Source organism: Nocardia sp. 852002-20019_SCH5090214 (assembly GCF_001665865.1).
Taxonomy (GTDB): Bacteria; Actinomycetota; Actinomycetes; order Mycobacteriales; family Mycobacteriaceae; genus Nocardia; species Nocardia nova.
In genome coordinates this window covers 1-57,671 of record NZ_LZMK01000235.1, presented here as the reverse complement: position 1 = coordinate 57,671, position 57,671 = coordinate 1, and the positions used below count along the sequence as shown (strand labels likewise).

The window sequence follows — 57,671 nt, the reverse complement described above, 5'->3', positions numbered from 1 at the left end:
GCCGGAATGACCGGTGATGGACAGGAACACGTCGTCGAGCGAGGGCCGCCGCAGCGCGATATCGGCCAGTTCGAGGCCCGCGGCGTCGAGGCGGCGTACCGCCTCGGCGAGGGTGCTCGCCCCGTCGGGGGCCGGAATGGAGATCCGGTCGCCGGCGAATTCGTGCCGCAGGGCCTCGGGTACCAGCTCCCCGAGGGCGGTCACCGCCTTGCGCAGCTGCGTCGGATCCAGCGGGACCACCTCGCAGTAGCTGCCGCCGGTCTTCTCCTTGAGTTCGTCGGCGGTGCCCTCGGCGATCACCGTGCCCTTGTCGATGACGATGATGTTGTCGCTGAGGACGTCGGCCTCTTCGAGATACTGCGTGGTCAGCAGCACCGTGATGCCCTGCTCCTTGAGCGCGTTGACCAGATCCCAGACGCCCTGGCGGCTGCGTGGATCGAGGCCGGTGGTCGGCTCGTCGAGGAAGACCACCTCCGGGCGCACCACGAGCCCGCAGGCGATGTCGACGCGGCGGCGCATACCGCCGGAGTAGTGCCGGACCGCGCGCTTACCGGCGCCGACCAGGTCGAACTCCTCGAGCAGGGTGTCGGCGCGGCGGCGGGCGTCCTTCTTGGGCAGACCCATCAGCCGGCCGAACAGTTCGAGGTTCTCGCGGCCGGAGAGATTCTCGTCCAGCGCCGCGTACTGCCCGGTCATCATGATCGAACGCCGCACCCCGGCCGCATCGGCGACCACGTCGTGCCCGGCCACCGAGGCGCTGCCCGAATCCGGTCGCAGCAGGGTGGACAGGATCTTGACCGTGGTGGTCTTGCCGGCGCCGTTGGGTCCGAGGATGCCCAGCACCGAGGCGCGGGCGGCGGTGAAGCTGATGCCCTGCAGGGCGTGCACCTCGCCGAAGGATTTGCGCACATCGTCGACCACGACGGCCGGATCGGCACCCGATACGCGCACCGCGGTATCGGCACCGCCGGTGGCGTCGGAACCGGCCCGCGTTGCTGCCGCGCCGCTACCTGCCCGGGACGCTGCCGCGCCGCTGTCGGCGTGGGACGCTGCCGCGTCGGTACCTGTCCGAGACGCTGCCGCGTCGGTAGCGCCCGAATCCTCACGCGGTGTGTGTGATCCTGCGTTGTCCAAACTCGGCATCAACTCTCCACTATCGGCCGGGGCGCGACCGGATTGTCCGGAACGCTGATCTTTGTCCCGGTTGATGGATACCTTCCACCGGGCGCGATGTTACTTCGTCCGGCTGCGCGGCTGTCGGTGCCGCGAGCTCGGGATGCCGCTCGCGGTCCCGAATTTTTCCATCGCGGTAGGTTCTACCGCGATCTGAAACGTGGTGAAGTCGAAATGCGGCAGCGCCCGTAATCTGTGGCGTTGGTCACACTTCCGGTGTCCAACCGGCACCGATCACCATTGTCGCTGGTCCGGACGCGGACCGGGTGGTTCGTAGGATGTTCGCGGTTGTTGTCGCCCGCCCGGAGGGCACCATAGTCTGACGATCAGGGGAGCGGTATCCGATTCGTCCGCACCCTCCTGCGGCATCGTCGCCCGCCCGCTGCTGGTGCGCACGTCGAACGACTGCCGAGGTCTCCGCCGGCGAGAGGGTGGCCAATGGCCGAGATGCTGAAGTCCCACGATCCACGCACCGGCGAGCTCATCGGGGAATATCCGATCCTGGACGCGGCCGCGGTCACCGACGTCGTGCGCGCCGCCCGGTCGGCCGAGACCTGGTGGGCGGCAATCGGATTCGCCGGGCGCAAGCGCTGGCTGCTGGAATGGAAGCGCAGTATCGCCCGCAATGCCGGCGAGCTGGCCGAATTGATCTGCACCGAGTCGGGTAAGCCGCGCGTCGATGCCGCGATCGAGATCATGCTCGCCGTGGAACATCTGAACTGGGCCGCGCGCAATGCCGAAAAGCTTTTGGGGCGAAGCAAACTCGCCTCGACCTGGCTCACCCGCAATCAGCGCGCGTCGGTGGGCTATCTGCCGCTGGGCGTGGTCGGGGTGCTCGGCTCCCCGAACAATCCGGTCTTCACGCCGATGGGCTCGATCGCCTATGCGATGGCCGCCGGCAACGCGGTGGTGTTCAAACCCAGTGAGCTCACCCCGGGTGTCGGCGTGTGGCTGGCCGACAGCTGGGCGGCACTGGCGCCGGACAAACCCGTCCTGCAGGCGATCACGGGAACCAGCGCCACCAGTGCCGAACTGTGCCGCGCTCGGGTCGACAAGATCGCCTACGCCGGCTCGGAGGCCGGTGCGCGCGAGGTGATCGAACTGTGCGCACCCACCCTGACGCCCGTCGTGGTCGAGAAGGCCGGCAAGGGCACGATGATCGTGCACGTCGACGCCAAACTCGACACCGCGGCCGAGGCGGCGGTGTTCGGTGCCATGTCCAACGCGGGGCAGAGCCCGGCCGGTATCCAGCGGGCCTACGTCGCGGACTCGGTCTACGAACCGTTCCTGGAACGGGTCGTCGCCCGGGCGCGTTCGCTGCGTCCCGGCGGCGACCGCAAGGCCTCCTACGGGCCGATGATCATGGATGCCCAGGTCGACGTGGTCCGCCGTCAGGTCAAGGACGCGATCGCGCGCGGTGGCCGGGCCGTGGTGGGCGGTCTGGAATCGATTCGCGAACCGTATATCGAGCCGATCGTGCTCACCGACGTGCCCGAGGACAGCCAGGCGATCACCGCGGAGGCGGTCGGGCCGGTGCTGATCGTGAATCGGGTGGCGAATATCGACGAGGCCATCGACCGCATCAACGCCGCCGATCAAGGACTGGCGGTCTCGGTGTTCACCCGCGACGTGCGGGGCGTCGCCGACTTCGCCGAACGCATCAGAACCGGTGTGGTGACGGTGAATTCGACCATGGCCTACGCCGCCAATCCGGCCCTGCCCTTCGGCGGTGTCGGCGAGTACGGGCAGGGACATACGCACGGCGAGGCCGGGTTGCGCGAATTCAGCCGGACGCTGGCGATCGCGGAGAAGCGCTATCGGGCGCCGGTGGATCTGTCGAGTTTCGACCGGCACCCGCGCCATCTGCGGCTGACCCGGGCGATCTTCCGGATTCGTCACAGCCGCTTCTAGCCGCGGCCGCCCCGCCTGGATCGCTAGGCCCGGAGCGGCTACGCCTGGACCTGTTCGCCCTGCGCCGTCTCGGGCGGCGAATTCCAGCCCAGCAGAACCGCTTCCATCAGCGCGCACACCCGGGCGACATGTTCCGGCCGATTCTCGAAGCGCACCCGCCGCCCGACATCGACCACCTGGGCGATGGCGGCATGGACGCGGCAGCGCGCCTCGGCCGGGTCGTCGTCGAGCAGATGCGCCCACTCGAGCACGTTCTGACGCTGCACCGAACGCAGTTTCTGCTGTTCGGCCGCGGGCAGATTCGAGAATTCGGCGAAGTAGACCGGCAGGATCTCCGGCGTCGAGAAGGTCAGCCGCGCGAACCGGGCGGCGATGCGCAGCGCGGCGTCGGAGCGGCTGGTCGCCTCCGCCAGCGCCTCGGAATTCGCGATCGCGACGCGTTCGCCGGTGCGGTGGAACGCGGCGGCCAGCAGATCGGATTTACTCGCGAAATAGCGGTAGACGCTGGACGCGTTGATCCCGACCGCGGCGCCGATCTCCTCGATACTGGCCTCGTGATAGCCCTGGCGGCCGAAGATGCGGATCGCCTCGGTGAGCAGCTGTTCGCGTTTGGAACTCAGCGGCAATCCGCGCACCGGCGCCCCGGTGGCCGCCGGATCCGGCAGCGGCGGCAGTTCGGTGTGCAGGAGCGACCAGCACATATCGAGGATCAGATCGGTGAGCCGCGCGTTGGACAGGGCGGTGCGATGGGCGGTGATACTGCCGATCACGCCCAGCATGCCGGTCGCCAGCAGTTCGACATCGGCGGGCGGCGCATCCGGTCGCAGTGCGGCGACCGCGGATTCGATCAGATCCTGCAGTTCGTCGTAGATCACCCGGATGCGGGCGCGGTCCTCCCGCTCGAGGTAGCGGCGCTCCCAGCGGTACAACCCGCCCTCGCGGCGGACATCGATGGTGTGCTCGGCCAGCGCGCGGATCAGCGCGGTGAGGCGCGATTTCGGATCGAGCCCGGGTTCGTCGGCGGCCTTGGCGGCGTCGAGCAGTTGCTGGGCGCCGGCCTCGGCGGCGGCCACCAGCAGTGCGTACTTGTTGGCGAAGTGGCGGTACAGCGCCGGTCCCGAGATGCCCACCTCGGCGGCGATCTCGTCGACGCCCACCGGGTGATAGCCACGTTCACTGAAGGCGCGGGCGGCGACCCGCACGATCTGTGCCTTGCGATTCTTCGGCCGACGCCGGGGCGTCGTGGTGGTACCCGGTCGCGCGGATGCGAGCCCGGCCTCGCTGCGATCCGCGACCATACACCTCTCCTTCTGCGTTTCGGCTCGTCGACGGCGCCGACTGGTTGACAGCGCCGGACAAGTCAACATAAGTTAACCACAATTCGCAAAGTTAACCATCATTCTCGTCTCGTCGCCGTCGGCGGCGGCCCACCTGGGAGTAACCATGAGCGATCACGACCACACCCCCGGCCTCACCATCGTGCGGGACGATCGCGTTTTGCGGGTGACCATCGACAATCCCGGTCGCAAGAACGCTCTCAGCTACGACGCGATGATCGCTCTCGGTGACACGCTGAGCAACGTGGCGCAGGATTCGTCGATCCGCGTGATCGTGCTGACCGGGGCGGGCGGCGACTTCTGCACCGGCGCCGATCTGGCCGCGGCGGCCGCCGAGAAGGAGCGGGGCATCACACCGGAGATGACCATGGACGGCGCGAACCGCATGGTCCGCTCGATCATCGACGCGCCGGTGCCGGTCATCGCGCGGGTGCGTGGCGCCGCCGCGGGAATCGGTGTGGCGCTGGCGCTTTCCGCCGATTTCACCTATGCGAGCGAGGAGGCCTATCTACTGCAGGCCTTCATCAACATCGGCCTGATGCCCGACGGTGGCGCCGCCGCGCTGGTGGCCGCGGCATCCGGGCGGGCGCTGGCGGCGGAGCTGGCGCTGCTCGGGGAGCGGCTGCCGGTCACCGAGGCGTACCGGCGCGGGCTGCTGGCCGGGGTCCTGCCCGTCGACGAACTCGATGCGAAGGTCGAAGCGGTGGCGGCGAAACTCGCCCACGGCCCGCGCCGCGCCCTCGAACTCACCAAGCGCACCCTCAACCGCGCCGCGCTGGCCTCGCTGGACGAGGCGCTCGCCGCCGAGAAGGCCGGGCAGGCCGAGTTGCTGCGCGGACCCGATTTCGCCGAGGGTGCCGCGGCGATGCTGGGCAAGCGCAAAGCGGTATTCGCGCACTAGGACGCTCGAGCCGAACCAGCGGCCGCGGAGAGTGCTGCGCCACAGCATCTCTCGGTGGCTGAAGTAGCCGGTGGGGGAGATGTTCGGGCGGAGGCGGCCACCTACTCGGTCACGGAGCGTGTTCGATGGCGTCGCTGCCGGGGTGGCTAGCCGCCCACGCTCCCGTCCTCCGGAAGCGCCGCGTCGAGCGTCCGGTCCGACGTCGCCGCCGGATAGTCGTAGCCCACCCAGCGGTTGCGGTTCGCCCAGCCGACCAGGTCGTATCGCCAGCGGAACGGCCAGGTCCGCGACACCGTCATGAACAGCACCGCGCCCAGTGCCGCGTAGTCGTCGTGCGCAGACAGCAGCGCCCGCTGCTGGCGCGGGGAGGCGGTGAAGAAGGCCTCGAACATCGAGATCGACTGCGCGGTGGTCAACCGCCCCAAGCCATAGAGGCCGCGCATCCGCATCCAGTACACCAGCCGGGCCTGCCACGGCCACAGCGCCGCGACCGGATCGGAACCCGTGCGCACCGCATCGACCAGCGAGTCGACCAGGGCGAACGAATCGGCGACGCTGTAGCCCGTGCACGGATGCATCATTCCGCCGCGGGAGCCGAACGGAACCGGGTCGTTTCCGCGCGCCGAACCACGCATCGGCGGCGGTGGCTGATCCAGCGGATAGTGCGCGGCCTCGGACGGCTCGTCACCGCGCAGCCGGATGCCGTGCGCGGCGAGCCGATGCAGGGTGCGCCGGCGCAGTTCGTGCTGCGGCATGCCGCCGCGCAGGCCGAGACTGGTCTCCTCGAAGATCACCGTGCCGTCGCCGAGCGGGACGGCGTACAGGAACGAGGGCGGCTCGTCCGGACCCGCGCCGTTCTCGACGCGCCAATCCAGCAGCAGCCCTTCGCCGTCGCCGACCATCGGCGCCGCTCGTTCGGCGTCGACGAAGATGCCGTGCGCGCTGGCGGTGCGCCGCGCCCCCGGCGAGGCGAGCCCGCGGGTGTCCACCACCGTGGCGGCCGTGATCGTGCTGCCGTCCTGCAGGTCGACGCGATGAGCGTCGACAGAGGTAGCGCGACCGGCCAGCACGGTGGCATCGTCTAGAGGTAGCGCATCGCGTAGCCCGGGCTTGGAGAGTACGCAGTACGGCCTTTCGATTCGATGCGGCGTCTGCGTCCAGACGGTGGGCGCCTCGATGCGCTGGGCGATCGCGCTGTGTGGCAGCCACGCGGGAAGTTCGTCGACCCAGCAGGAGAAGGTCGGCGGCCACAGCCGCTCGGGCCGCGGGTCCACCGCCACCACGTCGAGCCCCGCCCGCATCGCGCGGTGCGCGACGGCACGGCCGGTCGGCCCGAGCCCGACCACGCACAGATCGGCTCGACGGACATGCTGCGCACTCATGGCCGCATTCTCCCAGCCCGGCCCCGCATCGCCGCGGGGGCCGTAGATGTTACGCCCCGAAAACTCGTGGCGTAGCAATTCGCGTCGTGAAATGCATTGGGGCAGTTCATAACCTGAGACCACGGGCGCCGTCGGGGGGTGCTCGCCGATTGCTGGTGGCCAGGGAGAACGATATGCGAAGGTTTCGAGACACGGGGCGGACTCCGCGGCACAGATCCATGCCGCGGATGATGAGTACGGCGGTGGTGGCCGCCGCCGCCCTGCTGATGTGCCAGGGGAACGGTGCGGCCGATCCCGCGCCGGCGCCCGGTCCGACCGGCTCGGACTCGGCGATCGTCCGGGTCCGCACCGACGATCCGCGCCATCAGTCGTTGTTCGTGCACTCCGCGGCGATGGGGCAGGACATCGAAGTGCAGGTGCAGCGGGCCGCCGATACGAGCGCCCCGCGTCCGGTGCTGTATCTGTTGCTCGGCGCCGGCGGCGGTCTCGACGGCTCGACCTGGGCGACGAAAACCGATGCGCTGAAATTCCTCGCCGACAAGAACGTCAACGTGGTGACGCCGATCGGTGGCATGTTCAGCTATTACGCCGACTGGCAGCGTGACGATCCGCACCTGGGTCGCAACAAGTGGCGCACCTTCCTGACGCAGGAACTGCCGCCGCTTCTGAACACGTATCTGGATGCCAACGGCCGCAACGGAATTGCCGGCTATTCGATGTCGGCCACCACGACCTTGGCGCTCGCAGCGACCGCCGGGGACCTGTTCTCCGCGGTCGGCTCCTACAGCGGATGCGCGCAGACCTCCGATCCGGTCGGACAGGAATTCGTCCGGCTCACGGTCGAGACGTGGGGATGGGGCAATGCCGAGAACATGTGGGGTCCGCCCGGCGATCCGGACTGGGTCGGCAACGATCCCTACGTGCACGCGGAGGGCCTGCGCGGCAAGGCCATCTACATCGCGAACGGCAGCGGACTGCCCGGGCCCTACGACACCTTGAACGGCGAATACTCGCTGCCCGGGGAATGGGGTTACGCCAATCAGCTCGTGCTCGGCGGCATCATCGAATCGGCGACGAACTACTGCGCCCACAACATGCAGGCACGGCTGGACTCGCTGAACATCCCCGCCACCTATGACTTCCGGCCGACCGGCACGCACTCCTGGGGTTACTGGCAGGACGACCTGAAGAAATCGTGGCCGGTGCTGGCCTCGGGCCTGGGACTGTAACCGATGCGCGGCGATCGCAATCCCACTGCGCGCGCGATACTCGCGCTGGTCCTGGGGGCGTTGATCGCCTGGGCCGGCGCCCGTGCGCCCCAGGCCGCGGCCTTCCCGGCCGAAGTGCCGTATTTGCCGGGCGCCAACGATTTCGGCTGCCGGACCACCGCGGACAAGCCCTATCCGGTGATTCTGGCCCACGGCGCAGCCACCGACGCCGGGCGCAGCTTCGCCGTACTCGCACCGCAATTGCACCGGCTCGGCTTCTGTGTTTTCGCTGCCGATGTGGGACGACTGCCGTTGTCGAATCTGGGCGCGAACGGTGTGCCCGATCCGAAATGGGCGGGATTGGGTCCGGCGGCCGCGGCAGTGGAGGGCAACGGCATCTACGGCGTGGCCGATATCGCCACGCAGGCAACGGAATTGGGTGCCTTCGTCGCACGGGTCCTGGATGCGACCGGAGCGGCGAAGGTTGTCATGGTCGGCCATTCCACCGGCGGCACGGATATTCGTGAATTCGTGCGCCACCGCCCCGAGCAGGTGGCGAGCGTGGTCACCGTCGGCACGCCCTATCGCGGATCGACCTTCGCCGGCCTGCCGGTGATGTTCCCCTTCTACGGCGCGCTCGGTATGGACGGGCCGGCGGTTGCGGCGCAGGTCTTCGGACCCGCCGGAGCCGAACAGGCGCCGGGAACGCCGACCCTGAACCGGTTGAACGCCGACGGTGAGACCCATCCGGGAATCCGCTACACCGCCATCGCCAGCCGCGACGATACGGTCATCACCCCTCCGGAGACGGCCCTGTTGAGCGATCCGCAGGGCGGCAACCGAAACATCTGGCTGCAGGACGGATGCCCCACCCTCGTCGTCGCCCACGACGCGATGCTGTCGGATCCGCGCGCGCTCGCCGAAATCACCGCCGCCGTCGCGGGCACGCCGCCCCCGCCCTGCTGAGGGCGTTGATTCGTCACCGGGCGCCCAGGTGTGGCCGGACGGCGGCGAGCAATCCTTCCGCTACCCTGGGCTGCCATGAGTGCGGTGCGGTTCGCCACGATCTCCGTGCTCCTGTGCGCGCTGATCGCCGTCGCGGCCGGCCGCGCGCCGCGAGCGCACGCCTTCGCGATGGACGTTCCGCCGCTGGCCGGCGCGAACGATTTCTCCTGTCGCCCGACCCGTGACAAGCCCTATCCGGTGATCCTGGCGCACGGTGCGGCGACCGACGCCCAGCGCAGCTTCGGCGCGCTGGCCCCCGCGCTGCGCAGCCAGGGCTACTGCGTCTTCGCCGCCGATGTGGGACGGGTACCGCTGCCGACGCTCGGACTGAACGGTGTCTCCGAGGCCGGCTGGCCGGGATTGGGCCCGGTCGCCGCGGCCGTACAGGGCAACGTCGTCTACGGCGTGGCCGATATCGGCTCGCAAGCGGTGCAACTGGCCGCGTTCGTCGCCATGGTGCGCGGGGTGACCGGCGCGCCGAAGGTCGAGATGGTGGGGCATTCGACCGGCGGCACCGAGATTCGGGAGTATGTGCGCCGCCATCCGGGCGTGGTGGACAGCGTGGTCACAGTCGGCACGCCCTACCGGGGTTCGACCTTCGAAGGCCTGCCGAAGATGTTCCCGTTCTACGGGGCCATCGGGATGGACGGCGAGCAGACCGCGGCCCAGGTCTTCGGTCCCGCAGGCGCCGAGCAGGTTCCGGGCACGCCGACATTGACCCGGCTCAACGCCCACGGCGAAACCGAGCCCGGGATCCGCTACACCGCGATCGCGAGCCGCACCGACGAGGTGATCACCCCGGCGGAGACCGCATTGCTGGCCGATCCGCAAGGCGACAATCGCAATATCTGGATCCAGGACGGGTGCCCGGCGCTGGCGGTCAGCCACAACGATCTGCTGTCGAATCCGCGCGCGATCGCCGAGATCACGGCCGCGGTCGCCGGCGCGCCGCCGCCCCCGCCCTGCTGAGCCGGGCCGATCGGCTACTTCGGCGTCAGCCAGGTGGTGATGTCGGCGTGCACGACCTCGACGCCGTGTTTGTCGTAGATCGACACCGGGACGACCACTTCCGTCCCTTCGGTGAGGGTCGCGAAGTCCGGAATCCGGTCGAGTTTCGCGACCGCGCGCAGGCCGGATTCCGCCTTGGCCAGGTATTGCACGTTCATCGCCTTGGGGATCCAGCGGTGGGTGGTCGGAACCGTGGCCTCGCTCAGCATGCCCATCGCGACCTCGGCCAGATTGCAGGCCGCGATCGCGTGGAAGGTGCCCAGGTGATTGTGGATCCCGAACCACTTGGGTGCGGTGACCTCGCACAATCCCGGTTCCAGCCGCACGACGTTCGGCACGACGGTGCCGAAGTAGGGGACGCGGGCGATCATGCCGACCGAGAACAGGGCATGTCCGAGGCGGTTGTCGGGGAGCTTCTTCCAGCCGCGGTAGGTAGCGGTCTCTGTGGTCATGGCAACACCTTACTCTGGAGTAAGTTCGACGCGCCGCCGCGCGGTCCGGTACCGTCCTACCAGGGCCGCGGCGCGTCCGCGGGGGCGGACGACCCCCGATTTGGAGTGGGTGGGGGGCCTCGGGCATACTGTTCGGGTTGCCTGCAGCGGTGGTGTGTGTCCATCGCCGGTAGGTGAGCAGGACCCACTGAGTATCGGCGTCGAGTCCGGCGCGGGTACGTCCGGGACGAAGTTCCGAGACCCAACAGGTGAAATATGCCCGGGGTCGAAGAATGAGCGGAGAGGCGACACGCCCGACCGCGTGGACCGGAAGAACCATGACAGATGAACAGCGGCGATGGATCGGGTGCGCCCCGGTCGTGTTGGTGGCTGATGCGTCTTCGTGTGTTCGGGCTGTGCAAATGAGGGTGGTTCGGGAGCGAAAGCTCCTGGGTCACAACGTAAGCGGAGAAAAGGACACTCAGCGTGGCGGGACAGAAGATCCGCATCAGGCTCAAGGCCTACGACCATGAGGCGATCGATGCGTCTGCACGCAAGATCGTCGAGACGGTGACCCGCACCGGTGCCCGCGTCGTCGGGCCGGTGCCGTTGCCGACCGAGAAGAACGTGTATTGCGTCATCCGCTCGCCGCACAAGTACAAGGACTCGCGCGAGCACTTCGAGATGCGCACGCACAAGCGGCTGATCGACATCCTCGACCCGACGCCGAAGACGGTCGACGCGCTCATGCGCATCGATCTGCCGGCCAGCGTCGACGTCAACATTCAGTGACGGGGATTGCAGATATGACTGACAACAAGAACAGGCCGGCGGCCGGCATCCTGGGCACCAAGCTCGGCATGACTCAGGTGTTCGACGAGAAGAACCGCGTCGTTCCCGTGACCGTCGTCAAGGCCGGACCGAACGTCGTGACCCAGATCCGCACCGAGGAGCGCGACGGCTACTCCGCCGTTCAGCTCGCCTTCGGCGCGATCGACCCGCGCAAGGTGACCAAGCCCGTCGCCGGGCAGTTCAGCAAGGCCGGTGTCACCCCGCGTCGCCACGTCGCCGAGATCCGCGTCGCCGACGCCGCCTCGTTCGAGGTGGGCCAGGAACTGTCGGCCGATGTCTTCGAAGAGGGTGCCTACGTCGACGTGACCGGCACCAGCAAGGGCAAGGGCTACGCCGGTGTCATGAAGCGTCACGGCTTCAAGGGGCAGGGCGCCGCCCACGGTGCGCAGGCTGTGCACCGCCGGCCGGGCTCCATCGGTGGATGTTCGACGCCTGGCCGTGTTTTCAAAGGCATGCGGATGGCCGGCCGGATGGGTAACGACCGCGTGACCACGCAGAACCTCTCGGTCCACAAGGTGGACGCCGAGAACGGCCTGCTGCTGATCAAGGGCGCGATCCCGGGCCGCAAGGGCGGCATCGTGATCGTCAAGAGCGCTGCGAAGGGTGGTGCCCGGGCATGAGCACCGACACTAAGACCAACCTGACGCTTCCGGTGAAAGAGCCGGGCGGCAAGACCAACGGCACCGTCGAGCTCCCCGCGGAGATCTTCGACGCGACCGCCAACATCGCGCTGATGCACCAGGTCGTCGTGGCCCAGCAGGCCGCGGCTCGCCAGGGCACGCACGCCACCAAGACCCGCGGCGAGGTCCGCGGCGGTGGTAAGAAGCCGTACCGCCAGAAGGGCACCGGCCGCGCCCGCCAGGGTTCGACCCGCGCGCCGCAGTTCACCGGCGGTGGCACCGTGCACGGCCCGCAGCCGCGCGACTACTCGCAGCGTCTGCCCAAGAAGATGAAGGCCGCCGCCCTGCGTGGCGCCCTCTCGGACCGGGCCCGCAACGAGCGCATCCACGTCATCAGCGAACTGGTCGCCGGCCAGACGCCGTCCACCAAGGCCGCCAAGAACTTCCTGGCCGAGCTGTCGGACCGCAAGAAGGTGCTGGTCGTGGTGGGCCGCGAAGATGTCACCGCGTGGAAGAGCGTGGCGAACCTGCAGGGTGTGCACCCGATCGCGCCGGACCAGCTGAACACCTACGACGTGCTGCTCAGCGACGACGTCGTGTTCAGCGTCGAGGCGCTCAACGCGTTCGTGCACGGCCCGGCCGAGTCTGCACAGGAGGAAAGCAAGTGACCACCATCGCCGACCCCCGCGACATTCTGCTCGCGCCGGTGATCTCCGAGAAGTCCTACGGGCTGATCGAAGAGGGCACCTACACCTTCCTGGTGCACCCGGACTCGAACAAGACGCAGATCAAGATCGCCGTCGAGAAGGTTTTCGGCGTCACGGTCACCAGCGTCAACACTGCCAACCGTCAGGGCAAGCGCAAGCGGACCCGCTTCGGTTACGGCCAGCGCAAGAGCACCAAGCGCGCGCTCGTGACCATCTCGGCCGACAGCAAGCCCATCGAGATCTTCGGAGGCCCGGTCGCGTAAGCGGTCGGATCTTCAGAAAGCAGAGAAGAACTCATGGCAATCCGTAAGTACAAGCCGACTACGCCGGGTAGGCGCGGGTCGTCCGTTTCGGACTTCGCCGAGATCACCCGGTCCACTCCCGAGAAGTCGCTGCTGCGCCCGCTCACCAAGTCCGGTGGTCGTAACGCGCACGGCCGGATCACCACCCGTCATCGCGGTGGCGGTCACAAGCGGGCCTACCGTCTGATCGACTTCCGCCGGTTGGACAAGGACGGCATCCCGGCCAAGGTCGCTCACATCGAGTACGACCCGAACCGGACCGCCAACATCGCCCTGCTGCACTACGCGGACGGCGAGAAGCGCTACATCATCGCGCCCAAGGGCATCGCCCAGGGCACGCGGATCGAGTCCGGCGCCGGCGCCGACATCAAGCCCGGCAACAACCTGCCGCTGCGCTCGATCCCGACCGGTACCACCATCCACGCGGTGGAGCTGCGTCCGGGCGGTGGCGCCAAACTGGCTCGTGCCGCCGGTATGAGCATCCAGCTGCTGGGTAAGGAAGGCGCCTACGCCGTCCTGCGTATGCCCTCCGGCGAAATCCGCCGCGTCGACGTGCGCTGCCGCGCCACCGTCGGCGAGGTCGGCAACGCCGAGCAGTCGAACATCAACTGGGGTAAGGCCGGCCGTATGCGCTGGAAGGGTCGCCGCCCCACGGTCCGTGGTGTCGTCATGAACCCCGTCGACCACCCGCACGGTGGTGGTGAGGGCAAGACCTCCGGTGGTCGCCACCCGGTCTCGCCCTGGGGTAAGCCCGAAGGCCGTACTCGTAAGCCCAACCGTCCGAGCGACAAGCTCATCGTCCGCCGCCGCGGCAAGAAGCGTTAAGGAGGAGGTTAAAGATGCCACGCAGCCTCAAGAAGGGCCCGTTCGTCGACGAACACCTCCTCAAGAAGGTGGACGTCCAGAACGAGAAGGGCACCAAGCAGGTCATCAAGACCTGGTCGCGTCGTTCGACCATCATCCCCGATTTCATCGGCCACACGTTCTCGGTCCACGACGGCCGCAAGCACGTGCCGGTGTTCGTCTCGGAGAACATGGTCGGGCACAAGCTCGGTGAGTTCGCGCCGACCAGGACGTTCCGGAGCCACGTCAAGGAAGATCGGAAGAGCAAGCGGCGATGAGCGAACAAGACACCACGCTTCAGAACCCGACCGCGCGCGCGACCGCGAAGCACGTTCGCGTCACTCCGATGAAGGCTCGCCGCGTCGTGGACCTGGTCCGCGGCAAGCGGGTCGAGGATGCGCTGAACATCCTGCGCTTCGCACCGCAGGCCGCCAGCGAACCCGTCGCCAAGGTCGTGGCCAGCGCCGCGGCGAACGCCGAGAACAACTTCGGCCTGAACCCCGACACCCTGGTCATCTCGACGGCGTATGTCGACGAGGGCGCGACCATGAAGCGTTTCCAGCCGCGCGCCCAGGGCCGCGCGTTCCGGATCCGCAAGCGCACCAGCCACATCACGATCGAGGTCGAGAGCGTCGCCAGCGCCGCCCCGGCTCGTAGCCGCCGGAAGGGAGGGGCTAAGTAAATGGGACAGAAAATCAATCCCCACGGCTTCCGCCTCGGTATCACCACCGATTGGAAGTCCCGCTGGTACGCCGACAAGCAGTACAAGGAATACGTCAAGGAAGACGTAGCCATCCGCAAGCTGCTGAGCACGGGTATGGAGCGGGCCGGCATCTCGAAGGTCGAGATCGAGCGCACTCGTGACCGCGTCCGGGTGGACATCCACACCGCGCGTCCGGGCATCGTGATCGGCCGTCGCGGCGCCGAGGCCGACCGCATCCGCGCCGAGCTGGAGAAGCTCACCGGCAAGCAGGTTCAGCTGAACATCCTCGAGGTCAAGAACCCCGAGTCGGATGCGCAGCTGGTTGCCCAGGGTGTGGCCGAGCAGCTGTCCAACCGTGTGGCGTTCCGTCGCGCGATGCGCAAGGCCATCCAGTCGGCCATGCGTTCGCCGAACGTCAAGGGCATTCGAGTGCAGTGCTCGGGCCGCCTCGGCGGCGCCGAAATGTCGCGCTCGGAGTTCTACCGTGAGGGTCGGGTGCCGCTGCACACGCTGCGCGCCGACATCGATTACGGCTTGTACGAGGCTCGCACCACCTTCGGCCGCATCGGCGTGAAGGTGTGGATCTACAAGGGCGACATCGTCGGCGGCAAGCGTGAGGTCACGGCCAGCGCTGCCCCGTCCGGTGAGCGTCGCGAGCGTCGGGAGCGGCCGAGCCGTCCGCGGCGGTCCGGTTCGTCCGGCACCACCGCGACCAGCACTGAGGCCGGGCGCGCCGCCACCGCGGTGGCAGAGCCGGCCGAGGCTCCGTCAGTTTCTAAGGAGGGCTGACCCATGCTGATGCCCCGCAAGGTCAAGCACCGCAAGCAGCATCACCCCGGTCGTTCCGGTATGGCCAAGGGTGGCACCTCGGTCGCCTTCGGTGAGTTCGGCATCCAGGCGCTGGAGCCGGCCTACGTCACCAACCGGCAGATCGAGTCGGCGCGTATCGCGATGACCCGCCACATCAAGCGTGGCGGCAAGATCTGGATCAACATCTACCCGGATCGCCCGCTGACCAAGAAGCCGGCCGAAACCCGCATGGGTTCCGGTAAGGGTTCGCCGGAGTGGTGGGTCGCGAACGTCAAGCCGGGTCGCGTGATGTTCGAGATGTCTTACCCGAACGAGGAGACCGCTCGCGAGGCCCTGCGCCGCGCGATGCACAAGCTCCCGATGAAGTGCAGGATCGTGACCAGGGAGGAGCAGTTCTGATGGCTACCGGAACTCCGGCCGCAGACCTGCGCGAGCTCAACGAGGACGAGCTCGTCGCCCGCCTGCGTGAATCGAAGGAAGAGCTGTTCAACCTGCGCTTCCAGATGGCGACCGGCCAGTTGCAGAACAACCGGCGCCTGCGTGTGGTTCGTCACGAGATCGCGCGCATCTACACGGTCATGCGTGAGCGCGAGCTCGGCCTGGCCTCCGGTCCTGAAGGCAAGGGAGACGCGGCATGAGTGACGCCAAGGGCCCGGCCAAGACGCCGGCCAAGCAGGAGGAGCGTGGCTCGCGCAAGGTGCGCATCGGCTACGTCGTCTCCGACAAGATGAACAAGACCATCGTGGTCGAGCTGGAAGATCGTGTGAAGCACCCGCTTTACGGCAAGATCATCCGCACCACCTCGAAGGTGAAGGCGCACGACGAGAACGAGATCGCCGGTGTCGGCGACCGCGTGCAGCTGATGGAGACCCGTCCGCTGTCTGCCACCAAGCGGTGGCGGCTGGTGGAGGTCCTCGAAAAGGCGAAGTAGGAAGGCTCCTTCTTCTCCGCCTCGGCTGTGTAGTCGAATCGCGAAGGCCCGCTTCCCGGTTGGGAAGCGGGCCTTCGTGTGTTTCCGGATGATCTCGACCGGTGACCGCCGGCCATCGCATGCGGTCGACGGGTCGGGCCGCACATCAGCAGGTGTTCGCAGCCGGGCGGCGCGCGAAGCGGTCGGCCGTCCATGCGATCAGGTCCGCGATGGCCGGTGATTCGGGTTCGACCACTTGCAGGTGCCCGAGGTTCGGGTAGGTGCGATAGTCCACGGCGTAACCGGCTCGGCAGCGTTGGGCGACGTAGCCGTCCTGTGCCGACGGGACGACGAGGGTATCCGCGGTGCCCTGACCGATGAACACGGGCGCGGGGATCACGGCGGACGGGACGTTGCGCCGCAAGTTGTCGAGCAGCGGGCCGCGATCCGGATCGCCGCGCCAGATCGGCTTGTCAAGGAACAGTGAAGTGAGTACAGAGACCAGCACGCTCTTCTCGGCCAGACATCGCTGCGCCATCTCGCGCGTGATGATGCGCGCACCAGGGCGTACGTAGTCGTCGAAGCGGGTGTCGGGGTAGGTGCCGGCGTAAGCGGTGATGACGTAGGAGGCGAATACCTCGCCCGCTGTGACGCTGCCGAGGCTGTCCACCAGCGCCGGCAGGTTGCTCGCCGGTGCCAGCGCCGCGACGCCGTCGATGACGAGTTCGGGCGCGTACCGGGGTGCGCGAATTCCGGTCCACAAGGCGGCGTGTCCGCCCTGCGAGTGTCCCCATACGACGGCGTGATCGGTTAGCCGGATGTCCGGCAGTTGCCGGGCGGCGCGAACAGCGTCCAGTACCGAGCGGGCCTCACCCTCCCCGATGAGGTACGGATGAGTTCCCGCGGTGCCGAGACCGATGTAGTCGGTGGCCACTATCGTCCACCCTTGGTGAATCACTTTGTCCTGCACCATCATCGCGCCGGCGCTGAGGCCGTTCGGCAGGATCGACGGCGCGCACCCGACCGCGACGCCGGTGGTCCCGTGCGCCCAGGCGATCACAGGACTCGGTGTGGTGGTCGCACTCCCCGGGGCGATGACGAGCCCGCTGGCCACCGCGGGCTGCCCGTGATCGCGAGTGGTTGTATAGAGGATGCGCCAGGCCAGCGCGCCGGTCGGAACCTCGGGATTGTCGTATCGCTCGGTGCGCAACAGCTGCCCGGCCCGATCCGGCACGGACGCCTGCGGGGTGTAGAACTCGTCGGGAGCCGGAGAGTCGCGATGCAACGCGACGCTGACGAGAGCGAGAACCAGCGCCACTGTCGCGCCCATCACGGTGCCGGCCACCCGCCACCGTCCGCCGCGCGGCGTCCGCGGCGGGGCTGTCGCACCCAGCGGTCGGTGATGGCCGCCCATCGCTGCGATGACCTGCCGCACTCCGATCACCATCAGGGCGGCGCCGAACAAGACGGCGACGACCAACACGGTCACATCCGGCCAGGCGAGCGCCAACATGCCGAACACTACTGAGGTAGCCCCGCCGACAATGCCGTCGAATCGGGTGGCACCGCGCTCGCGCCACACGAGGGGCAGACCGGTAAGACCGGCGACGATCAGCGCGACACCGACCACAACGGCCAGCACCTCTGTGGTAATCCCCGGCCACCACAGCGCCAGCAGCGCGGCGGCCAGGTAGACGGACGACTCGACCCACCTTCGGACATCTCTCCAGCGCCGGGCTCGGAGGAGTCCCGACACGGCCGAGCCGACAAGTCCGGCGATCGCGACACACCACAGCACCGCGAGCGACGAGAACGGTGCGACGGTCAAGAACGCGCCGAGCAGCACCAGCAGAACTCCTGCTACCAGGCGCAGCCACCGACGAATGCTCGCGGCCCGGGCGGTACTCGCCGCCGCGCTCTCCGGGGGTGAGCTGGTCACGGTCCGAACCTAGCGCAGCGGCCGCGAATCCTTCGCGATCCGCGCCTGCGGATCTCCGGGCTCGTATGTCGATGTAGCGGGGGTGGTGCAAGCTGGACAGCGTCGTGGCTGATTCGACCCGAACGAGGAGGTGCAGGTGTCCTCGCTGGCAGGCGTCCCCACTGACCTCCACGTCGATGTCCGCACGCTGTGGGACTACAACCGGATGGGCCACGAGGTGCGAGCGGTGGATGTGGGAATCGGGCTGGGCAGCCACGATATCGGAGTGGCGACATACGCGGCTGAACTGTTTCGCCGGGGCGTATTCCCAGCGGTCGTGTTCACCGGTGCCACCGCACCTACTACGGTGGTGACCTTTCCGCGAGGCGAGGCGGTGCACTATCGGGAACATGCTGTGGCGCTGGGTGTTTCGGCGAATGACATCCTCGTCGAGCCTCGGGCCACGAATACCGCCGAGAACATCGACTTCTCGCGTGCGTTGCTGCGGGACTCGGGTCGCGCGGTGGAGTCGGTGATGTTGATCTGCCGGCCGTATCAACAGCGGCGCAGTTATGCGACCTGCCGGATGCGGTGGCCGGAGGTCGAGGTGGTGTGCGGTTCGCTGCCGGAATCGCTCGACGATTATGTGGCGCGGATCGGTGATGTGGAGCGGGTGGTCACGATGCTGGTGGGGGATACGCAACGTGTGTGGCGATACGCGGCCGAGGGCTGGGCGATCGAGCAGGACGTTCCGGAGAAGGTTCGCGCCGCATACGACCGGCTGGTGGCAGCCGGGTTCACCGGGCGTCTGCTGCCACCGCGCGGGTAGCGGCGATGCCGATATCGAATACCTCGAATGGGTCGAGGAACAGTGGTGCCGAGTGCACGGCATTTCCACCTCCGGTGAACGACCGCTCTGCATCGCGTTCCGTGAATCGGTAGATTCGGGTCGTCGGGAGGAGCGGATCGTGGGTGGGGCGCCGGCCGTCGATGAACCGGGGGTGCGGTGATGCGGGTTCTGATCGCAGGGGCCGGAATCGCCGGATTGACCGCGGCGGCATGCTTGCACCGGGTGGGGATCGAGGCCGTCGTGCTGGACGCGGTCGGTGAGCTTCGCCCGCTCGGCGTCGGAATCAATCTGCTCCCGCATGCGGTGCGGGAGCTGCATGAACTGGAACTCGGTGCGGCACTGGACGATTGCGCGATCGCCACCTCCACCGCGGTGCATCTCGACCGGTTCGGAAATCACATCTGGAGTGAGCCGCGCGGACTCGCCGCGGGGCACCCGTGGCCCCAATACTCGGTGCACCGCGGCGAATTGCAGGGTCTGCTCCTGGATCTGGTGCGCCGTCGACTCGGGTCCGATGCCGTGCGCGAAGGAATGGTGCTGCAATCGTTCGCCGAGGATGCCGACGGCGTGCGTTGCCGGTTCCTCGACCGCGCCGCCGGCACCGTCGTCGTGGAGACCGCGGACGTGCTGATCGGCGCCGACGGTCTGCATTCCACGGTCCGCGCGCAGTTGCATCCGGAGGAGGGGCGGCCGTTGTGGAACGGCATTCGAATGTGGCGCGGAGTCAGCGAGATTCGTCCGTTCCTGGACGGGCGGACGATGGTGCTCGCGGGTTCCAATCGCGCCGCGAAATTCGTGATGTACCCGATCTCGGGTGGTGCGCACCGGCGTGGGCGTGCGCTGGTGAACTGGGTCGCCGAGGTGCGCGTCCACGATGCCGGGGTGCAGAACCCCGACTGGAATCGCGCCGGGCGGTTGGCGGATGTGCTGCCGCACTACGAAGGCTGGCACCTGGCCGGTGTCGATGTTCCGGCACTGCTACGCGCCAGTGCCGAAGTGCTCGAATATCCGATGGTCGACCGGAACCCTTTGTCGCGCTGGGGTTCCGGACGCGTGACGCTGATGGGTGACGCCGCGCATCCGATGTATCCGGTCGGTTCCAACGGCGGGTCGCAAGCGATTCTCGACGCCCGCGCCGTGGCTTGCGAGCTGGCCGCGGCCGCCGACCCGATCGCCGGGCTCGCGCGATACGAACAGGTCCGGCGGGAGGCGGTGAACACCATCGTGCTGGCGAACCGGGATATGCCCATGGACCGCGTCCTGCACGCCGTGGCGCAGCGGGCGCCGAACGGCTTCGATCGGATCGAGGATGTCCTCACCGCCGCCGAACTCGCCGCCCTGGCCGATGCGTACCGCCACACCAGTGGCTCTGCCCCCGCCGTCCCGGACGCCGCCGCGCGTTACGCCGCCGGCGCCTCGGCGGACGACTGCCGTCCGTACGACTCCGAAAGTGCGTGACCGGTGTCGAGGGCGGTCACACGCCGCGGCGATGCCGGGCCGATCGACCGCAATCGGCGGACGAGCGGGATCGGGCCGTCGATCCGTGCCCGGCCGGTGAGATAGATACTGCCGGGTGCGTGGCGCACCGCGCCGACGACCGCGAGGGTGACCGCCAGGACCGCGACGAACAACAGCACCGTCGCACCCGCCGCGCCGACCGCGTCGTGCAGCCGGGGATAAAGGGGGATCAGCAGTTCCAGCACGATCGGATGCATCAGGAAGACCGCGAAGGAGCGATCGGCGCCGTAGCGGGAAATACGGCCGACGATGCGGTACTTCGGACGCAGCCAGGACCACCAGGTGCTCACGGTGTAGAGGCCGACGATCAGCGCGAGGAAATAGACGGCCATGTAGGGGTTGAAGACATTGTCGGCCTGCCACGGTGTGGTGCCGCCCGCGACCGCGCGCCGATACAACCACTCGGCGCCCGCCGCCCCGAGGAGGGTGCCGACGATCAGCAGCGGGCCGAAGCGGCGCACGGCACGGTCGACGGTGCCGATATGCCATGCGGCGACCGCGCCGAACAGAATGTAGAACTGGTACGGCAGTACCGTCACGTAGAGGTGATTCCACAGTTGCGCCGGCATTCCGGTGAGTGTCGGCGGATGCGTCAGCGCCCACAGCATGCCCAGCTGCACGAACGCGCTCGTCCCCAGCACCCACCTGTGGTGGCCGGCCGTCCAGCGCACGAATCGGAGCAACAGCGGGAACAGCAGGTAGATCTGCATCGACACCAGCAGGAAGTACAACTGATACCAGGCTTCACCGGTCGCCAGTTCGACCGCCAACCGGCGTATCGCGCCGGCCACGGACTCCTGATGAATGCCGGCGACCACCGAATAGCCCCAGTAGAACACCGACCAGATGACGTAGGGGATGCCGACCAGCGCGAAGCGCCGGCGCCAGAAGTGCGGCGCGTCGAAGGACCGGTCGGCGTACTGGTAGATCAGGACGAATCCGGTCAGCGTGAAGAAGGCCTCGCGGGGAAAGTGCAGCAGCACCATGGCCCCGTTCGCCGACACATTGTTCGGGTCACTGGATCTGTCGATCACGTGGACGGCGATCACACAGGCGAAGGTCAGGATCCGGAACAGGTTGACCTGATGCAGGTAGGGCCGCGACGGCTGAGGCCGCCCGGCCGCCCCCGATTCGGTCGTGACGGTGGTGGGCTTACCTCGGACCGATGTCGCAGTCGCCGTACTCATCGTGCCGTGATCCGTGGGCAGGAGCACCGTCCGTCGCGCAGCAAGGTCGCCGACGAATGCGCTCGCGGAAAGGTGTCGATCATCTGCTTCCTCGAGTCGGTCGTCGCACTCCATGATTACGACCGAGCCTGTGAGGTTCCTTATCAGCCCCTTCGAGGCGCCTGAACCGCCTGGTGGCGGCGGTGCGAATCGGCGTTCAGCCGCCGACCGCCACCGGCATGGTGATGCGGCGCGCCGCCTCCAGAATTCCCAGGATCCGGGAGCCCGGCAGGCCGATGGCGGCACCGATCGCGGCGGGAGTCCACGATTCGTCGGTGAGGGTCAGGATTTCGGCGAGCTGGTCGACCGACAGCTTGGACAGGCCGCGACGGCGGATCTCGTGCGCGACCGACCGGATGGCGACCTCGCCGGTCTCTTCCTCCGCGGCATCGATAGCGGCGGAATCGACGGCGATGGATTCGACATCGGCGAATTCGGCCTCGTCCACCTCCGCGACGCCCGGAAGGTCGGTGGGTTCGTCCGGTGCTGTCGTGCGGTCGACGTCGGCAGCGGCCGGTCGCGGTGCTTCGGCGACCGGCTCACCCAGTACCAACTGCACGGCATCGTCCACGGCCCGCCGCGTGCGCGTCTTGTGCGGTTCGTCGGAGACGATCCGCAGCCCGGCGCCGTGCGATCCCGACCGCTCATCGGATCGCGCGGGCGCCTCGTCCTCCTCGAATTCCGTTGGTGCCGTGATCTTTGCCGGTGCCGCGTCGGAAGAGTCGTCGATCGCCGTCGCCTCGGTGACGACCTCATATGCCGTGACAGGTTCGACGGGAGACGCGGCCTGCGGGGTCGACGGTGTCTCCGCTGGGGCCACAGCGGCAGCAGCGGCCACGGCCGCAGCCGGCGGCCGGCCGTTCTCCACCGCGTCCGCGAGCCGCAGCGCGGCATCCCATCCCGCCACCGAAACCGGTTGCGGTGCAGTCGTCGACGGGAGCTGGGGATAGCTGGGGAATTCCACGGACCCCGCGCTGTCGGGCAGCGGACGTGCCTCCGCCCACTCCGGAAGATCGTCCGGGCGGTAGCTCGGGCGGTAGCCGGTCGGCGGGAGATCGGAGTCGATGTCTTCCATCGGGATGTCGTCGATGAGCTGCGCATAGCGCGCGGAAACCCAGGCGTGCAACCAGATCACGACGCCGACCATGACCGGGGCGACGGCGGCCTCGGCGGCGCGTGCCGGTTCGCCCGCCACCAGATGCGGGCCGGCGTTGAGCGCGATGGTGACGCCGAGCAGTGCGGTTTCCAGGAATACGACCTTGCCGCGGTCGATGTCGCGACCCCATCGGGCAGCGGTCGTGGCGACGACCATGATCGTGATGATCGGGATCGAGATCATCGCCTCGAAGCCGTAACTGAGCCAGTACAGCGGATCCGACATGTCGCCGCTGGGGACGAGGTTGTGCTGGACGTTCACGCCCGCCCAGACCATGCCGAGCACGACGACGCCGATCAGCGCCCGCGAGGACCATTCGGCGCGGCGGAACAGTTGGGCCAGGCGCGCATCGGGATTCGACACCCGCATGCGGGCCGCGCGGGCGCGCCGGTGCCAGCGGGCGTCCGCGTCGTCGGCCCGGCGCAGTGCCAGGGCGACGCGGCGATCACGCTTCTCGGCCGACAGTTGCGCCGTCACCGCGCGTTTGCGTTGCCGGCGGCGCTGGGTGCGAATCCATTCGGCGAGATCGCGTTCGGCGGCGATCTCCCGATCGGACAGTTCGGCGAACAGCGCCGGGTCCGCTTGCAGGGGCAGCTTGCCCCGCGCGGTCGCCACCCGCCGCGCCAACGCGTTCAGCTCCGCCTGCGGGGAATGTTCGGGGGTGCGCCGGCGCCGGGCCGCGCCCTTCGATGGTTCCTCCACGGAGATCTCCCCGAAGTGTGCGTCTGCGCCGGTCCGTTCCGTGTCGCGGAGCGGAAGGTGCGCGGAGTCCGCCGGAGGGACGGCGGTCGTGGTGGTCGACTGCTCGTCGAGCATGGCGTGCCTTTCCCGGCAGCGGCCGCGCTACCGAGGTCGATTACCCGAGTACTCGAACATATGTGTGATCGAGGTGAGAGAGTAATCGCCGACCATCGGCGCGGTCAACGCTTTCACCGAACATCAGTTCGGATGAATATGCAAATGGGCTGTTCGGCTCGGCGATTCCGAATTCGGCTGGGGCGGCGGAATTTCAGTGCACGGCGGTGTGCCAGACAATGGCCGCCGCGAGCGCGCCCGCGCCGTTGAGCGACCAGTGCAGTGCGATCGGCGCCAGCAGACTTCCGCTGCGCCGGCGCAACCAGGTGAAGATCACACCGGCGGCCGCGGTCGCCAGGACGGCCAGGGCGATTCCGGCGATCTGCCCGCCGACACCGCCGCCGAACAGTGTGCTCAACCCGCGATTCCCGCTGGTCAAGCCGAGCGACGAGGCGATATGCCAGCAGCCGAAAAGTAGTGAGCCGACGATGAATACGCCGCGCGCGCCGGTCGCCCGATCCAGTGTCCCGTGCAGTACGCCGCGGAAGGCGAGTTCCTCCGGAATCACCGTTTGCAGCGGAATCACGATCATCGAGGCGATCAATGCCCCGGACAAGGTCGCATATCGATTCGCGAGAAAGAACGGCCGGGTAATCGGCAGTAGTGCGCCGATCGCCACGGCTCCCACGACAATCGCGACCGCACCGAGCGCATAGAGCGTTCCGCGACGCCACTGCCGTGGTGAAAGTCCCAATTCCGCCCAGCCGAGCCCGCGTTGTCGCATCAACAGCACGAGAATCACCGCGGCCGCGGGAACGGTCGCGATATTGGCCCATTGCGAGGTGAAATGCGCGATGAGATTCGTCCCGGCGAGCACCGCCACCACGACGGCGACGTCGAGGTAGGCGTGTAACCGGCGCCCCGGGCCGACCGGGGCCGAGGACTGCGCAACCCCGTTATCGTTTCGAGACATCGTCGCCAGTCTACGTTCATCCGGGCGGGTGTGCCGTGTTCGGCGGGTCACGGTCGCCGCGCCGCCGGTTGCGGCTCGCCGGACGGAACGAGTCGCCGCTATCCGGTCGCTCCGGCGCTCCAGCCCGCGTAGTCCGTCCACGCCTGCAGCGTCCGGGTGGTGTCGAATACCCGCTCGGCCCCGCTGATCGGGTCGGTGAAGGCGAGCCGTGCGGCCAGCAGTTGCAGCGGCCGGGTGAAATCGTCCACGGGGCGATCGGTGAGGTCGGGATAGAAGTCGTCCCCGAGGATCGGGATTCCGAGCCCGTTCATGTGCAGCCGCAGCTGATGGGTGCGGCCGGTGTGCGGGCTCAGCCGGTAGCGGCCGAGGCCGTCGCGGTGCTCGATCAGCTCGACCAGCGTTTCCGCGTTGGGCTCGCCCTCGACCTCGAAGGCGCGAAGTACGGTGCGCTCCTTGACGATCCGGCTGCGCACCGTGCGGGGGAGGGTGAGTTCGGGATCGTAGGGTGCGATCGCCTCGTACTGTTTGTGCACCCGGCGCTTGTGGAACAGAGTCTGATACGCTCCGCGCCGCGCCGGATCGACGATGAACAGGATCAGTCCGGCCGTGGTCCGGTCCAGCCGGTGCGCGGGCACCAGATCCGGAAGGTCCAGATCGCGCCGCAACCGGACGAGTGCGGTCTCGAGGATGTGCTGCCCGCGGGGAATCGTGGACAGGAAATGCGGTTTGTCGACGACGAGCAGGTGGTCGTCGCGATGCACCACGGTGACGTCGAACGGCACCGGTGTTTCGTCGGGGAGATCGCGGTGGAACCACACCGCGCCCCCGGGCACATAGGGTGCGTCCGGCACGATCGGTCCGTCGAGATCGACGATGTCGCCATCGGCGAGCATCTCGTCGATGCGCGCGGCGGGGACCCGGGGGAGCCGATGGACCAGATGGTCGCGGATGGTCGCCCAGGTTCCGTCTTCGGGTAACCGCAGCCGCGCCGGATCGAGTCCGTGGCGCTTGGGCAGCGGCGGCTGTTGCCGGCGTCGCACACATCGACCCTAGTCACCGCCGCGATCGGGGGCCGCGGCGGCCGCCGCGTGGAGACGGATCCTGCCCGGGCTGTCATCGCGCCGGCGCCGGTTCCCGGAGTGCGCGTCGGCCGCGCAACCGGGACCGGCACTGCGCGTGCCGCACTAGACGGTGCAGGGCAGGTTCGCGTAATAGGCGATCGTGCACTCGGATTCGCGGGTCAGCTTCCAGGTGCCGTCGATGTCCTTCCACTTCAGCTCGATGTACATGGCATCGAAGCCGGGGACGTTGATCTGCAGGTTGTGGGTGAGGGTGTCGCCCTGGACGTTCACGGGCGCAACGGCCTGCCACTGGAATCCGGGCACCGTGGCCATCACGCCGCCGACCTGGTCGACCAGGCCCAGCCCGGCCTCGCCGGCCTCCAGCTCGTTGGCGCGGGCGGACCGCGAACCGTTCGGGTCGAGCACCAGCTCGAGCTTGCTCTGCAACTCGCCGACACCCGGGGCGGCGGCGTGGACGTGGGCGGCGATCGGCGCGGCGACGGCCGGGGTCACGGAGGCGACGCCGCCGGCGAAGACCACGGCGGCCAGCGAAAACGCCGCAACGGCACGGGATTTGATCTTGATCATGGTCGTATCCGATCAGTTGTGGGACAGGAGTGCCGTGCCTCGCAATCGTTCCGCAAGGGCTGGCACCACTAAGCAATATAAGGTAAGCCTATGCAAAGGTAGGTAGTACTCAGTCGACTTCGGGCGGATCCGCTCTTCCCGATATGTCGGATCTGCCCAGCTGAACGCCCCGGCGCCCGGCTGAGCGGTGGCTGGAATCACAGAACGGGAGTACCAGTGAAGACGCTTCTCGTGGTCGGAGCCGGGCCGAAAGCGATGGCAGTGGCGGCGAAGGCTCGGGTGCTGCGGGACCTGGGGCTACCCGCTCCACGCGTGGTGGTGGTGGAACCCCATGCGGTGGGCGGCAATTGGCTGCCCAGCGGCGGGTGGACCGACGGCCAGCACCGGCTCGGCACCAGCCCCGAGAAGGACATCGGCTTCCCGTACCACTCCACCTGGGCACGCGGCCACAACCGCGCGATCGACCGGTCGATGATCGCCTACAGCTGGAATTCCTTCCTGGTCGAGAACGGCACCTATGCCGAATGGGTCGACCGGGGCCGGCCCAATCCGCACCACCACGTCTGGGCCAACTATCTGCAGTGGGTCGCGCGCAAGGCCGAGGTCGAGATGGTCGTGGGCGCGGTGCGCCGGATCCGCCCCGCTGCCGACGGCTGGCTGGTCTCGGTGGCCGACGGTTCCGGTGTGGAGACCGAAATCGATTGCGACGGACTGATGATCACCGGCCCGGGCGACAGCCGCCGCGCGCTGGCCGAACATCCGAAGGTGCTGAGTATCGCGGACTTCTGGGATCTCGCGGGTAAGCGCCGGCTACCGGTCTCCTCGCGGGCGGCGGTGATCGGCGGCGGTGAGACCGCGGGCTCGGCGGTGGACGAACTGGTCCGCCACGACGTCCTCACGGTCTCGGTGATCTCGCCCGCGGCCACCATCTACACCCGCGGTGAAAGTTATTTCGAGAACGCGCTGTTCAGCGATCCGGCGAAGTGGCGGGCGCTGAGCCTGCAGGAGCGCCGCGACGTCATCCGCCGCACCGACCGTGGTGTGTTCTCGGTACGCGTGCAGGAGAACGTGCTGGCGGACAATCGCGTTCATCATCTCCAGGGCCGCGTGGTCCGGGTCGCCGAGCGCGGCGAAGGAGTGGCGCTCACGCTGCGCAACGAACTGCGCCCCGACCAGATGCATGCCTTCGATCTGGTGGTCGACGCCACCGGCGGCCAGCCGCTGTGGTTCCTGGATCTGTTCGATTCCGATACCTCGGATCTGGTGGAACTGGCGGTGGGCGGGCCCATCACCCATGCCCGGCTGGAGGCGGCGATCGGCCACGATCTGGCGGTGTCCGGCCTCGGCGCCAAGCTCTATCTGCCGAATCTCGCGGGGATGGCGCAGGGGCCGGGATTTCCGAATCTCAGTTGCCTGGGCGAGCTTTCGGATCGCGTGCTGGGTGAGGTGCCGACCCGCCCGGCCGTCGTGGCGGCCCGGGTCGCGGCCGGTCGGCGCCCGGAATGATTATCGAGCTAACAGTAGGCTAGGCTACCCTTAGTTCGAGGGAAGAGGTTCGGTTCATGCGTATCGTGTCGTTCGGTTATCAGACCTGGGGTCGTACCACGCTGCAGGCTCTGATCGACTCGGAACACGAGGTGGTGCTCGCGGTCACCCATCCCGCGAGTGAACATGCCTACAAGGGCATCTGGTCCGATTCGGTCGAGGAGCTCGCCCGCGAACACGGCATTCCGGTCCACCTCACCGAGCGGGCCGATGCGGAGACCATCGATCTGGTCAAGCGTGCCGAGCCCGACATCATCGTGGTCAACAGCTGGTACACCTGGATGCCGCCGGAGCTGTATCTGATGCCGCCGCACGGCACGCTGAACCTGCACGATTCGCTGCTGCCGAAGTTCACCGGTTTCTCGCCCGTGCTGTGGGCGCTGATCAGCGGCGAATCCGAATTCGGCCTGACCGTGCACCGGATGGACGAACAGCTCGACACCGGCGACATCCTCGTGCAGCGTTCGCTGCCGATCGGCCCGACCGCCACCGGAACCGAACTCGTCCTCGCCGGAATGGAATTGATTCCGGGAGCGCTGCGGGAGGCGCTGAGCGCGATCGAATCCGGCACCGCGGTCTGGCGGCCGCAGGACAAGGCCGAGCGCACCTATTTCCACAAGCGTTCCGAGCGTGACAGCCGCATCGACTGGCATTGGGACGCAGAGGATCTGGAGCGGTTCGTGCGCGCGCTGTCCGAGCCGTATCCGCGGGCGTTCTCCTACTATCGGGGCGAGAAGGTGGAGATCACCGCTGCCGCCCTGTCGCAGGCCCGCTACGGCGGAACCCCCGGGCGAGTCGTCGTGCAGGAGGGCGGTGGCGTGGTGATCTGCGGGCCGGACGCACATCGCGGCGGCAATCTCGGTCTGCTCGTGACCCGGGTGCGCACCGCCGACGGCACCGAACACGACGGCGCCGCATTTTTCGCTCGCGGTGGTTATCTCACCGACGCCCCGCGATGACCGCGCTGTCGGCGCAGGAGCCGGCCGCGGGGAAGTTGTCGGCGGGGCAGCGCCGGATCTGGTTCCTGCAGACCCGTGATCCGCAGGACACCACTCTCAACTGCTGTGCGGTCTACCGGCTCACCGGTGCCGTGGACGCGGATCGGTTGCGCTCGGCGATCGCCGGAACCATTGCGCGGCAGGATATTCTGCGCACCATCTACACCGTCGGCGAGGACGACGAGCCGCGGGCCGTGGTGCGATCCGACGCGACGCCGTCGTGGCAGGAGGTGGATCTTCGTGATCTCGCCGATGCCAGTCGCGAGCGCCGGGCCGAGGTGCTGATCCGCCGCGAGGCGGGGCGACCGTTCGATCCGTCGTCCGAAACTCCGTTGCGCTGCTTGCTGATTCGCACGGACGAGCGGCGGTTCCTCCTCACTCTCGTGGTGCATACGATCGCGTGGGACGAGGCCTCCTGGCAGATATTCTTCGACGAGGTCGGTGCCCGCTACGACGCGGCGACGGTTCCGGCCGCACCGGAGAGTCGTGGAGACGACCGTGTGCGCAGCCTTCGTGATGCCGAAGGCAGTGGCGCCCCTGCGCCGGCGACCGAGGTCGCTCGCAGCTATTGGCGAAACGCGCTCTCGCCCTTGCCGCAGCCGTTGGAGTTGCCGGGCCGCGTCGTCGCGCCCCTGCCCTCGCTGCGCACCGCTCGGATCCGCGCCGAATTGCCGGCCGACGTGGCCATGCGGGTGACGGAGTTCGCGCACCGGGAAGGAGCTACACCCTTCACGGTGCTCCTCGCCGCCTTCGACGGGCTGATCCACCGCTACACCGCCGCAACGGATTTCCTCGTCTGCGTACCGGCCACCGTGCGGAGCGCCGACGACACCGGTATCGGCTACTTCGGCAATACGCTGCTGCTGCGTACGACGGTCGACCCCGCGGACAGCTTCCTCGATTGTCTGCGCGAGGTGAACGACCGTGCGGCAACCGCTTTCGGGCACCGTGGCACGCCGATCGATCAGGTGATCGCCGACCTCAACCCCGAGCGCGGCAGTGGTCGCGACGGGCTGGAGCAGGTGGCCCGCATCGAATTCGGGATCCGCCGGACCGCGTCGCTCACCCTGGACGGCATCGCGGCCACGGCGGTCGATGTCGGCAGCCCGACGACCCGGATGCCGCTGTCGCTCACCGTGATCACCGCCGGCGACGTAGCCGAGCGAATCGAAATCATCTATCAGGCAGACGAATTCGACCCCCGTATCCTCGAGCAGTTCCTCAACCACTATGTACGCGTGCTCACCGTGGCGACCGCCGAACCCGAGCGTCGCATCGGCGAGCTGGATATTTTCGGAGTCCGCGACCGCGCGGACATTCTGGAGCAGTCCCACGGTGAACTCGTCCCCGTCGCACCCACCACGCTGGTCGATCTGTTCGAGCGGCGGGTGGCGGCGGATCCCGGTGCGGTCGCACTCGTCGATGCCCGCGACGGAGATCGCGAGCTGAGCTACGACTACCTGAACCGGCGCGCGAATCGGTTGGCGCACCAGCTGATTCGACAGCGGATCGGCGCCGAGGACGTGGTAGCGCTGCGGCTGAGTACCTCCGTGGATTTCGTGGTCGCCGTCGTCGCGGTGCTGAAGACCGGTGCGGCCTATCTGCCGATCGATCCGGCCTATCCGGCGGATCGGGTGGAATTCCTGATCGCCGATGCGCGGCCCGCGCTGGTCCTGGATGCCGAGGATCTGCGGGCCGCGGAACGGGCCTCGCGCACATCGCCGCAGCACGATCCGCGCGACAGCGATCGCGTGCGTCCGCTGCGTCCCGGCAACCTCGCCTACGTCATCTATACCTCCGGCTCGACCGGAACGCCGAAGGGGGCCGCGGTATCCCACGCGGCGATCGCCGAACATCTCGTGGGGTTCTGCGCGCAGTGGGGGGTGGGCGCCGAGGATCGGCTGCTGCAATCCTCGTCGATCAGCTTCGACGCCTCGCTGCTCGACATCTTCGTACCCCTCACTCTCGGCGCCGGCCTGGTGATTCCGAAGGTGAACGCGTTCGACGACATACCGTATGTGGCGGAATTGATTTCGCGCTGCGGCGTGACCGTGCTGCATATGGTGCCGTCCATGCTCAGCACCTTGCTGATGCTGCCGGAGGTGAGCCGGTGGCGCGCGCTGCGTCATGTGCCGGTCGGCGGCGAGGCGCTCTACGGTGAGGTCGCCGACCGCTTCGCCGGCATCTTCGAGGCCGAACTCCGCAACCATTACGGGCCCACCGAGGCGGTCGTCTCGGCCACCCATCACACCGTGGAGGGCCCGCAGGGAACCCGGATCGTGCCCATCGGCCGTCCCAACCGCAACGTCGCCCTGTATCTGCTGGACGAGCGGCTGCAACTGGTCCCCACCGGCGTGGCAGGCGAAATCTACCTCGGTGGTGCGCAATTGGCGCGCGGCTATCTCGGCCGCGCCGCGGCAACCGCCGAACGCTTCGTGGCCGATCCGTTCGCCCCCGGACAGCGGCTCTATCGCACCGGAGATCTGGCGCGCCGCAACGGAAACGGTGAGCTCGAATTTCTCGGCCGCGCCGACGAACAGGTCACGGTGCGCGGCCACCGCATCGAACTCGCGGAGGTGCAGGCCGCCGTCGGCGCCCATCCGGATGTCGCGCACTGTGTGGCAGCCGCGGTGACCGACGACGTGCTCGGCACGGTACTCGCCGCCTACCTCGTGCCCGTGCGCCGCGAAAACGGCAGCGCCGCAGTGGATCCGGAATCGGTGCGAGCGCATGCGGCGGCGGTGCTGCCGCCGTACATGGTGCCGGGCGCCTTCGCGATCATCGACGAGATTCCGCTGACCGAACACGGAAAACTCGACCGCCGCGCCCTGCCGGTGCCACAGCGGTCGCCGGTGGAGCCGTATCGGGAGCCGAATACGGCGGTGGAGACGCGGATCGCGGAATTGTTCGGGCGGATGTTCGGCCGCGAGCGGATCGGCGCCGAGGATTCGTTCTTCGAACTCGGCGGTCATTCCCTGCTGGCGGTGCGGCTACTGGCCTGGATCCGAGCCGAATTCGGCGTGCGGATCGGTGTGCGAGCGCTGTTCGACACTCCGACGGTGGCCGGATTGGCGGCCCGAGTCGAGGTATCGACGGCCAGTGTTAGCTTAGCCTAAGCTACGATTTCGAGAGGGTCGGGATCGCGAGTCGCCCGGAGCGAAGTACAAGGAGCTGTGCAATGAACCCAGGTCGAACATCCGCGCGTCGCGGAGTCCGAGCACGCGCCGCGGTGCTGCGAACCACGTTGCCGGCGCTGATCCTGGGGCTGGTGACGGCCGTGGCCGCCTGTGGATCCGGCGCGGACGACACCGATTCCGGTGCGGCCGTGACGATCGAGCACAGCATGGGGAAAACCACCGTCGACGGCACGCCCAAGCGCGTGGTGACCCTCGGCCCCGCCTGGCTGGACGCGGCCGTATCCCTCGGGGTCACCCCCGTCGGCTATCTGGTGCCCGGCGCCGGGGCGGGGATGACCGTGCCGTGGTTGCCGCAGTCGCTGCCGCAGCAGTCCAAGGCGCTGAACATGGGCGGCGACGTCGTCGAGCAGATCGCGGCACTCGAGCCCGATCTCATCGTGGCGCCGGGCTACCTGATGGACAAGGCCATGTACGACAAGCTGTCCAAGCTGGCCCCGACCATCGGCCCGCTGACTTCGGCCCAGATCGATCCGTGGGAGGACCAGGTCCAGGCGCTCGGTAAGGCGCTGCACAAGCAGGACCAGGCCGGCAAGGTCGTCGCCGACGTGCACGGCAGGATCGACGCGGTCGCCGCGAAGCATCCGGGCCTGAAGGGCAAGAGCTTCCTCACCTGCATGCTCACCACGCCCACCCAGCTGATGGTGCTGGCTGATCCGAAAGACGGTTCCGCCCAGGTGTTCACGCGGCTCGGGATGACCATGCCGGCGAAACTCGTCGCCGAGGCCCCCTCGGGTGGACGGCTGGCGCTGTCGCCGGAACGGCTCGGGGATCTGACCTCCGATCTGCTGGTGTGCGGCGCGGCGCCGGGCCTGCAGGAGAAGTTCACCCAGCTGCCGGGTTACGCGGATCTGCCGTCGGTGCGCCAGGGCGGAATCTCGTTCGTCGACATGATCACGATCAACGCCATCAACCAGCCGACCGCACTGTCGGTGCCGTATCTGCTCGACAAGCTCGAACCGACGCTCGCCACCGTCGGCAAGTAAGGACTGATGACCCATGTCTGATTCGCCCGTGCCGAACACGACCGCGCCGGCCACGACTGCTCCGAACAACGCCGCGGCCGCGCCGGAGTCGCGAACGGGCGGGCGTGGCATCCCGTTGTCCCCGGCTCAGCAGGCCGCGCTGCTGCCGGAACGACTGCGCGGCGTCGCGGCGACGAATCTGTTTCTCGCCCTGGAGATCACCGGCGACCTCGAACCGGCCGCCCTCGACCGCGCCGCGGTGGCCGCGGTGAGCCGGCACGAGATTCTGCGCACGGTCTATCCGGACGATCGCCGGATTCCGTACCAGCGCGTCGTCGACGCACCCGAGATGGTGGTCGAAACGGTCGAGACCGCGTCGTCGGAACTCGACGCCGCGCTGTGCTCGGATGCCGCGCACCGCATCGATCCGGTGCGCGCGCTGCCGATCCGAATCAGACTGCACCGCACGCCCGATCGGGACGTCCTGTCCCTCACCGCTCATCCCGTAGCCGCCGACGACCGCAGTCTCGAGCTGCTGGCGGCGGAACTGCTCGGGGAAACGACAGCCGAGCAGGTGAAGCAGTACCGCGGCTACGCGATGGCGCAGATGAAGTCGCTGGTCGCCGATGCCGCCGCCGATCCCGACCTGGGATACTGGCTGGACCGGCTCGCCGATCTGCCGGAACGGGCAACCCTGGCAGTGGCCGGAAATCCCGGCGCGGAATCGGATCCGGCCGCCGCCGCGACCGCGACCCGCACCCTGCGGATTCCGGCGGCTGCCTTCGGCGACCGCGACGCCGAACTGTCCGTGGTCGCCGCGCTGGCCGCAGTGCTGGGCGCGGCGGGTCTCGGTGATGATGTGCCCGTCGCCATCGTCGATGCGGGACGGTCCGAGGCACACGCTGATTCGGCGCTCGGTGCGTACGCGAACCATCTGGTGCTGCGGATCGATACCGGCTCGGCGCCCACCGCGCGGGCACTGCTGGAGCAGGTCACGGAGCTGTCCGTCGTCGCGCGCGCCCATGCCGCGGCCCGGATCGAGCGGATCACACATCAGCTGCGTGGCGCCGTCGCCGTCGCCGCCGGTGCGCCGTTCCAAGCGCTGGTCACCCTCCGAACCGAGGTGGTCGGTGCGAACGCGCGCGAGATCGCCCGGCGGGTGGCGCGGCCGCACGGAGTCGATATCGTCGCCGACGTCGTCACCGGAGGCGAAGAGGTAACGGTGATTCTCGAATTTCCGCCGGTACTCGCCGGGCGCGCCGAAATCGATGCGCTCGCAAGCGGTCTCGAGCGGTGGCTGCTGAATCTCGCGGAGCCGGAGACCACGCTGCCCGATGGCGAGCTTCCGACGGTGTTCGAACGCGCCGCGGCCTACCCGGGCGGCACCGGGCTCGGCGGACAGCCCAGCACCGATGCCGAACGGCTGATCGCCGACACCATTCGCGAGGTGCTCGAACTCGACGCGGACGACGAGGTGGGCCGCGCCGACACCTTCTTCTCTCTCGGCGGTGACAGCATCGCCGCGCTGCGCATGGTCACCCTGCTCGGCGAGCGCGGTTATGTGCTGGACGTGCAGAAGGTGTTCGAATTCCCGGCCGTGCACGAGATGGCAGCCCAACTGACTGAGGCCGAGGCCGCCCCGGCCGCCGAACAGAGCCCACCGGTCGCGCCGATGAGCGCCTCCGGACTGGACTCGGCCGCGCTGGCGGCACTCGGCAAGAAGTTCGCCGCGCGGTGAGCGAGGTGGAGATTCTCGACGTCGTCGCGCTGTCCCCGCTGCAGCGCGGGCTGTATTCGGTCAGTTCGATGGCACAGGGCATCGATCCCTACCTCGTGACCTTCGCGGTGCGAGTGGAGAATCTGGCCGATCCGGCGGCCTTGCGTGCGGCCTTCGACGGCGTGCTGCGACGTTATCCGCATCTGGGCGCGGCCGTACTCGCCGAGGATGTGCCGCATCCGGTGCTGGTCATCACCTCGGAGGGGCGAATCGGCTGGCGCGAGGTGGATCTGCGCTCGGCCCGTGATCCGGAGGCGGCGGCGCGCGATCTCTACTGGCAGGAGGCGCGCCGGCGGCTCGATCTGGACCGCGGCCCGCTGTTCCGGGTGGTCGCGGCGCGCGTCGGCGCGCGCGATTACGAAGTGGTGTGCACCGCACACCATATCGTCGTCGACGGCTGGTCGATTCCACTGTTGTTCTCCGATCTGATCGCCCTGCATCGCGGGGAGGGCGCGGCGCTGCCGCCGGCTCCGCCGCTGCGCGAGCACGCGGCGTGGCTGGCGAGCCGCGATACCGCGGCCTCGGCACGGGCGTGGGCCGCCGCGCTCGACGGTCTGGCGCCGATGCCGATGCTCGGTCCACCGGCCCCCGCGGACCTCGACCTGCCCGTGGTGGGCGAGGCGCGCCTGAACCCCGCCGGCACCGACCGGCTCGTCGGCTGGGCGCGCGCCAACGGCCTCACACTGAACACCGTGCTCCAAATGGCCTGGGCCCGAATTCTTTCCGGGCTCACGGGCCGCGACGACGTGGTCTTCGGTCAGACCACCTCCGGCCGCGATGCCTCGCTGCCGAATGCGGAACGCCTGGTCGGCGCGTTGGTCACCACCATTCCGGTGCGGGTCCGGATCGACGAGCGCACGCCGGCGCGGATCGGCGCCGAACTGCAGCGTTCGGTGGCGCAGTTGCGGGCGCACGAGTATCTGGGCATCGCGGAGATCACGCGGCACGCCGGGGCCGGGCAGTTGTTCGACAGCCTGCTGGTCTTCGAGAACTCCCCGGTCGGCGCGGTCGCGCCGCGCATGCCGATGGGCGGCGGCGCCACCATGACCGCCCGCCGCGTCGACTCCCCGAGCCACTATCCGATCGCCCTCGTCCCGGTGCTGGAGCAGGGCGAGCTGATCTGCCGCGTCGAAACCCGCCCCGACCTGCTCACCACCTTCGACCCCGACCGGATGGCGCGCCGGTTGCTCGCGGTCGCCACCCGGATCGTGGACGCGCGGCAGTGTAGTGCGCTCGACGTGCTGCTCGACGACGAGCCCGCCGTGCTGATCTCTGAATACGACTGTGGTGCAGAGTTTTCCGATACGGCGAAGGAGGCGGTCAGCTCATCCGATGTGTCCGGCGTACCGGCTTCCGTCGAGCCCGCGCAGGCGCTGCCCGCTGTGCCGGCCGTGGAGGCTACGACGATTCCCCAGGCATTGCTGCTTGCGGCGCATGCGGCGGCAGACCGGGTGGCGGTAGTCGACGCGGCGGGCGAGCAGAGCTTCGCCGAATTCGGTGTCGCGGTATGCACGCTGGCCGACGAACTGCGGGCCGCCGGGGTCGGCAGCGGCGACGCGGTGGCGGTCATGTTGCCCCGTGACCGCCGAGTCCTCCACGCTCCCTTCGCGATCGGTCTCGCCGGTGCCACCTGTGTCCACATCGACCCGGCCACCCCCGCCGATCGTGTGGCCTATCTGCTGAGCACCAGCGGCGCGCGGATCGTCCTCGCCGATGCGGATGGAGCCGAGGTGCTGACCGAGGTCCGTGCCCAAGGGGCGGAGTGCCGCCACGGGATCACGGACAGCGACGGCCGCCTCCGATTCCCGGGCATCGCTGCGGTTACGGCGGGCGACCGTGATGTGCAGCGAGTAACGATGTCGGCGGATGCCGCGTTCTACGTGGTGTTCACCTCCGGCACGACCGGCAGGCCCAAGGGGGTCGCGGTATCGCATCGCGCACTGCTCAACCACTGGGGCAATCACGAGCGGCGGATCTTCTCGCCCATCGCCGCCGCCACCGGGCGCACGCTGCGCATCGGCCACGGCTGGTCCACCGGATTCGACGCTGCCTGGCAGCCCACGGTCGCGCTGCTGAGCGGTCACACCGTGGTCCTGCTGGGTGACGAGGTGCGTACCGATGCCGAGCGCATCGTCGGCGCCATCGGCGAATTCGGGATCGACATCTTCGACACATCGCCGTCGATGCTGAACCGGCTGATCGCCGCCGGACTGTTCCGCACCGATCCCGAGACCGGATCCGAGCGCTGTCCGCTGGCCGTGCTCGCGCTGGGTGGTGAGGCGATCGGTCCGGACACCTGGCGGCGCCTGCAGGGATTGGCGACCACTCGTGTCATCAACTTCTACGGCCCGACCGAGGCGACCGTCGAGGCGCTGATGGCCGAGGTGCACGATCACGCCGCGCCGACCATCGGCCGCCCGTTCGCCGGGATGACTGCCGAGGTGCTCGACCATCGGCTGCGGCCGGTGCCGCCCGGTGGGCAGGGCGAGCTCTACCTTTCCGGGCCGCAACTCGCGCTCGGGTATCTGAGGCGGCCCGCCACCACCGCGGCCGCCTTCGTCGCGGGCGAGGCGGGTGAAAGGCGTTATCGCACCGGTGATCTCGTGCGCCGGTCCGACGACGGCACCGTCGCCTACGAAGGCCGTGTCGACCGGCAGGTCAAGATCAACGGATACCGCGTCGAACCCGACGAGGTCAGCGTCGTGCTGCGCGAACTCGACGGCGTACGCCACGCCGCGACGCTGGCCTTCACCGAGAACGGGCGGACCCGGCTGGGTGCGCTGGTGGTCGGCGAGGGCACCGTCGCAGGATTGCGCTCGGATCTGGCCCGCCGGCTGCCGCAATTCCTGGTCCCCACCCGCATCGCGTTCGTCGAGGAGATTCCGTTGAACCGCAACGACAAACTCGATGTGCACGTGGCGACCGACCTGCTGACCCGCCCGGCCGACACCGCCGCCCGCGCCGAACCGCGAACCGAGACCGAACGCACCCTGCTGGCGCTGATCGAGGCGATGAGCGCGGGAGCGGGGACGCGGGTCGGCATCCTGGACAGCCTGGTGGATCTGGGTATCGACAGCATCGGCGTCATCGATCTGGTGTCGCGGCTGCGCGGCGCCGGTTACCGCATCTCGGCGCGAGAAGTGCTGGCCGCGGCCGATCTTCGCGATCTCGCCGAGCGTCTGGACGATCCGTCCGGGGACGCTCCCGGGAATGCCGAGGTGACGCCGGCGGGCACGGTGCTGCCGCTCACCGCGTTGGCCCAGGAGATCCTCGGACACGGCGATTACCGCTATCTCGCCCAGTCCCAGGTCTTCTCGCTCGATCCGGCAGTCACTCCCGAGTCGGTCGTCCAACGGCTGGAGGCCCTGGCGGTCGCCCATCCCACGCTGCGCTCGCGGCTGGTCACCGGCGACGACGGCCGCGCTGTGCTCGTCGCGCAGGAGCAATCCGGCGCCGCCGAACTGCTCACCGTCGCCGATGGAACCGTAAGGCACAGTGCGGCAAACTATCTCGCTGACACTGTGCAGCGCCTGGACCCCGGCGCCGGCCGAATGATGTCGGCCACGCTGCTGCGCGGAGAGCAACCGCGGCTCGTCCTGTCCATCCATCACCTCGCCGTGGATGTGGTGTCCTGGCTCATCCTGGTCGACGACCTGCGCCGGCTGGAACAGGGCGAACAACCGATGAACGAGGATCGGCCGGAATCGGATCCGATCCCGACGCGGTCCGACGCTCCACCGACGCTGGGCACACCGCTCGGCGGCCGCTACACCGATCCACGCCGCGACCGGTCGGGCAAGGCGATCCGGCGGATCGTGGAACTCGGCCCCGACGACACCGAGGCCCTGCTCGCCCGGTGCGCGGAAACCGATGTGCCCCTGGATGATCTGTTGCTCGCCGCCTGCGCCCGGCTGGTCGCCGATACCGCCGACGCCACCGACCGCATCGCGGTCACCCGGGAATCGCACGGCCGCGACCCCGGCGACGACACCCGCCGCGTCGGCTGGTTCACCGTCGAGGAGACGGCACTGGTGCCGGCGGCCGAACTCGAGACCTGGACTCCGGCGGCCGGCCGTGCGCCGGTCCACGATCGAACCCTGCATGCGCGCGGGCAGATTCGCCTCAACCACCTGGGCCGCTTCGATGTGCTGCAGTTCGGCAGCGGCCCGTGGACGCCGGTGCCGCTGCCGGACCTCACCGCCGAATTCGGTGCGGCCGGACATCCGGATCTGCCGCTGCGCTTCACGATCGACCTCAACACCGCGGTGGTTCCGAAGGATTCGCGCCCGGTTCTGGTCGCGCATATCGACGTGAACTCCGCGGTGCTGGACGAGGCCGGGGCCGACGAGCGCGCCGAGCGCTGGCGCACCATACTGTGTGATTTCGCCGCCGGAATGTCCGAATTCGGCGCCCAGCGACAGGCAGGGTGACAGCTATGGGAGGGAAGGACTGATGACGGTTCAGACCGTGGATCCGGCCGAGCCGGAGGCAGCGCGGCCGGTGCCGCCCACCACGCCCGACGCACCGCTGGAACCGGACCGGGTCGCGATCGAACAGCAGCGCCGCGCCGACGGTCTGGCCCGCAAACAGGTGCTGGCGCCGGTCAACGGTGCGTTGTCGCTGGCGAGCCTGGTCGTCGTGGCCTCCTCGATCTGCGCCGTGGTGCCGTTCATCCTGATCGTCGAGGCGTGCCGCGAACTGCTGTCCGCTCCGATCGACACGGATCGGGTGTGGACGCTGGTGATCGCCGCGGTCGTGGTGCTGGTGCTGCGCGGATTGCTGCAGGCCGCGGCGCTGGTCTGGACCCATATGGTCGACGCGAAGTTCCAGCTCACGCTGCGACAACTGCTGGCGGCCAAGCTGACCCGGGTGCCGCTGGGCTGGTTCACCGACCGCAGTTCCGGTGAGGTGAAGAAGTTCCTGCAGGACGATGTGGAGGCCCTGCACTATCTGGTCGCGCACGCCCGGCTCGAATTCGTCGGCGCGGTGACGGTGCAGGTGGTGGCGCTGATCTACCTGTTCACCGTCGACTGGCGGCTGACCCTGATCCTGCTGATTCCGCTGGTGCTCTACACGCGCGGCCTCGCGGCCATGATGGGTAAGGCGCATCAGGAGCGCTTCGCCGTCTTCGACGCCAACGAACGCGCCATCGAACAGTCCATCATCGAATTCGTCGACGGCATTCAGGTGGTGCGGGCGTTCGGCCGGGCTCGCAAGGCGCACAGCACCTTCCAGCGCGCGGTCGACAACACCGCCGAGAGCCTGCTGGCCTGGAAGACGCCGATGACCAAGCTGCAGTCGGCCGCCGAGATCCTGCTGACCCCGGTGCTGCTCATGCTCGTCGTGGTGGTGGCCGGTGTGGGCTTCGCCGATCTGGGCTGGACCGATCCGGTCGACATCCTGCCGTTCCTGCTGCTCGGCATCGGGCTGGGTGGCGCGCTGCTGGGCATCGGCTTCGGCGGGCAGGCGCTGCGCGAGGGCGGTGCCGCGGCGTTGCGCCTGCACCAACTGCAGCAAACACCCGAACTCGAGGTGCGAGCCGACGCCGAGGCTGCGGATGTGGCCGGCAACGGCGTCGCGACGGGACTCGCGGTCCGGTTCGAGCAGGTGAGCTTCGGCTATCGCGCCGATCGAACCGTGCTGCGTGCGGTCGACTTCGAACTCGCTCCCGGTTCCATCACCGCACTGGTCGGCCCGAGCGGTTCCGGCAAGTCGACCCTGGCCCGGCTGCTGCCGCGCTTCTACGACGTGACCGCGGGGCGAATCACGATCGGCGGCAAGGACGTCCGCGAGTACTCCACCGCAGAGCTCTACCGCACCGTGGGTTTCGTCCTGCAGGACGTGCGGATGATTCGCGGGACGATCCGCGACAACATCGCGCTGGCCCGGCCCGATGCGGATGCGGCCGCCGTCGAGCGCGCCGCGCGCGCCGCCCAGATCCACGATCGGATCCTGGAACTGCCGCGCGGCTACGACTCCGAGATCGGCGTCGACGCGGTGCTGTCCGGTGGTGAGGCGCAGCGCCTGTCGATCGCCCGCACCCTGCTGGCCGACACCCCGGTGCTGGTGCTGGACGAGGCCACGGCCTTCGCCGACCCGGAATCCGAGGCCGCGGTTCAGGACGCGCTCGCCGTCCTGGTCGCCGGCCGCACCGTGCTGGTGATCGCGCACCGGCTGCACACCATCACGGGAGTCGACCGAATCCTGGTGCTGGACAACGGCGAACTCGCCGAAACGGGCGACCACGCCACGCTGTCGGTCGCCGGCGGGCTCTATCAGCGCCTCTGGGAACAGAATCAGGCGTCGGTGGGCGCGCTGACCCGGCGGGGCGCCGATGCCGCGGCGACCGGTTCCGACTCCGAAGGAGAACTGCGGTGATCAGGAAGATCTTCGCCCTCGTTCCGCCGGAACTGCGCCGCTACGTGCCGCGCCATGTGGCTCTCATCGGCGCGGGCGCGCTGGGACAGATCGCGGCCTATCTGCTGCTGATTCCGGTGTTGCAGGCGCTGTTCGACGGCGATTTCGGCCGCGCGTGGCGCTGGACCGCCTGGCTGGCGCTCGCGGTGATCGTCGCCTCGGTGTGCTCGTATCAGCAGCTGCTGGTGGGCCTGCGGATCGGCGTGGGCATGCTGCGCGGCGTGCAGACCCGGCTGGGCGATCATCTGAGCACGCTGCCGCTGGGCTGGTTCGCCACCGCCAACGCCGGCTCCCTCTCGCGGATGGTCGTCGGCGGCGTGCGCGAAATCCTCAGTGTGGTCAACTATCTGCTCGCACCCGTGCTGACCGCGGTACTGGTTCCGGTGGGTGTCGCCATCGGGGTCGCCTTCATCGACTGGCGGATCGCGCTGGTGATGCTGATCAGCCTGCCGGTACTGCTGCTGGTCAGCCGCTGGGCGAACACCAGCTACACCCGCGCCGACCGCAGACTCGATGCCGCTGCGGCCGAAGCCAATTCGCGCGTCGTGGAGTTCGCGCAGGCACAGCCCGTGTTGCGGGCCTTCGGTGCGGTGGGCGCGGGCAACCGGGCACTCACCCGGGCACTGCGCGAACAGGAGGCGGCTTCCAAGCGCATGATCGTCGCCAGTGTGCCGGGGCTGATGGTGTTCGCGCTGTGCGTGCAGATCGTCTTCCTGATCGTGGTGTCGGTGGTGGTCGCCCGCGGGACCGGCGGCGACCTCTCCATCCCGGCCACGATCGCGCTGATCGCGGTGACCTCCCGGTTCATCGAACCGATCAACCGGGCCGCGCAGCTGAGCACCGCGATCCGCAGCGCCGCCGACGCCGCCGACCGGATCACGAACTTCCTCGCCGAGCGCGATCTGGCCGAGGCTGCCGAACCCGTCACGCCGGGTGCGCCGGAGATCGTCTTCGACAACGTCGACTTCAGCTACCGCGAGGGTGAAAAGGTGATCGACGGCGTATCTTTCACCGTGCCGAGCGGCACCACCACGGCCATCGTGGGACCGTCCGGGGGCGGAAAGACCACGCTGCTGAAGCTGGCCTCCCGGTTCTACGACGTCGGTTCCGGCAGCATCACCGTCGGCGGTCACGATGTGCGCCGGCAGCCCTCGGAAACCCTGTTGCGCCAGGTGTCGCCGGTCTTCCAGGACGTCTATCTGTTCAACGAGACCATCTCCGACAACATCCGCGTCGGCAGTCCGGACGCCACGACCGAGCAGGTGCGCCGGGCCGCGGAGATCGCCCGGGTGGACGAGATCGTCGACCGGCTGCCCGACGGCTGGGATTCGGCGGTCGGGGAGGGCGGTGCGGCACTGTCCGGCGGTGAGCGCCAACGGGTTTCGATCGCCCGTGCGCTGCTCAAGGACGCGCCGATCGTGCTGCTCGACGAGGCGACCAGCGCCCTCGATCCGCACAGCGAGGCGGCGGTGGTGCGCGGCATTCACGAACTGACGCGGGACAAGACCGTCGTCGTGGTGGCGCATCGGCTCGACACCATCGCCCACGCCGATCAGATTCTGTTCGTGGAGGTGGGCCGGATCGTCGAACGGGGCACGCACGCCGAACTTCTCGAACTCGGCGGCCGCTATGCCGGTTTCTGGTCGGAGCGGTCCCGCGCGACCGGCTGGCATCTGGTGTCGGCCTGAGGATTCGGCGCCGAACGGGCGGCGGTCACGCACCTATGCCGTGACCGCCGCCCGGTGCGTGGTGGCGCCCGGTGGCAGCGTGCGGGTCACCGCCAGTAGCCGCGGGCGGCGATATTATGTTTCGGCAGTTTGGCTTTCAGCGATTTGGTGATTGCGCGCGTGGTGGCGGCATCGCAGGCGGCCCAGCCGAAGGCATCGGGGGAGCAGGTGACCGAGTCGGCCGCCTGCCGCAGCAGCTGGCCGTAGTTGACTCGCTGTACCCAGGTCACCTCGGTCTTCGGTCCGGTGCGCACCGGCAGCGACTGCTCGGACTCCTCCTGCCATTCCAGCCACACCCGGGCCGGCGTCTCGCCGATCGCGTCCAGCAGCGAATTGATCGCCGGCAGTGAGGCGCTGTCGCCGAAGATCAGGAATTCCGACGGAACCGGTTCGGGCACCGCGAATTTCGAGCCCATGACGGTGGCGTCGATCTCGTCACCGACCGTGGCCCGCGCGGCCCACTGCGAAGCCGGGCCGCCGTGGAGCGCGAATTCGATATCGAATGCGTCGTTGCCGGGATCGGGGTCGACGAGGGTGTATCCGCGCTGTTGCAGGTCGCCGTCGTCGTCGGGGAACCAGATGCGGATCCACTGCGTGGGATGGACGGGATGGTCGGCCAGCAGCCCGCCGCCGGTGAAGCCGAGCCGCAGGTACTTGTCGCCGATCTGCCGCACCGAGGTGACGGTCAGCCGGTAGTCGTCCGCGCGCAGTGCCTTGAGGATGACGCCGTTGATGCCTTTGCCCATGGGGTTAGGGTAGCTGGGTTAGGTTAGCCAAACCACACCCCTACGGTAGATGGAGGCTGTGGGCTACTATGCTTCCAGGTTAGGCAAGCCTAGCCTTTGAAGTAGGTGGTGAGGCCCGATTTCCGGCCGGTGAGGAGTTTGTCTGATGCTCGGCAAGGCTGACGTTCGTGACATCGTGGCGGCGGAGCTGGGGATCCAACCCGAATCGATCGGATACGACGACGATCTGGTCGGCCTGGGCATGCATTCGATGAAACTGATGCGACTGGCCGGTCGCTGGCGCAAACAGGGCCACGAGGTCCGCAGTTCCGAACTCGCGCTCTCACCCACGATCTCGGCATGGGCCGAGCTGCTCGGCGCCACCCCCGAACCGGCCCCCGCCGACAGCGGTGCCGACTCTGCCACCGACGGTGCGGCATTCACCGAGGGCGAGGAATTCGCCCTCGCCACCATGCAACACGCCTACTGGGTCGGTCGCCGCCAGGACCAGCGGCTCGGCGGTGTCGCCGCCCATCTCTACGTCGAATTCGACGGCCGCGGCCTGGAAGCCGATCGGATGGGCCGCGCGGTCGGCCGCCTGGTACGCCGCCATCCGCAGTTGCGGGTGCAGTTCACCGACGCCGGCACACAGCGCGTGCTGCCCGAGCCGCTGCTCCCGGTGTTCCGGGTGCAGGACCTGCGCACGTCCGACGATCCGGACGCGGAACTGGAACGCCTGCGCCAGGCCAAGAGTCATCAGCGGATGGATGTCGAATCCGGTCAGGTCGTCGACATCACCCTCACTCTGCTGCCCGACGGCGCCCACCGCGTGCACGTCGATGTGGACATGCTCGCCGCGGACGCGTTGAGCTACCGGCGCATTCTCGACGATCTGGCCGCGCTGTACGACGGCGACGCCGATCCGGCCGACACCGTCGGCTACACCTTCCGCGAATATCTCGACGCCAGAACGCGCCACGCGCCGGACAATTCGGCGGCCAAGGCCTGGTGGGAGGGGCGGCTCGCCGATCTGCCCGATATCCCGTCGTTGCCGGTCCTGGCCGAGGACGAGCGCACCGATCCCAGCCGCAGCATCCGGCTGCACCACTGGTTCGAACCCGAGGCCAAGGCCGGATTCGACACACTCGCCCACAGCCACGGCGTCACCCCGGCGGTCGCGCTGGCCACGGTGTTCGCCGAGACCATCGCGCGCTGGTCCGCGCGGCAGCGCTTCCTGCTGAACGTCCCGCTGTTCGACCGGGAGCCGCTGCACGACGACATCGACCGCGTGGTGGGTGATTTCACGAACTCGGTGCTGGTCGACGTCGATGCCCGCGAGCCGGAATCGATGGTCGCCCGCGCCAAGCGCCTGCAGCGCGAATTGCACACCTGCGCCGTGCATTCCGTATACGAGGGCCTGGATGTGCTGCGTGATCTCGGCCGGTCGCGTGGTGGGCCGGTGACGCCGTCGGTGGTGTTCACCTCGGGGCTGGACCTGGGTGAGCTCTTCTCCGATCGGGTCACCGCGCTGTTCGGCGAGCCGGTGTGGATTCTGTCGCAGGGCCCGCAGGTCGATCTGGACGCGCAGGTCGCCGAACTGGGCGGCGGACTGCTGGTCAACTGGGATGCGCGCCGCGACGCCATGCCCGAGGGCGTGGTCGCGGCGATGTTCGCCGAATTCCGCCGCCTGCTGCTGACCCTCGCCGAGCCGGGCGCGGACTGGAACGCACCGCTGTCGATCGACCTGCCGGTGCGGCAGCGCGCGGTGCGCGAGCGGGTGAACGACACCTTCACCGACTGGCGGGCGCGCACCCTGCACGGTGAGTTCTTCGACCGGGCCCGTCGCAAGCCGGAAGCCGAGGCCCTGCGCCGGCGCGGCGGCGCCTGCGACTACGGCGACCTGGCCGATCAGGCGCTCGCGGTGGCCGCCGCGCTCACCGATGCCGGCGTGCGGCCGGGCGATACCGTCGCGGTGATCGTTCCCAAGGGGCATCGGCAGATTCCGGCCGTACTCGGTGTGCTGGCCGCGGGGGCGGCCTACGTGCCGATCGGCACCGGTCAGCCGCGCGCGCGACGCGATCGCATTCTGGCCCGCGCGGGCGCCCGGGTCGCGCTCACCGATGCGGCGCTCGACCTGCCGGCCGATGTCACCCCGATCGCACTGAGCACCGCGCTGACGGGTCGTCGCCTCGATCGCGCCTACGCCAGCGATCCGGATGCCGTCGCCTACGTGCTGTTCACCTCCGGATCCACCGGTGAGCCCAAGGGTGTGGAGGTCAGCCATCGGGCGGCCGCCAACACCGTCGACGCCCTCGCGGCGTATTTCGGCCTGGACGCGCACGCTCGCCTGCTGGGCCTGTCGTCACTGGAATTCGATCTGTCGGTCTTCGACATCTTCGCCCCGCTCGCGCTGGGCGGTGCCCTGGTGTGCGTGGACGCCGAAATCGAGCGGGACGCCCGGGCGTGGGCCCGGCTGATCGCCGAACACGAAGTGAGCGTGCTCAATTGCGCGCCCGGCTTGATCGGGATGTTGCTGGACTCGGCCGACGCGCAGGACCTGCGCAGCCTCCGGGTGGTCGTCACCGGCGGCGACCGGGTCGAGGCCGAACTCGCCCATCGCCTGCGCGCCCTGGTTCCCGGCCTGCGTTTCGCCGGTCTGGGCGGAGCCACCGAGGCCGCGATTCATTCGACCGTCTGCGAAGTGACCGAGAACTTCCCGGCCGGCCGCGCAGCGGTGCCCTACGGCACGCCGCTGGCCAATGTGGCGATGCGCGTGGTGAACGAGCGCGGCGAGGACTGTCCCGACTGGGTCGTCGGCGAATTGTGGATCGGCGGAACCAGTGTGGCCGACGGCTATCGCGGCGATCCGGAACGCACCGCGCAGCGTTTCGTCGAGTACGGCGGCCTGCGGTGGTACCGCACCGGCGATCTGGCCCGCTACCTGCCCGACGGCACCGTCGACTTCCTCGGTCGCGCCGACCATCAGGTGAAGATCCGCGGCTATCGCGTGGAACTCGGCGAGGTCGAAACCGCCCTGACCACACTGCCGTCCGTGCAGCAGGCCGTCGCGCTGGTGACCGGTTCCGGCCGGTTGGCGGCCGCGGTGCGGGCCGGCGCGGCGGTCACCGCCGACGAACTGCGGGCCGCGCTGCGGGATCTGCTTCCCGCCCAGATGATTCCGGACCTGATCGAAACCGTCTCCGAGATCCCGCTGACTCCCAACGGGAAGATGGACCGGGCGGCGATCCGGCGGCTGGTGGAGGCGGGCGCGCCCGATGCCGGCGCATCCGCGGTGCCGCCGGCGAACGAGGTCGAGGCGGCGCTGGCCTATATCGCGGCGCAGATTCTCGGTGTCGAGACCGTCGGTGTGGAAACCGATTTCTTCGAGATCGGCGGCAATTCGATTCTGGCCACCACGCTGACCGCCAAGGTGCGCGGACTGCTCGCGGTCGAGAAATTCGGTGTCACCGCGGTATTCGCTGGCCGGACGGTGCGCCGCATCGCCGCGCGGTTGCAGGCCGACGAAACCATCCCGGGTCGCTTGGCGCAGGTCTCGCGAATCCTGCTGGAGCTGGCCGAAGTGCCGGTGCCCCAGCCTGATTCGGCACAGGCCGATTCGGCTCTCGCCTCGGCGGGGAACTGAGCCACCGCAGCACAGGCCCCGAGTTTTCGTTGTAGACAGATTGGTTCGTCAGATGCGTTCGCTGGAAGACCTGCAGGTAGCGATGGCCGCTCGGCTCGCCGAGGAGGGTTTGGCCACCGCCGCGGCCGTGCCGGTGCGCCGGAATCCGGAACGGGCGCCGTTGTCGTTCGGACAGCGTTACGTGTGGGCGCATCAGCAGATTTCGCCCGGCAGCTCCGCCTACAACCTGTGCCTGGCGTTGACCTTCGAGGGCGCGGCCGATGCCGAGCCGATCGATGTGGGCGCCCTGCGCACGGCCTTCGCCGCGCTCGTCGAGCGGCACGAGGTGCTGCGCACCACCTATCACACCGATGAGGACGGTGAGCCCTATCAGCGGATCCATTCCGATCTGCCGCCCCGGCTGGTGGAGGAGGATCTGTCCGGTCTCGCCGAGGAGCAGGCCCGGCAGCGGTTGCGTGAGCTGACCGAGGCCGCGGCCCGCGAAAGCTTCGATCTCACATCGGAGTCCTCGCTGCGGGTGACCTTCGTTCGCATATCCGCCGGTGAACTGGTCGCGGTGGTGGTGATTCAGCACATCGCGTGGGACGGTATGACACTGCCCGCGCTCTCGCGGGACGTGGAGAACTTCTACCGGCAGGCACTGACCGGCCCGGTCACGGTGGCGCCGCTGCGGTTGCAGGTCGCCGATTTCGCCGAATGGGAGGCCGACCGGTTCGCCGCCGACGACCATGCCGAGGATATTCGCTTCTGGCGCAACAGCTTCGACGGTGAGCTTCCGGAACTGCAGCTGCCCTACGATCGCCGCCCGGTGGCGGCCACCGAACGCGGCGCCCGCCGCGATCGCCCGCTGAGCGCGGCCGCCGACTCGACGCTGCGCCGCCTCACCGCCGACCTGCGCACCACCCCGTTCTCGGTCTTCCTCGCCGCCTACTATGTCGCGCTGCGCGAGATGACCGGGCGCACCGACATGGTCATCGGCACCACCGTGGCCAACCGCGAAGAGTCCGGGATGGAACTGCTGATCGGCAATCTCGGCAATATGCTCCCGCTGCGCATCGCCGGCCGCGACGATCAGCGCTTCGCCGAGCTGGTCGAGCAGGTGCGCGGCGTGGTCACCGGCGCGTTCGGGCACAAGCATTTTCCGCAGGAAGGCATCGTCCGCGCGGTGAACGCCGCGACCGGCAACGTCGGTTCCCAGCTGTTCGACACGATGGTGCTGTTCCTGCACCAGAAGATCGACGGCCCCCAGCTTCCGGGCGCCACCACTAGCTGGGAGTTGATGGACAACGGCGCGGCCCTGCTGCCGCTGGTGGTGGAGACCTTCATGCACGGTGATCGAACCGACGTCCAGATCACCTATCGCACCGATCTTTTCGATCTCGTCACGATCGATCGCCTGCACGAATACATCGACCTCGTGCTCGCCGCCGCGACCGCCGACCGAAAGGTATCGGAGCTCGCCACGTTGTCGCCGACCGATCGTAAGGCGCTGGCGCAGTGGTCGCACGGCGCCGCGGTGCCGATCGAGGCGGAGACCGCCGACGCGATGATCCGCGCCTCCGCGCGCACCTACCCGGACCGTACGGCCGTGGTGTTCGGCGATATCGAATTGACCTACCGCGAATTCGACAGCCGGGTGAACCGGCTCGCGCGCCTGCTGCTGGCGGAGGGCGTGCGGCCCGGCGACCGAATCGGCGTCTACGCCGAACGCAGTGAGCGGCTGCCGATCGCGTTCGCGGCGGTGCTGCGCGTCGGCGCGGTGTACTTCCCGATCGACCCCAGCTATCCGCTCGACCGCATCGAGTACATGCTCGGCGATGCCGAGCCGGCGCTGCTGCTGATGTCGGCCGACAGCGAGATCGATCTCGAAACCGATGTCGCGGCAATCGATCTCAGCGGTACGTCGGTGATCGAACGGCTGTCCGCGCTGGACGGCTCGGAGCTGTCGCCGGCCGAGCTGCCGCGGCCCCTGCATCCGCTCGACCCCGCCTATCTGCTCTACACCTCCGGCACCACCGGCCGCCCGAAGGGCGTCGTCATCCACCACCGCGGTATCGCCAACCATGTGCAGTGGATGCGCGACTACCTCGGCTTCGGCGAGGAGCGCATCCTGCAGAAGGCGCCGATCGGCTTCGACGTCTCGGTCTTCGAGCTGGTGAACGCGCTGTGCACCGGATCGGCGACGGTGCTGCCGCCGCCGCAGTGGTGGCAGGCCGATGTGGAGGCGCTCGCCGATATCATCCACCGGCACCGCATCACGCAGATCTCGTTGGTGCCCAGTGTGGTTCGCGCCTTCATCGATGCGGGGCCGGACGCGGCGCGGCTGCAATCCATGCGCTACGTGTACCTGGGCGGCGAGGCGGTGCCGCCGGCGCTGGTCGAGGAATCGAGCCGCTTCTTCGGCGGTACGGTGCTCGGTCTCTACGGCCCCACCGAGGGGTCGATGGACCTCATGCACGAGGATTTCGCCGGGCGGACGAACACCGAGGGGGCGGCCGGCGCCGCGCTGGAACCGGCGCTCATCGGCCTGCCCGAATGGAATTCGTCGGTCTACGTGCTGGACGAGCGGCTGCGGCAGGTGCCGCCCGGTGTGATCGGTGAGCTCTACCTCGGCGGCGTGCAGCTGGCCCAGGGCTACCATCGCCGCCCCGATCTGACCGCCGGGGCCTTCGTGGCATGCCCGTTCGCCGGTGAGCCCGGAGCCCGGATGTATCGCACCGGCGATATCGTGCGCTGGAATTCGCAGGGCCGCATGGAATATCTGGGCCGGGTCGACGATCAGGTCAAGGTGCGCGGACATCGCATCGAGCTGGGTGAGATCGGCACCGTGCTGCGCCGCGTGCCCGGTATCGCCTCCGCCGTCGCGATCACCGTGCCGCAGGGCGAGCCGAGCCACGACCTGGCGCTGGTGGCCTACTATGTGCCCGAGGCGAATTCGGAGTTCGCCACCGCCGGCGACGCCGAGAACACCGAGCGCATCAAAGCCGCACTGGCGCAACGCCTGCCGGAATATATGATCCCCACGGCACTGGTGAAATTGGCGGCACTGCCGCTGACCGCCAACGGCAAACTCGACCGCCGCGCATTGCCGCAGCCGGATCTGGGTGGCAGCACCGGGCACGGGCGGGAACTGCGCGAAGGCGCCGAAACCGCGGTCGCGGAGGTGGTGCGCGCGGTGCTGCACCTCGGCGATACCACCGCGCTGGCGGCCGACGACGATTTCCTTTCCCTGGGCGGCGATTCCATCAGCGCGATCCGGATGGCGTCGGCGTTGAAGAAGTACGGATTGCTGATCACCACCAGCGCGCTGTTCGAGGCGCGCACGATCGCCCGCATCGCCGCGGCGTGCGAGCCGATCGCCGAAAGCAGCGGCCCGGCCCTGATCGAGGCGGAGAGCCCGGCCGGCTGGATCCCGCTCAATCCCATCGCGGCGCTGCTCACCGAACAATCCGACGACTACCGCTCCTACACCCAGGCCACCGCGGTCGTCGCGCCCGCGCACAGCACTCGCGAGCAGATCGCCGAGGTCGTCTCGGCGCTGGCCGCACGCCATCCGATGCTGCGTGCCCGGCTCGGCACCGATCCCCAGGGCGCCACGGCGTATTACGTCCCGGAACCGGACGAGCCGACCGTCGCGCCCGCTTTCGCCGAGGTCGTGATCGATGACGAGAACTGGGACCGCACCGCGGGTGCGCAGCTGAATGCGCAGTTGGCCGAGCTGAGCGCGCAGCTGAACCCCGGCGCGGGCCGCATGCTCGCCGCCGCCTGGGTGCACTCCGCCGACGGAACCCAGGGGCGGCTGCTGCTGGTCGTCCACCACCTGGTGGTCGACGGTGTGTCCTGGCGTGTGCTGCACGACGATCTGCGTGGACTGTGGGGTGTCGCGGCCACGACGGTCGAACCGCAGCCGGGGACCTCGGTCAAGACCTGGAACACCGGCCTGGCGCAGGAGGCGAACAGCGACGCCGTCCTCGCGACGCTGCCGTACTGGCGCGCGGCCGTAGAAGCGGTGGATCCGCTGCTCGGCAGTCGCGCCCTGGATCCGGCCGTCGACACCGTCGCGACCGTGCGTGAGGTCACCGCCACCCTCGACGCGGACGACACCGCGTTCCTGATGAGCACGGCCACAACGGCTTTCGGCTGCGATTTTCTCGACATCCAGGTCGCCTCGCTCGCGGTCGCGATCCATCGCTTCCGCCGCCGCCGCGACCGGGACGCGGATGCGGTCGCGGTGACGATGGAACGACACGGCCGGGTCGAAACCCTCTTCAGCGGAGTGGATCTCGCGAACACCGTCGGCTGGTTCACCACCACCTACCCGGTCTCGCTGCGCATTCCGGAGGCGGGCGAGCAGGTCGAATCCGCGGTGAAGGCGGTCAAGGAGCAACTGCTCGCGGTGCCCGAATCGGGGATCGGCTGGGGACTGCTGAGCCGGCTCAACCCGGATACCCGCGCCGAGCTGGCCGGTTCACGCTCGCCGCAGGTGAGTTTCAATTACATGGGCCGATTCGCCGAGTCCGCCGCGGACCGCGACTCGGTCCGAACCTGGGACGCCGCACCGGAATTCGGCTATCTGGGTGGTCATGCGGATCCGGCCATGCCGGCCCCGGCGCTGCTGGACGTCAACACCGTGGCACTGGCCGACGGCGACAGTGTGCGTTTGCACGCCTCCTTCCGGTTCCCGGCGGGCCCGCTGTCCGAGGACGAAGCCGGCGAACTGGCCCAGCTGTGGGCCGAGGGTCTGGGCGAACTCGTGAAGACGGTGCGCGACAACCCGATTCGCCGCCTCACGCCCAGCGACGTGGTCGCCGACGAGGTGACCCAGCCGGATCTGGATCGCTGGCAGGCGCTGTATCGCGGATGCGTGGACATCCACCCGCTGGCCCCGCTGCAGGCCGGTCTGTATTTCACCGCGCTCGGCTCCGCGGGTAACGACGTCTACAACGTGCAAACGCTCATCGGGGTCCGCGGCGAACTCGACCTGCCGCGGCTGTCCGCGGCCTTCGACACCGCGCTCAACCGCTATCCCAATCTGCGCGTGTCGATTTCGGTGTCGCATGCGGGACAGCCCTATGCGGTGGTCGCCGACCACATGAGCATTCCGGTGCGCGAGATCGACTTCGCGGATCTGCCGGACGCGCAGGAGCGGCTGCACGAATTCTTCCGGGCCGACCAGGCGGAACATTTCGACCTCACCCAGGGTCCGCTGCTGCGGGTCACCGTGGTGCATCTGCCCGGCAACCGGCACACGGTCGTGCTGACCTCGCACCATCTACTGACCGACGGCTGGTCCGGGCAGCTGCTGCCGCGGGAGATCTTCGCCGAATACGCCGGGCGCGGGGGCGAGCCGCTCGGCGATCCGGATACCTTCGCGCGCTTCCTGCGCCTCACCCGGGACCGGGAGGAGGCCACCGAGGCGGCCTGGCGGAACTACCTCGAGGATGTGCGACCGTGCCTCGTCGCCCCGGCACGCACGCCCGACAGCGGCGGCGTACCGGAGGGGCGCACGTTCGTTCTCGACGACGACACGGTCGCGCGTGCCACCGAAATGGCCGCCGAGCAGGGCGCCACCTTCAGCCTGGTCTGCCAGCTCGCCTGGGCCAACGCGCTGCGATACGTCACCGGCGACCAGGCAACGGTTTTCGGTGAGGTGGTGTCGGGCCGGCCCGCCGACCTCGACGGCGTCGACCATGCGGTCGGCTGCTTCGCCAACACCGTTCCGGTCGCGATCGACCTGGCCGGCGACCGGACCTGGCGCGACCATCTCGCCGAGATGCAGCGGCATCGGGTGGATCTCATGGAGTACCACCAGTACCGGCTCACCTCGGCGATGCGGGCGGCGGGACGGTCGGGCCCGGCGGCGCGCAAGCTGTTCGACAGCATGTTCGTCTTCCAGTCCTATCCGCCGGGCCGCGACGAACTGGAAACCTCGTTGCGCGAGGGCGGTTTGGAGCTGGTGTCGTTCGAGGGCGGCGGCGCCACCGACAACGCGCTGCTGCTGATGATCTTCCCGGCCAATTCCCTGCTACCCGGCGACGGAGTGCGGGCAGTGGTGTTCTACGCCGAGGACAGTTTCGAGGCCGACGACGCCCGGATCATCGAGACCGCGTTCCGGAATACGTTGCACGCCATCGCCGAACGGCCCGACCGCACCGTCGCCGACACCACCGTGCTAGACGACGAGGATCAGGGCCTGCTGGTGATGCGGCGGATGTGGCAGTGACAGATATGAGGAGTCAGACGAGCATGGCAGCACCCGGTTGGATCCGGCAGTTCCACGCCCCGCGCGGGGCGCGCGCACCGTTGATCATCTGCCCGCACGCGGGCGGCGGCGCATCGACCTACCGGCCCTTCTCGAAGCAGTTGCGCGACCATTTCGACGTCGGTGTGCTGCAGTACCCCGGCCGCCAGGACCGCGCCCGCGAGGCCGCGCTGCGGACGCTGCCGGAGATCGCCGAGGGCGCCTTCGACGAGTTCGCGCTCTCACCGTGGAACCGCGACGAGCCGATCACGGTGCTCGGCCACAGCATGGGGTCGATCGTGGCCTTCGAATTCGTCCGCATCGCCGAATCCGAAGGCGTGCCGGTGCGATTGCTGGCCGTCTCGGGTGCGGTTCCCCCGTCGCGGGTGGCCGAGATGCCCAACCATCCCACCGAGGACGAACAGTTGCTCGACCATATGGCCGGGCTGGAGGGCACCGGCTCGGATCTGCTCGGCAATCGCGACCTGATGCGGATGGCGCTGCCCGCATTGAAGGCCGACTACGCCGCCTTCGACCGCTATACCTGCCCGCCGGACGTGCGGGTGCAGGCTCCCGTGCAGGCGATGGGAGGCAGCGACGACGAGTACGTCACCATGGGCGACCTCTACGGCTGGCAGCAGCACACCGAATCGCAGCTGGCGGTATCGATATTCGACGGTGGCCACTTCTATCTGCACGACCACGTCGAAGGCATCGCGGAGCTGCTCGTCGCCGAGATGGAGACGACAGCGTGAGCGATGCGGATCCCATCGTCGTCAGCGGCCTCGCCGTCGAGGCGCCCGGCGGCATCGAGACCCCCGGCCAGTACTGGGCGGCGCTGTCGCAGGCCCGCGATCTGACCGGGCCGTTCCCGCGCGACCGCGGCTGGCCGCTCGCCGAACTGCTGAACCTGTCGCGCCACGACGGCTGGGCCGCGGTCCGCGACGCGGGCGGATTTCTCGATCGCGCAGCGGAATTCGATCCGATGTTCTTCGGCATCACACCGCGCGAGGCGGTCGCGATGGATCCGCAGCAGCGGGTGGCGCTGCGGGTGGCCTGGCGGGCACTGGAGAACGCCGGCATCAATCCCGCGGCCGTCGACGGTGACGAGGTGGGCTGTTATATGGGCGCCTCGCCGACCGAATACGGTCCGCACAGCGCCGAGGTCAACGACTATTCGGGCTATCGTGCGGCCGGCGCGGCGCTGGGAGCGGTGGCCGGGCGGATCTCCAACTGCCTCGGCCTCGGCGGCCCGTCGATCGTGGTCGACACCGCCTGTGCCTCGTCACTGTCGGCGCTGCATATGGCGGCGGCGGCGATCCGCGCCGGGGAATGTGAGTGGGCGCTGGCCGGTGCGGTCTGTGTGATGGGTTCGCCCGCCGCGTTCTTCGAATTCTCCAAGAACAACGCGCTGGCCGCGGACGGGCAGTGCAAACCGTATTCCGATGCCGCCGACGGCACGCTCTGGGGCGAGGGCGCGGGGGTGGTCGTGCTGGAACGCGAATCGCGGGCCCGCGCGGCCGGTCGCCGGATCTACGGCCGGTTGCTCGCCACCCGGGTCAACCACAACGGCGCCGGAGCGCCGATCGCCGTGCCGAGCAGCCGCGCGCAGGAGCGACTGATCCGCGCGACGGTTGCGGCAGCGGATATTTCACCCGAGGTCGTCGGCATGATCGAAGGCCACGGCACCGCGACGGCGGTCGGCGATCCGCTGGAACTCGAGGCGCTGGACCGCGTCTACGGATCGGGCTCCGCGCGCCTGGGCTCGGTGAAATCGAATCTGGGCCACGCACAGGCGGCGGCGGGCATGCTCGGGCTGATCAAGGTGCTGCTCAGCGGTCTGCACGGACAGATCGCGCCGACCCGCTTCGCCGACAATCCGACCGGCAAGGTGGATTGGGACGCGACCGGCTTGCGGCTGGCGGCGAAACTCGAGCACTGGCAGCCGCACGACGGCGTGCGCTACGGGGCGGTGTCGTCGTTCGGGGTGTCGGGCACGAATGCTCATGCGCTGCTGGCCATTCCGGCCGAAGAGGAGAGTCATGTCTAGCTACCGCCTGCCCGACGGCAGCGTCCCGATCCTGCTGTCCAGCGACAACCCGGACCTGCTGGGATCGGAGGCGGCCGCCGTCGCGGACTACCTCGGCGACCATCCCGAGGTGACTCCGGACCGCCTGGCCGACATGCTGTTTCGCACCCGCTCACCGCGCCGCCATCGCGCTGTGGTGATGGCGGATGCGCAGACCGATGTGATCGCCGCGCTACGTGCCGTCGCCGACGGCCGACCGCATCCGGCGGTGGTGCGATCGGAGCGCGCCGCGACCGCGCAGCGCGTGGCCTACGTCTTTCCCGGCCAGGGCAGCCAGCGCCCCGGCATGGGCGCGATGCTCTACGAGCACTCGTCGGCCTATCGCGATGCTGTCGACGAGTGCGACAAGGTCTTTCACGATCTCTACGGCTGGTCGCCGCGCCCCTATCTGCTCGAGGCCGGGCAGGAGGCCGACGACAAGGCGCTGACCGTGCAACCGGCGCTGTTCGTGCAGATGGTCGGTGTGGCGGCCATGTGGCAGGCCGCCGGGGTCGGCCCGGGTGTGACGGTCGGGCATTCGCAGGGTGAGATCGCCGCCGCCTACGTCAGCGGGGCGCAGACCCTGCGGGACGCGGTCCGGATCGTCACCACCCGGGCGCGGATCGTCGACGACCGTCAGCTCAGCGGCTATTCCATGGCGGTGCTGGGCATCGACCGCGACGAGTGCGAGGACCTGATCGCACGCCAGGCCGATTTCGTGGAGTTGTCGGTGATCAACTCCCGCCACATCATCGCGATCTCCGGGGAACGCGACGCCGTCGTCACCATCGTCGAATCACTCAATGCCGCAGGGAAATTCGCCAAAGAGATTCGCGTCCGATATCCGGCGCACACCTCCTATGTGAGTGCCGGGCGCGAGTTGCTGGCTGCCACGGTCGGTCCGGACATGGACAACCACGCCTTCATCGACACCGAGATCGACTGTATCGGCGCCACCATGGGCGACCGCCTCCATCCGGGTCTGTCCATCGTCGACTACTGGTATCTGAACCTGCGTAACCGGGTGCGCTTCGACCTGGCGATCCGGAAAGCCGTGGACGCCGGGGCGAGCACCTTCATCGAGATCTCCGAACATCCGACGCTGATGCTCGCGATTCAGGAGAACCTGTCGGAAATTCCGGTGCAGCGGGAATTTCAGACGTTGGGCACCTCGCGCCGCACCGCCGAGGATCTGCGGGAGTTCACCCGCAATCTGGCGACCGTCGCGGTGCACGACGCGAACTATCGGTGGGAGGCGCTGCGCGAACCGGGCGACGGCGGTGTGCCCGCGCTGCCGCTGCTCGATTTCCCCAATACGCAGATGAGCGCCAAATCGCTGTGGGCGCCGTTCGATTACGCTCGCACTGCGGAAAAAAGCACCGCCGGAGGCGATTCCGACGATTCCACGGTCGCGCCGCAGCGGGTGCTCGAGACCTGGACCAGATTGCAGCGGCGCACGATGGTGCCGCCGCGGACCCTCGCGGTGGTCGATCCGAGCGGCGCCCATGCCGAACTCGCGGCCGCCGTCCGCGCGGCCGCGCCCCGCCAGGGCGCCACGGTGATCGAGCCGGGTACCGGCGCGCGGCCGGACACCCTGGTGGTGCTGGCCCCGCCCGCGTCGCCGGACGGTCCGGTGCGCGATGTGTCCGAATTCCTCGGCGACCGCGGCTGGTTGGCCGAACTCGACGGCATCGGCGATATCTGGCTGGTGACCAGCGGCGGCGAACAGGTCGTCGACGCCGATCTACCGGATCCGTTCCATGCCGCCGCACAGGCCGGATTCCGTTGTCTGGCAGCCGAACACGTCGGCGTCGCCTTCCGGCACGCCGATCTCGGCACCGGGACCGATGCCGCCGCGGCGGCGAAGGCGCTGCTCGGCGCGATCCATATCGCGGGGGAGCCGGAATTGGCCGTGCGCGACGGCGGCTACTACGCGAAACGGCTGATCCTCGACGACACCGCGGGTGATATTCCGCCGCACGGGGAGGAACTGCGCGAGGTCGTCATCGTCGGCGGCACCGGCAAGGTGGGGCTCGACCTCTGCGAGCAGTTCGCCGCCGCGGGCGCGGGCCGGATCACGGTGATCAGCCGGTCCGGCGGTTCGGCCGCCGCCGCGGCGCGCATCGCCGAGATCGGCGCCCGGCACGATTCCGAGATCGTGGTGCGCCGCTGCGACGCCGGTG

At 68.7% G+C, this 57,671-nt stretch carries 42 protein-coding genes (1 of these 42 running past the window's edge); 31 read left to right on the top strand and 11 right to left on the bottom strand.

The features are described from left to right. Nucleotides 1-951: the 5' portion of a daunorubicin/doxorubicin resistance ABC transporter ATP-binding protein DrrA gene (locus A5780_RS18960; protein WP_064909134.1), read on the bottom strand. The gene continues 12 nt to the left of window position 1, outside the view; 951 of the gene's 963 nt are visible here — the first part of the coding sequence; it begins with the start codon at nt 949-951; its stop codon lies beyond the left edge, outside the window. A 669-nt stretch (nt 952-1,620) separates the two neighbouring features. On the opposite strand from A5780_RS18960, the gene A5780_RS18955 reads away from it, so the two are divergent. Further along, entirely contained in the window at nt 1,621-3,084 is a 1,464-nt protein-coding gene (locus tag A5780_RS18955) for an aldehyde dehydrogenase family protein (protein WP_082976567.1), read from the top strand. A gap of 38 nt (nt 3,085-3,122) precedes the next feature. Here A5780_RS18955 and A5780_RS18950 read toward each other — a convergent pair whose 3' ends face one another. Further along, the gene (locus A5780_RS18950) at nt 3,123-4,382 is read right to left on the bottom strand and encodes a TetR/AcrR family transcriptional regulator (protein ID WP_063025619.1); all 1,260 of its coding nucleotides are present in this window, start codon (nt 4,380-4,382) and stop codon (nt 3,123-3,125) included. Nucleotides 4,383-4,527: 145 nt separating this feature from the next. Here A5780_RS18950 and A5780_RS18945 point away from each other — a divergent pair, with 145 nt between their 5' ends. Continuing rightward, nucleotides 4,528-5,322, top strand: a complete 795-nt coding sequence (locus tag A5780_RS18945; RefSeq protein WP_064905182.1) for an enoyl-CoA hydratase — start codon at nt 4,528-4,530, stop codon at nt 5,320-5,322. A 146-nt stretch (nt 5,323-5,468) separates the two neighbouring features. Here the strand turns inward: A5780_RS18945 and A5780_RS18940 are convergent, their stop codons facing one another. Continuing rightward, nucleotides 5,469-6,704 carry a lycopene cyclase family protein gene (locus A5780_RS18940; RefSeq protein ID WP_064909132.1) on the bottom strand — a complete coding sequence of 412 codons (1,236 nt, stop codon included), beginning with the start codon at nt 6,702-6,704 and terminating at the stop codon, nt 5,469-5,471. A gap of 227 nt (nt 6,705-6,931) precedes the next feature. On the opposite strand from A5780_RS18940, the gene A5780_RS18935 reads away from it, so the two are divergent. The 3 genes from A5780_RS18935 (at nt 6,932) to A5780_RS18925 (ending at nt 9,886) form a co-directional block, all read left to right on the top strand. Beyond that, nucleotides 6,932-7,933: an alpha/beta hydrolase family protein gene (locus tag A5780_RS18935; RefSeq protein WP_174555036.1), complete on the top strand. Its 1,002-nt coding sequence runs from the start codon at nt 6,932-6,934 to the stop codon at nt 7,931-7,933. A 3-nt stretch (nt 7,934-7,936) separates the two neighbouring features. Then, a complete protein-coding gene (locus A5780_RS18930; protein ID WP_082857398.1) occupies nt 7,937-8,878 on the top strand; it encodes a triacylglycerol lipase in 942 nt (313 codons plus the stop codon). A 75-nt stretch (nt 8,879-8,953) separates the two neighbouring features. Continuing rightward, entirely contained in the window at nt 8,954-9,886 is a 933-nt protein-coding gene (locus A5780_RS18925; protein ID WP_063018209.1) for a triacylglycerol lipase, read from the top strand. A 14-nt stretch (nt 9,887-9,900) separates the two neighbouring features. Here A5780_RS18925 and A5780_RS18920 read toward each other — a convergent pair whose 3' ends face one another. Next, a complete protein-coding gene (locus A5780_RS18920; RefSeq protein ID WP_064909131.1) occupies nt 9,901-10,377 on the bottom strand; it encodes a hotdog fold domain-containing protein in 477 nt (158 codons plus the stop codon). 465 nt (nt 10,378-10,842) lie between these two features. On the opposite strand from A5780_RS18920, the gene rpsJ reads away from it, so the two are divergent. From rpsJ to rpsQ, 11 genes are read left to right on the top strand one after another with little or no spacing between them, the layout of a single operon-like run. Further along, on the top strand, nt 10,843-11,148 hold the full coding sequence (gene rpsJ / locus A5780_RS18915; protein ID WP_003938093.1) for a 30S ribosomal protein S10: 306 nt from the start codon (nt 10,843-10,845) through the stop codon (nt 11,146-11,148). Between the two features lie 14 nt (nt 11,149-11,162). Continuing rightward, entirely contained in the window at nt 11,163-11,828 is a 666-nt protein-coding gene (gene rplC / locus A5780_RS18910) for a 50S ribosomal protein L3 (RefSeq protein ID WP_030513358.1), read from the top strand. Then, nucleotides 11,825-12,496 (top strand): 50S ribosomal protein L4, encoded by a 672-nt coding sequence (gene rplD / locus A5780_RS18905; RefSeq protein ID WP_063018213.1) that lies wholly within the window; start codon nt 11,825-11,827, stop codon nt 12,494-12,496. The genes rplC and rplD overlap by 4 nt, the downstream gene beginning before the upstream one ends. Beyond that, nucleotides 12,493-12,798 (top strand): 50S ribosomal protein L23, encoded by a 306-nt coding sequence (gene rplW, locus A5780_RS18900; protein WP_025347175.1) that lies wholly within the window; start codon nt 12,493-12,495, stop codon nt 12,796-12,798. Before rplD ends, rplW begins: the two co-directional genes overlap by 4 nt. Before the next feature lie 33 nt (nt 12,799-12,831). Next, a complete protein-coding gene (gene rplB, locus A5780_RS18895) occupies nt 12,832-13,662 on the top strand; it encodes a 50S ribosomal protein L2 (protein WP_030513361.1) in 831 nt (276 codons plus the stop codon). Nucleotides 13,663-13,676: 14 nt separating this feature from the next. Further along, the gene (gene rpsS, locus A5780_RS18890; RefSeq protein ID WP_030513362.1) at nt 13,677-13,958 is read left to right on the top strand and encodes a 30S ribosomal protein S19; all 282 of its coding nucleotides are present in this window, start codon (nt 13,677-13,679) and stop codon (nt 13,956-13,958) included. Next, the gene (gene rplV, locus A5780_RS18885; protein ID WP_025347178.1) at nt 13,955-14,362 is read left to right on the top strand and encodes a 50S ribosomal protein L22; all 408 of its coding nucleotides are present in this window, start codon (nt 13,955-13,957) and stop codon (nt 14,360-14,362) included. The genes rpsS and rplV overlap by 4 nt, the downstream gene beginning before the upstream one ends. Continuing rightward, nucleotides 14,363-15,172: a 30S ribosomal protein S3 gene (rpsC, locus tag A5780_RS18880; RefSeq protein ID WP_063018215.1), complete on the top strand. Its 810-nt coding sequence runs from the start codon at nt 14,363-14,365 to the stop codon at nt 15,170-15,172. Between the two features lie 3 nt (nt 15,173-15,175). Continuing rightward, complete coding sequence (rplP, locus tag A5780_RS18875; protein ID WP_040704375.1) at nt 15,176-15,592, top strand: 50S ribosomal protein L16; 417 nt, start codon at nt 15,176-15,178, stop codon at nt 15,590-15,592. Continuing rightward, complete coding sequence (rpmC, locus tag A5780_RS18870) at nt 15,592-15,831, top strand: 50S ribosomal protein L29 (protein ID WP_025347181.1); 240 nt, start codon at nt 15,592-15,594, stop codon at nt 15,829-15,831. Before rplP ends, rpmC begins: the two co-directional genes overlap by 1 nt. Then, nucleotides 15,828-16,124, top strand: a complete 297-nt coding sequence (rpsQ, locus tag A5780_RS18865) for a 30S ribosomal protein S17 (RefSeq protein WP_030513365.1) — start codon at nt 15,828-15,830, stop codon at nt 16,122-16,124. The genes rpmC and rpsQ overlap by 4 nt, the downstream gene beginning before the upstream one ends. Nucleotides 16,125-16,269: 145 nt before the next feature. On the opposite strand, the gene A5780_RS18860 is transcribed toward rpsQ, so the two are convergent. Further along, complete coding sequence (locus A5780_RS18860; protein ID WP_063018217.1) at nt 16,270-18,042, bottom strand: lipase family protein; 1,773 nt, start codon at nt 18,040-18,042, stop codon at nt 16,270-16,272. A gap of 136 nt (nt 18,043-18,178) precedes the next feature. On the opposite strand from A5780_RS18860, the gene A5780_RS18855 reads away from it, so the two are divergent. Beyond that, entirely contained in the window at nt 18,179-18,850 is a 672-nt protein-coding gene (locus A5780_RS18855) for a YdcF family protein (RefSeq protein WP_064909151.1), read from the top strand. 180 nt (nt 18,851-19,030) lie between these two features. After that, nucleotides 19,031-20,329 (top strand): flavin-dependent oxidoreductase, encoded by a 1,299-nt coding sequence (locus A5780_RS18850; protein WP_064909130.1) that lies wholly within the window; start codon nt 19,031-19,033, stop codon nt 20,327-20,329. Here the strand turns inward: A5780_RS18850 and A5780_RS18845 are convergent. From A5780_RS18845 to A5780_RS18825, 5 genes are all read right to left on the bottom strand, one after another. Next, nucleotides 20,272-21,576, bottom strand: coding sequence for an acyltransferase (locus A5780_RS18845; protein WP_181068495.1), 1,305 nt, complete (start codon nt 21,574-21,576; stop codon nt 20,272-20,274). The two genes, A5780_RS18850 and A5780_RS18845, sit on opposite strands and share 58 nt — an antisense overlap. Before the next feature lie 196 nt (nt 21,577-21,772). Continuing rightward, complete coding sequence (locus A5780_RS18840; protein ID WP_146102149.1) at nt 21,773-23,473, bottom strand: hypothetical protein; 1,701 nt, start codon at nt 23,471-23,473, stop codon at nt 21,773-21,775. 307 nt (nt 23,474-23,780) lie between these two features. After that, the gene (locus tag A5780_RS18835; RefSeq protein ID WP_063018225.1) at nt 23,781-24,539 is read right to left on the bottom strand and encodes a CPBP family intramembrane glutamic endopeptidase; all 759 of its coding nucleotides are present in this window, start codon (nt 24,537-24,539) and stop codon (nt 23,781-23,783) included. 98 nt (nt 24,540-24,637) lie between these two features. After that, nucleotides 24,638-25,579: an RluA family pseudouridine synthase gene (locus A5780_RS18830; RefSeq protein WP_063018227.1), complete on the bottom strand. Its 942-nt coding sequence runs from the start codon at nt 25,577-25,579 to the stop codon at nt 24,638-24,640. A gap of 144 nt (nt 25,580-25,723) precedes the next feature. Next, nucleotides 25,724-26,188, bottom strand: coding sequence for a hypothetical protein (locus A5780_RS18825; RefSeq protein WP_063018229.1), 465 nt, complete (start codon nt 26,186-26,188; stop codon nt 25,724-25,726). A 216-nt stretch (nt 26,189-26,404) separates the two neighbouring features. Here A5780_RS18825 and A5780_RS18820 point away from each other — a divergent pair, with 216 nt between their 5' ends. The 8 genes from A5780_RS18820 (at nt 26,405) to A5780_RS18785 (ending at nt 42,772) form a co-directional block, all read left to right on the top strand. Beyond that, entirely contained in the window at nt 26,405-27,694 is a 1,290-nt protein-coding gene (locus A5780_RS18820; RefSeq protein ID WP_064909127.1) for a SidA/IucD/PvdA family monooxygenase, read from the top strand. Nucleotides 27,695-27,750: 56 nt separating this feature from the next. Further along, entirely contained in the window at nt 27,751-28,692 is a 942-nt protein-coding gene (locus tag A5780_RS18815; RefSeq protein ID WP_063018233.1) for a methionyl-tRNA formyltransferase, read from the top strand. Next, a complete protein-coding gene (locus tag A5780_RS18810) occupies nt 28,689-31,847 on the top strand; it encodes a non-ribosomal peptide synthetase (protein WP_064909126.1) in 3,159 nt (1,052 codons plus the stop codon). Before A5780_RS18815 ends, A5780_RS18810 begins: the two co-directional genes overlap by 4 nt. 62 nt (nt 31,848-31,909) lie before the next feature. Further along, nucleotides 31,910-32,911, top strand: a complete 1,002-nt coding sequence (locus tag A5780_RS18805) for an ABC transporter substrate-binding protein (protein WP_082976558.1) — start codon at nt 31,910-31,912, stop codon at nt 32,909-32,911. Between the two features lie 13 nt (nt 32,912-32,924). Next, a complete protein-coding gene (locus tag A5780_RS18800; RefSeq protein ID WP_064909125.1) occupies nt 32,925-34,628 on the top strand; it encodes a condensation domain-containing protein in 1,704 nt (567 codons plus the stop codon). Beyond that, nucleotides 34,625-39,097 (top strand): AMP-binding protein, encoded by a 4,473-nt coding sequence (locus tag A5780_RS18795; RefSeq protein ID WP_231983010.1) that lies wholly within the window; start codon nt 34,625-34,627, stop codon nt 39,095-39,097. Before A5780_RS18800 ends, A5780_RS18795 begins: the two co-directional genes overlap by 4 nt. 22 nt (nt 39,098-39,119) lie before the next feature. Next, complete coding sequence (locus A5780_RS18790) at nt 39,120-41,045, top strand: ABC transporter ATP-binding protein (protein WP_064909124.1); 1,926 nt, start codon at nt 39,120-39,122, stop codon at nt 41,043-41,045. Continuing rightward, nucleotides 41,042-42,772, top strand: a complete 1,731-nt coding sequence (locus A5780_RS18785; RefSeq protein WP_064909123.1) for an ABC transporter ATP-binding protein — start codon at nt 41,042-41,044, stop codon at nt 42,770-42,772. Before A5780_RS18790 ends, A5780_RS18785 begins: the two co-directional genes overlap by 4 nt. 86 nt (nt 42,773-42,858) lie before the next feature. Here the strand turns inward: A5780_RS18785 and A5780_RS18780 are convergent, their stop codons facing one another. Further along, nucleotides 42,859-43,557 carry a siderophore-interacting protein gene (locus tag A5780_RS18780; protein ID WP_063016724.1) on the bottom strand — a complete coding sequence of 233 codons (699 nt, stop codon included), beginning with the start codon at nt 43,555-43,557 and terminating at the stop codon, nt 42,859-42,861. Nucleotides 43,558-43,702: 145 nt separating this feature from the next. On the opposite strand from A5780_RS18780, the gene A5780_RS18775 reads away from it, so the two are divergent. The 5 genes from A5780_RS18775 to A5780_RS18755 form a co-directional block, all read left to right on the top strand. Beyond that, nucleotides 43,703-47,179, top strand: coding sequence for a non-ribosomal peptide synthetase (locus tag A5780_RS18775; RefSeq protein WP_064909122.1), 3,477 nt, complete (start codon nt 43,703-43,705; stop codon nt 47,177-47,179). Nucleotides 47,180-47,231: 52 nt separating this feature from the next. Next, entirely contained in the window at nt 47,232-53,402 is a 6,171-nt protein-coding gene (locus tag A5780_RS18770) for a non-ribosomal peptide synthetase (RefSeq protein WP_064909121.1), read from the top strand. Nucleotides 53,403-53,425: 23 nt separating this feature from the next. Continuing rightward, a complete protein-coding gene (locus A5780_RS18765; RefSeq protein WP_064909120.1) occupies nt 53,426-54,175 on the top strand; it encodes a thioesterase II family protein in 750 nt (249 codons plus the stop codon). Beyond that, entirely contained in the window at nt 54,172-55,470 is a 1,299-nt protein-coding gene (locus tag A5780_RS18760) for a polyketide synthase (protein ID WP_064909119.1), read from the top strand. Before A5780_RS18765 ends, A5780_RS18760 begins: the two co-directional genes overlap by 4 nt. Next, a partial coding sequence (locus A5780_RS18755; protein ID WP_064909118.1) for an acyltransferase domain-containing protein occupies nt 55,463-57,671 on the top strand: 2,209 nt, incomplete at its 3' end. The genes A5780_RS18760 and A5780_RS18755, both read left to right, overlap by 8 nt.

Bases quoted from the DNA above. Each gene is read 5' to 3' on its own strand.
- A5780_RS18955 (WP_082976567.1), top strand. From the start codon at position 1,621: ATGCTGAAGTCCCACGATCCACGCACCGGCGAGCTCATCGGGGAATAT.
- A5780_RS18950 (WP_063025619.1), bottom strand. From the start codon at position 4,382: ATGGTCGCGGATCGCAGCGAGGCCGGGCTCGCATCCGCGCGACCGGGT.
- A5780_RS18945 (WP_064905182.1), top strand. From the start codon at position 4,528: ATGAGCGATCACGACCACACCCCCGGCCTCACCATCGTGCGGGACGAT.
- A5780_RS18940 (WP_064909132.1), bottom strand. From the start codon at position 6,704: ATGAGTGCGCAGCATGTCCGTCGAGCCGATCTGTGCGTGGTCGGGCTC.
- A5780_RS18935 (WP_174555036.1), top strand. From the start codon at position 6,932: ATGATGAGTACGGCGGTGGTGGCCGCCGCCGCCCTGCTGATGTGCCAG.
- A5780_RS18930 (WP_082857398.1), top strand. From the start codon at position 7,937: ATGCGCGGCGATCGCAATCCCACTGCGCGCGCGATACTCGCGCTGGTC.
- A5780_RS18925 (WP_063018209.1), top strand. From the start codon at position 8,954: ATGAGTGCGGTGCGGTTCGCCACGATCTCCGTGCTCCTGTGCGCGCTG.
- A5780_RS18920 (WP_064909131.1), bottom strand. From the start codon at position 10,377: ATGACCACAGAGACCGCTACCTACCGCGGCTGGAAGAAGCTCCCCGAC.
- rplC (WP_030513358.1), top strand. From the start codon at position 11,163: ATGACTGACAACAAGAACAGGCCGGCGGCCGGCATCCTGGGCACCAAG.
- rplD (WP_063018213.1), top strand. From the start codon at position 11,825: ATGAGCACCGACACTAAGACCAACCTGACGCTTCCGGTGAAAGAGCCG.
- rplB (WP_030513361.1), top strand. From the start codon at position 12,832: ATGGCAATCCGTAAGTACAAGCCGACTACGCCGGGTAGGCGCGGGTCG.
- rpsS (WP_030513362.1), top strand. From the start codon at position 13,677: ATGCCACGCAGCCTCAAGAAGGGCCCGTTCGTCGACGAACACCTCCTC.
- rplV (WP_025347178.1), top strand. From the start codon at position 13,955: ATGAGCGAACAAGACACCACGCTTCAGAACCCGACCGCGCGCGCGACC.
- rpsC (WP_063018215.1), top strand. From the start codon at position 14,363: ATGGGACAGAAAATCAATCCCCACGGCTTCCGCCTCGGTATCACCACC.
- rplP (WP_040704375.1), top strand. From the start codon at position 15,176: ATGCTGATGCCCCGCAAGGTCAAGCACCGCAAGCAGCATCACCCCGGT.
- rpmC (WP_025347181.1), top strand. From the start codon at position 15,592: ATGGCTACCGGAACTCCGGCCGCAGACCTGCGCGAGCTCAACGAGGAC.
- rpsQ (WP_030513365.1), top strand. From the start codon at position 15,828: ATGAGTGACGCCAAGGGCCCGGCCAAGACGCCGGCCAAGCAGGAGGAG.
- A5780_RS18850 (WP_064909130.1), top strand. From the start codon at position 19,031: ATGCGGGTTCTGATCGCAGGGGCCGGAATCGCCGGATTGACCGCGGCG.
- A5780_RS18845 (WP_181068495.1), bottom strand. From the start codon at position 21,576: ATGAGTACGGCGACTGCGACATCGGTCCGAGGTAAGCCCACCACCGTC.
- A5780_RS18835 (WP_063018225.1), bottom strand. From the start codon at position 24,539: ATGTCTCGAAACGATAACGGGGTTGCGCAGTCCTCGGCCCCGGTCGGC.
- A5780_RS18825 (WP_063018229.1), bottom strand. From the start codon at position 26,188: ATGATCAAGATCAAATCCCGTGCCGTTGCGGCGTTTTCGCTGGCCGCC.
- A5780_RS18815 (WP_063018233.1), top strand. From the start codon at position 27,751: ATGCGTATCGTGTCGTTCGGTTATCAGACCTGGGGTCGTACCACGCTG.
- A5780_RS18810 (WP_064909126.1), top strand. From the start codon at position 28,689: ATGACCGCGCTGTCGGCGCAGGAGCCGGCCGCGGGGAAGTTGTCGGCG.
- A5780_RS18805 (WP_082976558.1), top strand. From the start codon at position 31,910: ATGAACCCAGGTCGAACATCCGCGCGTCGCGGAGTCCGAGCACGCGCC.
- A5780_RS18800 (WP_064909125.1), top strand. From the start codon at position 32,925: ATGTCTGATTCGCCCGTGCCGAACACGACCGCGCCGGCCACGACTGCT.
- A5780_RS18790 (WP_064909124.1), top strand. From the start codon at position 39,120: ATGACGGTTCAGACCGTGGATCCGGCCGAGCCGGAGGCAGCGCGGCCG.
- A5780_RS18780 (WP_063016724.1), bottom strand. From the start codon at position 43,557: ATGGGCAAAGGCATCAACGGCGTCATCCTCAAGGCACTGCGCGCGGAC.
- A5780_RS18775 (WP_064909122.1), top strand. From the start codon at position 43,703: ATGCTCGGCAAGGCTGACGTTCGTGACATCGTGGCGGCGGAGCTGGGG.
- A5780_RS18770 (WP_064909121.1), top strand. From the start codon at position 47,232: ATGCGTTCGCTGGAAGACCTGCAGGTAGCGATGGCCGCTCGGCTCGCC.
- A5780_RS18765 (WP_064909120.1), top strand. From the start codon at position 53,426: ATGGCAGCACCCGGTTGGATCCGGCAGTTCCACGCCCCGCGCGGGGCG.